At 74.9% G+C, this 45834-nt stretch carries 49 protein-coding genes and 1 riboswitch; of the genes, 22 read left to right on the top strand and 27 right to left on the bottom strand.

The window, feature by feature from the left end:
- Nucleotides 1–118 precede the first annotated feature (118 nt).
- Nucleotides 119–736 carry a dihydrofolate reductase family protein gene (locus tag ACI797_RS14300; RefSeq protein ID WP_456859339.1) on the bottom strand — a complete coding sequence of 206 codons (618 nt, stop codon included), beginning with the start codon at nt 734–736 and terminating at the stop codon, nt 119–121.
- Between the two features lie 121 nt (nt 737–857).
- Here ACI797_RS14300 and ACI797_RS14295 point away from each other — a divergent pair, with 121 nt between their 5' ends.
- Together ACI797_RS14295 and ACI797_RS14290 are read left to right on the top strand one after the other, a co-directional pair.
- Nucleotides 858–2048 (top strand): EAL domain-containing protein, encoded by a 1191-nt coding sequence (locus ACI797_RS14295; RefSeq protein ID WP_456859338.1) that lies wholly within the window; start codon nt 858–860, stop codon nt 2046–2048.
- Nucleotides 2049–2153: 105 nt separating this feature from the next.
- Nucleotides 2154–2984 (top strand): SDR family oxidoreductase, encoded by an 831-nt coding sequence (locus tag ACI797_RS14290; protein WP_456859337.1) that lies wholly within the window; start codon nt 2154–2156, stop codon nt 2982–2984.
- 52 nt (nt 2985–3036) lie between these two features.
- Here the strand turns inward: ACI797_RS14290 and ACI797_RS14285 are convergent, their stop codons facing one another.
- The 5 genes from ACI797_RS14285 to ACI797_RS14265 all read right to left on the bottom strand — a co-directional run bounded on the left by ACI797_RS14285 (nt 3037) and on the right by ACI797_RS14265 (nt 5165).
- Nucleotides 3037–3561 (bottom strand): SRPBCC family protein, encoded by a 525-nt coding sequence (locus ACI797_RS14285; RefSeq protein ID WP_456859336.1) that lies wholly within the window; start codon nt 3559–3561, stop codon nt 3037–3039.
- On the bottom strand, nt 3558–3875 hold the full coding sequence (locus ACI797_RS14280) for an ArsR/SmtB family transcription factor (RefSeq protein WP_456859335.1): 318 nt from the start codon (nt 3873–3875) through the stop codon (nt 3558–3560). The genes ACI797_RS14285 and ACI797_RS14280 overlap by 4 nt, the downstream gene beginning before the upstream one ends.
- A 75-nt stretch (nt 3876–3950) precedes the next feature.
- On the bottom strand, nt 3951–4283 hold the full coding sequence (gene trxA, locus ACI797_RS14275) for a thioredoxin (RefSeq protein WP_456859334.1): 333 nt from the start codon (nt 4281–4283) through the stop codon (nt 3951–3953).
- A 23-nt stretch (nt 4284–4306) separates the two neighbouring features.
- The gene (locus ACI797_RS14270) at nt 4307–4732 is read right to left on the bottom strand and encodes a winged helix-turn-helix transcriptional regulator (RefSeq protein WP_456542220.1); all 426 of its coding nucleotides are present in this window, start codon (nt 4730–4732) and stop codon (nt 4307–4309) included.
- Nucleotides 4733–4832: 100 nt separating this feature from the next.
- Entirely contained in the window at nt 4833–5165 is a 333-nt protein-coding gene (locus tag ACI797_RS14265) for a thioredoxin family protein (protein WP_456859332.1), read from the bottom strand.
- Nucleotides 5166–5511: 346 nt separating this feature from the next.
- Here ACI797_RS14265 and ACI797_RS14260 point away from each other — a divergent pair, with 346 nt between their 5' ends.
- Nucleotides 5512–7590 carry a hydantoinase/oxoprolinase family protein gene (locus ACI797_RS14260; RefSeq protein WP_456859331.1) on the top strand — a complete coding sequence of 693 codons (2079 nt, stop codon included), beginning with the start codon at nt 5512–5514 and terminating at the stop codon, nt 7588–7590.
- Nucleotides 7587–9464, top strand: coding sequence for a hydantoinase B/oxoprolinase family protein (locus tag ACI797_RS14255; protein ID WP_456859330.1), 1878 nt, complete (start codon nt 7587–7589; stop codon nt 9462–9464). The genes ACI797_RS14260 and ACI797_RS14255 overlap by 4 nt, the downstream gene beginning before the upstream one ends.
- Here the strand turns inward: ACI797_RS14255 and ACI797_RS14250 are convergent, their stop codons facing one another.
- Both ACI797_RS14250 and ACI797_RS14245 read right to left on the bottom strand, forming a co-directional pair.
- Nucleotides 9465–9959, bottom strand: a complete 495-nt coding sequence (locus tag ACI797_RS14250) for a DnaJ family domain-containing protein (RefSeq protein ID WP_456859328.1) — start codon at nt 9957–9959, stop codon at nt 9465–9467. It abuts the gene before it with no gap.
- Nucleotides 9960–9979: 20 nt separating this feature from the next.
- The gene (locus ACI797_RS14245; protein ID WP_456859327.1) at nt 9980–10231 is read right to left on the bottom strand and encodes a hypothetical protein; all 252 of its coding nucleotides are present in this window, start codon (nt 10229–10231) and stop codon (nt 9980–9982) included.
- Between the two features lie 340 nt (nt 10232–10571).
- Here ACI797_RS14245 and ACI797_RS14240 point away from each other — a divergent pair, with 340 nt between their 5' ends.
- Nucleotides 10572–11585, top strand: coding sequence for an ATP-dependent DNA ligase (locus ACI797_RS14240; RefSeq protein ID WP_456859325.1), 1014 nt, complete (start codon nt 10572–10574; stop codon nt 11583–11585).
- Here the strand turns inward: ACI797_RS14240 and ACI797_RS14235 are convergent.
- The 6 genes from ACI797_RS14235 to aceB form a co-directional block, all read right to left on the bottom strand.
- Nucleotides 11582–12097, bottom strand: coding sequence for a MarR family winged helix-turn-helix transcriptional regulator (locus ACI797_RS14235; protein WP_456859323.1), 516 nt, complete (start codon nt 12095–12097; stop codon nt 11582–11584). The genes ACI797_RS14240 and ACI797_RS14235 overlap by 4 nt on opposite strands.
- On the bottom strand, nt 12094–12927 hold the full coding sequence (locus ACI797_RS14230) for an SDR family oxidoreductase (RefSeq protein WP_456859322.1): 834 nt from the start codon (nt 12925–12927) through the stop codon (nt 12094–12096). Before ACI797_RS14230 ends, ACI797_RS14235 begins: the two co-directional genes overlap by 4 nt.
- A gap of 101 nt (nt 12928–13028) precedes the next feature.
- Nucleotides 13029–14048: an anti-sigma factor RsbA family regulatory protein gene (locus ACI797_RS14225; RefSeq protein ID WP_456859321.1), complete on the bottom strand. Its 1020-nt coding sequence runs from the start codon at nt 14046–14048 to the stop codon at nt 13029–13031.
- A gap of 109 nt (nt 14049–14157) precedes the next feature.
- Nucleotides 14158–14823: a DUF5701 family protein gene (locus tag ACI797_RS14220; protein ID WP_456859320.1), complete on the bottom strand. Its 666-nt coding sequence runs from the start codon at nt 14821–14823 to the stop codon at nt 14158–14160.
- A 67-nt stretch (nt 14824–14890) separates the two neighbouring features.
- Nucleotides 14891–16078: a DUF6986 family protein gene (locus tag ACI797_RS14215; protein ID WP_456859341.1), complete on the bottom strand. Its 1188-nt coding sequence runs from the start codon at nt 16076–16078 to the stop codon at nt 14891–14893.
- A gap of 119 nt (nt 16079–16197) precedes the next feature.
- Nucleotides 16198–17769, bottom strand: a complete 1572-nt coding sequence (gene aceB / locus ACI797_RS14210; RefSeq protein ID WP_456859319.1) for a malate synthase A — start codon at nt 17767–17769, stop codon at nt 16198–16200.
- Between the two features lie 53 nt (nt 17770–17822).
- Between aceB and uraD the strand changes: the two genes are divergently transcribed.
- From uraD to pucL, 3 genes are read left to right on the top strand one after another with little or no spacing between them, the layout of a single operon-like run.
- Nucleotides 17823–18317 carry a 2-oxo-4-hydroxy-4-carboxy-5-ureidoimidazoline decarboxylase gene (gene uraD / locus ACI797_RS14205; protein ID WP_456859318.1) on the top strand — a complete coding sequence of 165 codons (495 nt, stop codon included), beginning with the start codon at nt 17823–17825 and terminating at the stop codon, nt 18315–18317.
- Entirely contained in the window at nt 18314–18631 is a 318-nt protein-coding gene (uraH, locus tag ACI797_RS14200; RefSeq protein ID WP_456542237.1) for a hydroxyisourate hydrolase, read from the top strand. Before uraD ends, uraH begins: the two co-directional genes overlap by 4 nt.
- A 58-nt stretch (nt 18632–18689) precedes the next feature.
- Complete coding sequence (pucL, locus tag ACI797_RS14195; protein WP_456859317.1) at nt 18690–19580, top strand: factor-independent urate hydroxylase; 891 nt, start codon at nt 18690–18692, stop codon at nt 19578–19580.
- 7 nt (nt 19581–19587) lie between these two features.
- Here the strand turns inward: pucL and ACI797_RS14190 are convergent, their stop codons facing one another.
- Nucleotides 19588–20040 carry a hypothetical protein gene (locus ACI797_RS14190; RefSeq protein ID WP_456542239.1) on the bottom strand — a complete coding sequence of 151 codons (453 nt, stop codon included), beginning with the start codon at nt 20038–20040 and terminating at the stop codon, nt 19588–19590.
- Between the two features lie 241 nt (nt 20041–20281).
- On the opposite strand from ACI797_RS14190, the gene ACI797_RS14185 reads away from it, so the two are divergent.
- On the top strand, nt 20282–20605 hold the full coding sequence (locus ACI797_RS14185; protein ID WP_456859316.1) for a phosphoribosyltransferase: 324 nt from the start codon (nt 20282–20284) through the stop codon (nt 20603–20605).
- A gap of 54 nt (nt 20606–20659) precedes the next feature.
- On the opposite strand, the gene ACI797_RS14180 is transcribed toward ACI797_RS14185, so the two are convergent.
- The 5 genes from ACI797_RS14180 to msrA all read right to left on the bottom strand — a co-directional run bounded on the left by ACI797_RS14180 (nt 20660) and on the right by msrA (nt 26207).
- Nucleotides 20660–22243, bottom strand: coding sequence for a methyl-accepting chemotaxis protein (locus tag ACI797_RS14180; protein WP_456859314.1), 1584 nt, complete (start codon nt 22241–22243; stop codon nt 20660–20662).
- A gap of 125 nt (nt 22244–22368) precedes the next feature.
- Nucleotides 22369–23457 (bottom strand): class I SAM-dependent methyltransferase, encoded by a 1089-nt coding sequence (locus tag ACI797_RS14175; protein WP_456859313.1) that lies wholly within the window; start codon nt 23455–23457, stop codon nt 22369–22371.
- 43 nt (nt 23458–23500) lie between these two features.
- Nucleotides 23501–24610 (bottom strand): class I SAM-dependent methyltransferase, encoded by a 1110-nt coding sequence (locus ACI797_RS14170; RefSeq protein WP_456859312.1) that lies wholly within the window; start codon nt 24608–24610, stop codon nt 23501–23503.
- Nucleotides 24607–25524, bottom strand: coding sequence for a haloalkane dehalogenase (locus ACI797_RS14165; protein ID WP_456859311.1), 918 nt, complete (start codon nt 25522–25524; stop codon nt 24607–24609). The genes ACI797_RS14170 and ACI797_RS14165 overlap by 4 nt, the downstream gene beginning before the upstream one ends.
- A gap of 29 nt (nt 25525–25553) precedes the next feature.
- Nucleotides 25554–26207, bottom strand: a complete 654-nt coding sequence (msrA, locus tag ACI797_RS14160) for a peptide-methionine (S)-S-oxide reductase MsrA (RefSeq protein ID WP_456859310.1) — start codon at nt 26205–26207, stop codon at nt 25554–25556.
- A 59-nt stretch (nt 26208–26266) separates the two neighbouring features.
- On the opposite strand from msrA, the gene ACI797_RS14155 reads away from it, so the two are divergent.
- Nucleotides 26267–27283: an NADP-dependent oxidoreductase gene (locus ACI797_RS14155; RefSeq protein WP_456859309.1), complete on the top strand. Its 1017-nt coding sequence runs from the start codon at nt 26267–26269 to the stop codon at nt 27281–27283.
- A gap of 199 nt (nt 27284–27482) precedes the next feature.
- Complete coding sequence (locus ACI797_RS14150) at nt 27483–28760, top strand: class I SAM-dependent methyltransferase (RefSeq protein WP_456859308.1); 1278 nt, start codon at nt 27483–27485, stop codon at nt 28758–28760.
- A 46-nt stretch (nt 28761–28806) separates the two neighbouring features.
- Here the strand turns inward: ACI797_RS14150 and ACI797_RS14145 are convergent, their stop codons facing one another.
- Nucleotides 28807–29826: a 1-aminocyclopropane-1-carboxylate deaminase gene (locus tag ACI797_RS14145; RefSeq protein ID WP_456859307.1), complete on the bottom strand. Its 1020-nt coding sequence runs from the start codon at nt 29824–29826 to the stop codon at nt 28807–28809.
- Nucleotides 29816–30475 carry a GntR family transcriptional regulator gene (locus ACI797_RS14140; protein WP_456859305.1) on the bottom strand — a complete coding sequence of 220 codons (660 nt, stop codon included), beginning with the start codon at nt 30473–30475 and terminating at the stop codon, nt 29816–29818. The genes ACI797_RS14145 and ACI797_RS14140 overlap by 11 nt, the downstream gene beginning before the upstream one ends.
- A gap of 153 nt (nt 30476–30628) precedes the next feature.
- Here ACI797_RS14140 and ACI797_RS14135 point away from each other — a divergent pair, with 153 nt between their 5' ends.
- Nucleotides 30629–31069, top strand: coding sequence for a rhodanese-like domain-containing protein (locus tag ACI797_RS14135; protein WP_456859304.1), 441 nt, complete (start codon nt 30629–30631; stop codon nt 31067–31069).
- Nucleotides 31070–31075: 6 nt separating this feature from the next.
- Here the strand turns inward: ACI797_RS14135 and ACI797_RS14130 are convergent, their stop codons facing one another.
- Nucleotides 31076–31417, bottom strand: coding sequence for a winged helix-turn-helix transcriptional regulator (locus tag ACI797_RS14130; protein WP_456859303.1), 342 nt, complete (start codon nt 31415–31417; stop codon nt 31076–31078).
- 114 nt (nt 31418–31531) lie between these two features.
- Between ACI797_RS14130 and ACI797_RS14125 the strand changes: the two genes are divergently transcribed.
- Nucleotides 31532–32188: an FMN-dependent NADH-azoreductase gene (locus ACI797_RS14125; protein WP_456859301.1), complete on the top strand. Its 657-nt coding sequence runs from the start codon at nt 31532–31534 to the stop codon at nt 32186–32188.
- 20 nt (nt 32189–32208) lie between these two features.
- Here ACI797_RS14125 and ACI797_RS14120 read toward each other — a convergent pair whose 3' ends face one another.
- Together ACI797_RS14120 and ACI797_RS14115 are read right to left on the bottom strand one after the other, a co-directional pair.
- A complete protein-coding gene (locus tag ACI797_RS14120; RefSeq protein ID WP_456859300.1) occupies nt 32209–32757 on the bottom strand; it encodes a GNAT family N-acetyltransferase in 549 nt (182 codons plus the stop codon).
- Nucleotides 32758–32780: 23 nt separating this feature from the next.
- Complete coding sequence (locus tag ACI797_RS14115; protein WP_456859299.1) at nt 32781–33293, bottom strand: VOC family protein; 513 nt, start codon at nt 33291–33293, stop codon at nt 32781–32783.
- A gap of 69 nt (nt 33294–33362) precedes the next feature.
- On the opposite strand from ACI797_RS14115, the gene ACI797_RS14110 reads away from it, so the two are divergent.
- The 9 genes from ACI797_RS14110 to ACI797_RS14070 all read left to right on the top strand — a co-directional run bounded on the left by ACI797_RS14110 (nt 33363) and on the right by ACI797_RS14070 (nt 41122).
- On the top strand, nt 33363–33938 hold the full coding sequence (locus ACI797_RS14110; RefSeq protein WP_456859298.1) for a hypothetical protein: 576 nt from the start codon (nt 33363–33365) through the stop codon (nt 33936–33938).
- Nucleotides 33875–34822, top strand: a complete 948-nt coding sequence (locus tag ACI797_RS14105; RefSeq protein ID WP_456859340.1) for an aminotransferase class I/II-fold pyridoxal phosphate-dependent enzyme — start codon at nt 33875–33877, stop codon at nt 34820–34822. Before ACI797_RS14110 ends, ACI797_RS14105 begins: the two co-directional genes overlap by 64 nt.
- A 2-nt stretch (nt 34823–34824) precedes the next feature.
- Nucleotides 34825–35523 (top strand): Mut7-C RNAse domain-containing protein, encoded by a 699-nt coding sequence (locus tag ACI797_RS14100; RefSeq protein WP_456859297.1) that lies wholly within the window; start codon nt 34825–34827, stop codon nt 35521–35523.
- Nucleotides 35524–35617: 94 nt separating this feature from the next.
- Nucleotides 35618–36916 (top strand): Nramp family divalent metal transporter, encoded by a 1299-nt coding sequence (locus ACI797_RS14095; protein WP_456859296.1) that lies wholly within the window; start codon nt 35618–35620, stop codon nt 36914–36916.
- 89 nt (nt 36917–37005) lie between these two features.
- Nucleotides 37006–37108, top strand: a riboswitch (TPP riboswitch).
- Entirely contained in the window at nt 37105–37737 is a 633-nt protein-coding gene (locus ACI797_RS14090; RefSeq protein WP_456542453.1) for an ECF transporter S component, read from the top strand. (Overlaps the previous riboswitch by 4 nt.)
- 13 nt (nt 37738–37750) lie before the next feature.
- Entirely contained in the window at nt 37751–39193 is a 1443-nt protein-coding gene (locus ACI797_RS14085) for an ABC transporter ATP-binding protein (protein WP_456859295.1), read from the top strand.
- Nucleotides 39190–39951, top strand: coding sequence for an energy-coupling factor transporter transmembrane component T family protein (locus ACI797_RS14080; RefSeq protein WP_456859294.1), 762 nt, complete (start codon nt 39190–39192; stop codon nt 39949–39951). The genes ACI797_RS14085 and ACI797_RS14080 overlap by 4 nt, the downstream gene beginning before the upstream one ends.
- 10 nt (nt 39952–39961) lie before the next feature.
- Nucleotides 39962–40489: a DUF1697 domain-containing protein gene (locus tag ACI797_RS14075; RefSeq protein WP_456859293.1), complete on the top strand. Its 528-nt coding sequence runs from the start codon at nt 39962–39964 to the stop codon at nt 40487–40489.
- Between the two features lie 189 nt (nt 40490–40678).
- Nucleotides 40679–41122 (top strand): ATP-binding protein, encoded by a 444-nt coding sequence (locus tag ACI797_RS14070; RefSeq protein ID WP_456859292.1) that lies wholly within the window; start codon nt 40679–40681, stop codon nt 41120–41122.
- A 57-nt stretch (nt 41123–41179) separates the two neighbouring features.
- Here the strand turns inward: ACI797_RS14070 and ACI797_RS14065 are convergent, their stop codons facing one another.
- Both ACI797_RS14065 and ACI797_RS14060 read right to left on the bottom strand, forming a co-directional pair.
- Complete coding sequence (locus ACI797_RS14065; protein ID WP_456859291.1) at nt 41180–43714, bottom strand: SpoIIE family protein phosphatase; 2535 nt, start codon at nt 43712–43714, stop codon at nt 41180–41182.
- Nucleotides 43715–43864: 150 nt separating this feature from the next.
- Nucleotides 43865–45670, bottom strand: a complete 1806-nt coding sequence (locus ACI797_RS14060; RefSeq protein WP_456859290.1) for a gamma-glutamyltransferase family protein — start codon at nt 45668–45670, stop codon at nt 43865–43867.
- Between the last annotated feature and the right edge of the window lie 164 nt (nt 45671–45834).

Genomic DNA, 45834 nt, shown 5'->3' with positions numbered 1-45834 from the left:
CCGGTGGGCGCACGGTCTGAGCCTAGGAATTCAGCGATTCCCGTCCTTGCAAGTGCTGACCCACCGGCCGCTACCGGCACCGAACCTGCCAGAGATGGCGAGGCCCGGTAAGCCCCCATTAGTCCTCCAAGGCGAAGGAGCCCGTCTCGACGTCCCCGGCGCGCTGGTAGCTCGCGATCAGCGCACCGGTCGTGGTGACCTTCGAGCCGGTGAGCCGCCAGCTGCGCGGGATCGTGCCGTCGCCGAACAGCCGCTTGCCCTGGCCGAGCGTCACCGGGTCGATGATCAGCCGCAGCTCGTCGACCAGGTCCTCGCGCAGCAGGGTCTGGATCAGCCCGGCGCTGCCGTGCACCTGCAGCTCACCGCCGTCCTGGGCCTTGAGCGCCCGCACCGCCTCGGCGACGTCGCCCTCGAGCAGCCGCGCGGTGTCCCAGTCCAGCGAGGTCAGCGTGCGCGACGCGACGTGCTTGGTCTTGGTCTGCAGGCCCACCGTGACGTTGTCGTCGCCCTCCACCCGCGGCCAGTGCGCGGCGAAGATCTCGTAGGTCGTCCGGCCGAGCAGGAAGTCCTGCGCCCCGGCGAACCACTCGTCCATCTGCTGACCGAAGACCTCGTCGGCGTACGGGAACGACCAGCCGCCGAAGGCGAACCCGCCCGAGGGGTCCTCCTCCGGCCCGCCGGGGGCCTGCATGACCCCGTCGAGGGTCAGGAACGTGGTGACGACGAGCGGACGCATGGCTTCCTCCTGCGGGGTTCGTGGGGCTCCGTCGTCAAGACGTCGAACGGGACCGCCGCTCATCGACACCGCCGCGGAAGTTTTTCCTCCAGCCGCCGGGCGCGCGTGCCGATGGAGCACCATGGGCAGGCAGCGCACCGATTCCGAGCGGCAGATCGCCGAGCTGCTGCAGACGGCGAAGAAGTCGCTGCGCCTGTCGGTGGCGTTCCTGAGCCGGCTCGACGGGACGACGCAGCACCTCGAGGTCGTCGAGTCGAGCATCCCGGTGCTGTTCCAGGAGAAGGTGACGCAGGTCCAGGAGACCTCGCTGTGCCAGGCGATCCTCGACGGGAAGCTGCCCCCGGTCATCCCCGACCTCACGGCCTTCCCGGCCGCGATGGCGCTGCCCGCCGCCCGGATGCCGCGGATCCGCAGCTACGTCTCGGTCCCCGTCCGGCTGTCCGACGGCTCGCTCTACGGGACGTTCTGCGCCGCCGGGCTGACCTCCGACAAGGAGCTGACGAAGCGCGACAAGGCGCTCATGGACGTGCTCGCCTCGGCCGCGGCGGTCATCGTCGAGCCGGAGGTCCGCGCGCAGGAGCGCCGCACGGAGGTCCTCGGGCGGATCGGCCCGGTGATCGCCGCCGGCGGACCGACCGTCGTCCTGCAGCCGATCGTCCGGCTGCTCACCGGTGAGCGGATCGGCACCGAGGCGCTCAGCCGCTTCCCCGCCGAGTGGGGGACGACGCCCGACGTCGTCTTCGCCGAGGCGCACAGCGTCGGCGAGGGCCACCGGCTGGAGTTGCTCGCCCTCGAGCGCGCCGCCGCCCACCTGGACCGGGTCGGCGGCTACGTCGGCATGAACCTCTCCCCCGCCACGCTGCTCACCGACGAGGCGGCGGCGCTGTTCGACCGCCTCCCGCTCGGCCGGGTCCTGCTTGAGCTCAGCGAGCACGACCCCGTCGACGACTACGCCGCGCTCGCCCGCGTGCTCGACCCGCTGCGCGCCCGCGGGCTGCGGCTGGCCATCGACGACGTCGGCGCCGGCTTCAGCTCGCTGCGGCACATCGTCGTCACCTCCCCCGACGTGCTGAAGCTCGACCGCAGCCTGGTGTCGGGGGTGGACGCCGACCCGGTGCTGTCGACGTTGGTGCGCTCGCTGGTCGAGTTCGCGCACGGCTGCTCGGCGCAGGTGGTCGCGGAGGGCGTGGAGACCGCCGCCGAGGCCGCGGCGCTGCTGGCGCTGGGGGTCGACCTCGGCCAGGGCTGGCACTTCGGCCGGCCCGGCCCGGTCGAGGCGCTGCTCGCCCCCGAGGCCGCGCTGACCGCCTGAGCCCGCACGGCCGGGAACAGAACCCGCCCGCCCGCACTTGGGGCCGGAAGAGGAGGCGCGTCCGCTTGCGCCGTCCCTCCGACAGCCAGCGAGCGAGGAGCACACATGCCCAAGACGTGGTTCATCACCGGCGCCTCCCGCGGCTTCGGCCGCGAGTGGGCCGTCGCCGCCCTGGAGCGGGGCGACTCGGTGGCCGCGACCGCCCGGGACACCTCGACCCTCGACGACCTGGTCGAGCGCTTCGGCGACCGGCTGCTGCCCGTCCAGCTCGACGTCGACGACCGCGAGGCCGACATCGCCGCGGTGAAGCAGGCCCACGAGCACTTCGGCCGGCTCGACGTCGTGGTGAACAACGCCGGCTACGGGCAGTTCGGGATGATCGAGGAGATCACCGAGGCCGAGGCGCGCGCCCAGTTCGAGACCAACGTCTTCGGTGCCCTGTGGGTGACCCAGGCGGCGCTGCCGTACCTGCGGGAGCAGCGCTCGGGCCACATCCTCCAGGTCTCGTCGATCGGCGGGATCAGCGCGTTCCCGAACATCGGCATCTACAACGCGTCGAAGTGGGCGCTGGAGGGCTTCAGCCAGGCGCTGGCCCAGGAGGTCGCCGACTTCGGCATCCGCGTCACGCTCATCGAGCCGGGCGCCTTCTCCACCGACTGGGGCGGCGCCTCGGCCCGGCACGCCGCCCCCAACCCGGCCTACGACGAGTTCCGCGTCAAGGCCGCCGAGCAGCGCCGCGCGCGGGTGGCCGGCACCGGTGACCCCACCGCCAGCGCCGCGGCCGTGCTCGCCGTGGTCGACGCGGAGGACCCGCCGCTGCGGATCTTCCTCGGCGGCACCCCGCTGCGCATCGCCGCGGCCGACTACGAGTCCCGCCTCGCCGAGTGGCGGGCGTGGGAGGACGTCGCCGTCGCTGCCGCCGGCCCGCAGAGCTGACCCCCTCCGCTCTCGGTGCGGAAAGCGGTCCCGCTTTCCGCACCGAGAGCGGTCAGCGGTCGACGGGGTCGGGGATCGACGCGCCCGAGGGCAGGCCGGCGTCGACGTGCGCCTGCAGGATCGGCTCCCACTCCGCCACGTCGCCGTGCGGCCCGCTGGTGGGGACGCCGTCGAGCCGCTTGCCCAGCACGTCCAGGCAGACGTACCAGCCGCCGGCGTTGCGGGCCGCCGCAGAGCGGTCGTCGAGCACGTTCACCAGCGTGAGCCGGCACCAGCCGTCGCCGGTCGGCTCGAGGGTGAGGTGCAGCTCGTCCTCGTACCAGGTGAACGCCAGCCGGTGGGGCGGGTCCCAGACCAGGATCGTGCCGTCCGCGGCCGCTGCGTAGGGGTCGTCGGCGAAGGCGATCCGGCCGCCCTCGCGCGGCTCGATCTCCACCTTCGACGGGAACCAGTGCTGCAGCTCCGCGGGGTCGCTGACCGCCGTCCACACCCGCTCGACCGGGTGCCGGTAGGTCCGCACGAAACGCACCGCCGGGCGGCCCTCGTGCTCCACGTACGTACCCAGGTCGTCCTTCACGAGCGCTCCTCCATCCGGTCCAGGTGGCTGCCGAGTGCGTCGAGGCGGTCGTTCCAGAGCGAGCGGTAGGGGGCCAGCCACTCGTCCAGCTCGGCCAGCGGCGCCGGGTCGAGCGCGTAGATGCGCCGCTGCGCATCCGGCAGGACCGTGACCAGCCCCGCCTCCCGCAGCACCCGCAGGTGCTTGGACGTCGCCGGCTGGGTCAGCCCCAGCGCCCCCACGAGCTCGCCGACGGCCCGTGGCCGCTCCCGCAGCAGGCCGAGCACGGCCCGCCGGTGGGGGTCGGTCAGCGCCGCCCACGTGGCCTCACGCACGCTGCCGAGCATGCCTCGCAAGGCATATGCTCGTCAAGGCATATACCGCCCCCGGGGTCGCACCCGCGCCCCGCCTCAGGCGGACACGGCGAGGTGCGGCTCCAGCGCGGCCATGAGGGCCGCCTGCGGCCGCGCCCCGACGACGGTGGTGACGAGCTCGCCGCCGACGAACAGGGCGAGCGTCGGCATCCCCATGACGCCGTAGCGCCGGGTCACCTCGGGGTTCTCGTCGACGTCGAGGGTCACGACCGACATCCGGCCGGCCTGCTCGGCGGCGATCCGCTCCAGCACCGGCTTGATCATCTTGCAGGGCGGGCACCAGTCGGCGGTGAAGTCGACGAGCACCGGGCGCTCGCCGCCGAGGACGTCGGCGGCGAACGTCGCGTCGGTGGTGCGGGGCAGGGACACGGGAACCTCCGGGGGACGACGGGTCAGCGGTTGACCTGGGCGATCAGCCGGTCGTGCGGGCCGGTCTCCGCGCCGCACTCGCAGACGAGGCGGGCGGTCACCCGGCCGCCGCAGCCGCCGTGGCGGTACACGACCTCCTGCGGGGCACCGGCGCCGAGGTGGCGCTCCCCCCAGTCGGACATCGCGGCGAGCAGCGGGAGCAGGTCGGCCCCGGCGTCGGTGAGCACGTACTCCGTGCGCTCCCGGCTGCCGGGGAGCCGGTAGGGGCGGGTGGCGAGGACGCCCGCCGCGGTCAGCCGGCGCAGCCGGTCGGACAGCACGGTCCGCGGCGCCCCGGTGGCCGCCGCCAGCTCGTCGAACCGGCGCAGGCCGAGCGAGACCTCGCGGACGACGAGCAGCGCCCACCGTTCCCCCACGAGGGCCAGCACCTGCGCCACGCCGTCCGCCACGGTCCTGAGTCTAGACCCTGGATCCAGCATTCCCGCAAGCACGCGGACGTGCTTCATCGCGATCAAGCGCGGTGCTTCATCGCGATGAAGCGCCCGGGTCTCAGACGAGGGCGGCGAGGTGCGGCTCGATCTCCTGCATGATCGACCAACCCGGCCGGCCGCCGACCATCGTCGTCACCATCTGGCCGCGCACGAACAGCGCCAGCGTCGGCATCCCCATGACCTTGTACGCCGACGCGGTCGCCGGGCTCTCGTCGACGTCGAGAGCGACCACCTTGAGCCGCGCCGCCTGGTCGACGGAGAGGTTCTCCAGCACCGGCGCCATCATCTTGCAGGGGGCGCACCAGGCGGCGCCGAACTCGACCAGCACCGGCTTCGGGCTGGCCAGGACGTCGTCGGCGAAGGTGGCGTCGGTGGTGTGCTGCACGGGCATCGGGGGATCCCTCCTCGGCGGGCGGCCCTTCCCGGGCCGGTCGCGCTCCAGCCTCCGGACGTCGCTTGCAGCCGCCTTGCAGGCGACCTGGGGAGCGGTCACGACCGCGGCCGCACCAGCCAGAGCCCCGTCGCGTCCCGCCCCCCGCAGGTTCCCACCACGACCGCGCCGGCGGAAGTGAGGACGGGTGCTCCAGGGTGCCGCGCCTCGGGCAGACCGGTTGCGAGACGGCCGCGGTCGAGCACGGCGGACATGGGACGATGGCACACCCGCCGCCGCGCCGCTGTCGTCAGTGCTTCCGCTGAGGCTTCCGGCACCGGGTATCTCAGCGCTAAGGTATCGCCCCATGAGTGCGCCGTCCCGCCGGGTTCGCATCGGGATCGACACCGGGGGGACGTTCACCGACGTCGTCGCGGTGGACGAGGAGACCGGCCGGACGACGACCACCAAGACGCCGTCCACCCCCGCGGACCCGGCGGAGGGCTTCCTGGCCGGCGTCCGCAAGGTGCTCGGCCTGCTCGAGCTCGACGGCGGGTCGATCACCGCGGTCAGCCACGGGACGACGGTGGCCACCAACCAGCTGCTCGAGGGCAAGCTGGACCGGATCGGCTTCATCACCACCGAGGGCTACGAGTCGGTGCTCGAGATCGCCCGGCAGTCGGTGCCCGACGGCTACGGCAACAGCTACTTCTGGGTCAAGCCGCCGCGGATCGTGCCGGCCGACCTGGTCCGCACCGTGCGCGGCCGGCTGGACTTCCGCGGCGAGGAGGTCCGCCCCTTCGACCGGGACGACGCCGTCGCCGCCGTCCGCTTCTTCAAGGACGCCGGCATCCGCACCCTCGGCGTCTGCTTCCTGCACTCCTACGCGAACGACGCGCACGAGCGGGCGGTGCTCGAGGTGATCGAGGCCGAGTACCCCGAGGCGGTGGTCTCGCTCTCCAGCGAGGTGCTGCGCGAGTACCGCGAGTACGAGCGGTCGGTGACGACGCTGGTCGACGCCGCGGTCAAGCCGAAGGTCGGCGCCTACGTCACCAACATCCGCACCCGGCTGGACGAGATCGCCCCCGGCGTGCCCTTCTACGTGATGAAGAGCAACGGCGGCGTGCTGTCGGCGCAGGAGGTCGTGCACCAGCCGATCACCACGATGCTCTCCGGCCCGGCCGCGGGCGCCCTCGGCGCGGCGCTCATCGCCGGGACCGCCGGCTTCGACCGGGTGCTCACCTGCGACGGCGGCGGCACCTCGACCGACGTCACCGTGGTCATCGACGGCGAGCCGACGCTCACCACCGAGGGCTCGGTCGGCGACTACCCGTCGAAGATCCCGATGATCGACGTCGTCACCGTGGGCGCCGGCGGCGGCTCGATCGCCTGGCTCTCGCCGGAGGGCACGCTCAAGGTGGGCCCGAAGTCGGCCGGCGCCGACCCCGGCCCGATGTGCTACCCGTCCGGGGGCGACCAGCCCACGGTCACCGACGCGCACGTCGTGCTCGGCCGGATCCCCCCGCACCTGCTGGGCGGGGAGATCCCGCTGTCGGTGGAGGCGGCCACGGCCGGGCTCGAGCGGCTCGGGGCGGAGCTGGACCTCTCCCTCGAGCGCACGGCCACCGGCATCCTGGAGATCTCCGCCTGGAACCAGGCCAACGCGCTGCGCCAGGTCACCGTGGCCAAGGGCCTCGACGTCCGCGACTTCACCCTGACGACGTTCGGCGGGTCGGGCTCGCTGCTGGCCTGCCGGCTGATGGACATCCTCGGCGTGCCGCGCACGCTGGTGCCGCCGAACCCCGGCAACGTCAGCGCGTTCGGCCTGCTCACCGTCGACGTCCGCAACGACTACGTGCAGACGGTGGTCTCCAAGCACGCCGACCTCGACCTCGACCGGGTCAAGGCCGTCTACGCGGAGCTGGAGGACCAGGCGCAGGCGGCCCTGGACGGCGAGGGTTTCGGCCGCGAGGTGCAGCGGATGCAGCGCACCGCCGACCTGCGCTACGTCGGCCAGGCCTTCGAGGTGCGCGTCCCGGTGGCCGACGGCGTCCTCGACCGCGGGGCGGCCGAGGCGGTGGCCCAGGCGTTCCACGCCGCGCACCGGCAGCTCTACGGCTACGACTTCGCCGACGACCCGCGCCAGGCCGTGGAGTGGGTGAACCTGCGGGTGAGCGGGATCGGGCCGATCCGCCGTCCGGACATGGTCGAGCTCGACGCCCGGGACGGCGGGACGGACCGGGCCGTCACGGGCTCGCGCCGGGTGTTCTTCGACGACTGGGTGGACACCCCCACCTACAACCGGCCCGAGCTCGGGCCGGGCGACGTGGTGAGCGGTCCGGCGATCATCGAGGAGTTCGGCTCGACGGTGCCGGTGCACCCGGGCTTCCGCGCCACCGTGGACACCTACGGGAACCTGCTGCTCACGAAGGAGTCGGACCAGTGACCTCCCCGAACGGCAAGGTCGAGGCCGACCCGGTCCTCGTCGAGATCGTCGCCGGCACGCTGGCCGCGATCGAGAAGGAGGTCGAGACGTCGATCGGGCGCACCTCGCGCTCGCCGATGATCCGCGACGCCCACGACTTCCGGGCCGGCATCCACGACCGCAAGCTGCGCAAGCTCACCGGCCGCTCGTACTCGGCGCTGGTGCACCCCGTCGTCCGGGACTACCCGATCGAGACAATGAGCGTCGGCGACGTCTTCTTCCACAACGACGTCTACCTCTCCGAGGGCGGGATCGGCCACCTGCCCGACCTGTGCGTGACGGTGCCGGTGTTCGCGGCGTCCCCGGAGACCGGCGAGCCGGAGGTGGTCGCCTTCATCCAGGCGTTCGGCCACCACGACGACATCGGCGGCGCGGTGCCCGGCTCGATGCCGTCGGCGGCGACCAGCGTGTACGAGGAGGGCCTGATGGTCCCCCCGATCAAGCTGTGGGACCGCGGCGTGCCCAACGAGAGCGCGCTGAAGATCATGACCCGCAACTCGCGGATGCCCGACTCGCTGGCCGCCGACCTCGACGCCGAGTGCTCGGCCTGCCTGGCCGGCGCCCGCCGCCTGGGCGAGCTGTTCGACCGCTACGGCGTGGCCGCGGTCGAGGCGTGCTTCGAGGCGATCCTCGCGAACTCCACCGAGGTCTACCGGCGGGAGATCCTGTCGCAGATCCCCGACGGCACCTACGTCTGGGAGGACTACGCCGAGCACGACGGCGTGGAGGAGCCGAAGCTGCACCGCCAGCGGATCACGCTGACCATGGACTCCTCCGCGGAGGTGCCCCTGGTCATCGACTTCACCGGCACCGGCCCGCAGGCCAAGGGCCCCATCAACCACTGCGGCGACTACGCCGACGGCAACTTCCTCAAGAAGTGGCTGGCGCCGATCCTGCGCAACCTGGCCGGGACGCCGGAGCGGATGGCGCAGCTCGACGTCAACGAGGGCGTCGTGCCGCTGATCGAGATGCGCTTCCCCGAGAAGGGCACGCTGCTCACGCCGATCTTCCCGGCGCCGACCAACGCCCGGACGTTCGTCATCCTGCGGCTGCTCGGCGTGCTCGCCGGCGTGCTGGCCAAGGCCACCGGCGGCCGCATGCCGGCCGACCAGGAGACCATCCGCTACACCGGCGTCTACGGCACCGACCTCGACGGCAACCCCTACCTCATGCGCGAGGTGCTCGGCGGCGGCTCGGGCGGCCGGTACTACGCCGACGGCGAGGACACCATCCACGTCGTCCCCGACTCGCGGAACCTGCCGACCGAGTTCACCGAGGGCCGCTTCCCGCTGCGGGTGGAGCGGCTCGGCCTGGCGGTGGACTCGGGCGGGCCCGGGCGCTACCGCGGCGGCTGCGGCTACGAGAAGCACATCCGGGTGCTCCACGACGCGCACTTCATGTCGATCGCCGACCGCTCGATCCTGGCCTGCTGGGGTGTCAAGGGCGGCAAGGCCGGGCGGCCGTTCCAGATCACCGTCGACCCGGGCGGCCCCGACGAGCACGACGTCGACGCGCTGGCCGACGCCGAGCCGCTGAAGGCCGGCACCGTCGTCCGGATCCGGACGACCGGTGGCGGCGGCTGGGGCGACCCGCTGGACCGGCCGGTCGAGGAGGTGCTGCGCGACATCGCGTGGCGCAAGGTGTCGGTCGCCGGCGCACGGGACGACTACGGCGTGGTGGTGCTGGAGTCCGGCGAGGCCGACCTCGCGGCGACCGAGGCCCTGCGCGCCGACATGCGGGCCGCCCGCACCGGCGACGAGCCGTTCTTCGACCGCGGCCCGGGCTACGCCCAGCTCTCCGGCGGCGCCGCCTTCAACGAGTTCGACGTCCTCTGATCACCCACGGTCATGGCGCCGGAACCACCTCCGGCGGCCCCGGCGTGCTTCCGGCGCCGTGATCACGGGGGCGGGGTCCGGCGAGGGCGGCGGGCGGGTGGCCCGCCAGTGCTCGAGGAGCGCGTCGAGGTCGGCCATGCCCGGGACGGCGTCCGCCCGGTCGGCGGGACGGCGCCAGTGGGCCGCGACGCGGTCGTTGAAGTCCTCGACCAGCGCCCGCACGGCCACCTCCGACGGCAGGTGCGCGACGACCCCGGGCAGGCCGTCGCGCTCCTTCCGCAGGGCCAGGCCCGGCGGCAGCATGCCGTCGGTGCCGCCGTTCTCCCGTCGCGCCCACTGCAGCGCCCAGTCGTAGCTGGTCTGCTCGCGGTCGCGGCGGGGCAGCGGCCGCCCGGCCCCCTCGAGGCGCTCGAACGCGCCCCGGGCCTGCGCCTGCGTGATCTGGTGGTCGATCCAGGTCTCGAAGGACATGCCGCGGGGCTTGCACTCGGTCATCGCCCTCGTTGATACCCGGTTCAGGCCGCGGTGCGCAGCGACCGCAGGGCCGGGGTCACGCGGACCAGCTCGTCGAGCATCGCCTTGGCGCCGGCCTCGAGCTCGGCGTCGGGCGCGAACTCGCCGTCCTCGGTGAGGAACTGCGCCAAGAACGGGATGGACACCGCCTCGACCACCGGCAGCATGCGCAGCGAGGCGAGCACCGGCTTGGTCGCCGTGGCCGCGCACAGGCCGGCCGAGACGCCGCCGTAGCCGATCAGCCCGGCCGCCATGTCGGCCCACTCGACCGAGAGGTGGTCCAGGGCGTTCTTCAGCGAGGCTCGTCGAAGACCGGCAGGCCGACCTCGGCCAGGTCGAGGAGCTCGACGTCGAAGCCCGCGTGCTGCTCGGCGAACCGCTGGAATCAGCGGGCGACGGCGATGCCCTTGCCGGTCACGCAGCGTGACCGCGCTCGAGTCACGATCCGGCGACGACCGGCCGGTTCCGGTTGCCCGAGCGGCCCGCTGCTGCCCCTCTCGGGTGCGTTCGCGCAGCGTAGGGACCTGCCACGATCGGGTGACACGCCTCGTCGGGGAGGCGCGACGCCGATGACGGTCCGTGCACCCTGTCCGGGTGCCGTCGTCGTTCGTCCCGGGGTTGCCGGACCTCCCGCCCGACCTCGCCGGACCGGTGGCGGTGGAGCTGGCCAAGCCGGTGCGCGACATCCCGCCCCCGAGCGGGCTGCCGGGCGGCTGCCGCTACGAGCCCAAGTGGGACGGCTACCGGCTCGTCGTCGTCCGCGCGGCGCGCTCCACCCGGCTGTGGTCCAAGCAGGGCCGCGACCTCACCGACCGCTTCCCCGACATCGCCGCCGCGGCCGTGGCCCAGGTGCCGGCCGGCAGCGTGGTCGACGGCGAGGTGGTCGTCTGGAACGGCTCCCGGCTGGACTTCGGCCTGCTCCAGCAGCGCATCTCGACGGCGCCGGGCCGGATCCCCGCCCTGGTCGCCGCCGCCCCGGCCTCGTACGTCGCCTTTGACCTGCTGGCCGCCGGCGGCACCGACCTGCGCCGGCGCACCCTGCGCGTCCGCCGCGAGCAGCTGGAGGCGCTGGCCGCACGGTGGGCGCCCCCGCTGCAGCTCTCGCCCCTGACCGCGGACGTCGAGGAGGCCCGGCAGTGGTTCACCGACTTCCGCCCCGCCGGCGTCGAGGGCCTGGTGGTCAAGGGCGCCTCCAGCCGCTACGCGCCGGGCCGCCGCGAGTGGCTCAAGGTCAAGTCCTGGGAGACGACGGAGATCATCGCCGGCGGTGTGATCGGCTCGATCGAGAAGCCGAGCCAGCTCGTCGCCGGCCTGGTGCGCGACGGCGAGCTGGTGGTCGTCGGGCGCACCAGCCCCCTCTCGCCGCGGCAGGCCGCCGAGCTGGCCGCCGTCCTGCGCCCGGCCGGCCCCGACCACCCGTGGCCCGACCGGATCGGCACCGGCCGGTTCGGCGGCGGCCGGCTCTCGGTGCCGCTGACGAAGGTGGAGCCGGACGTCGTCGTCGAGGTCAGCGCCGACGCGGCGCTGCAGGCCGGCGTCTTCCGGCACCCGATGCGCTTCGTCCGGGTGCGGGCCGACCTGCGCCCCGAGGACCTCGCGGAGCTCTAAGGCTCCTGCGGGGTGCGGCCGAGGGCGACGAGGAAGCGGCGCAGCAGGTCGCCCAGCTGCGCCCGCTCGGCGGCGGAGAGGCCCGCGAGCAGCCGCCGTTCGGTGTCCAGGTGGTCGGGGAGGGCGGCGTCCAGCGCCGCGCGGCCCGCGTCGGTCAGCGTGACGACGACGGCGCGCCCGTCGGCCTCGCTGCGCTCGCGGGTGATGAGGCCCTTCTCCTCCAGCCGGTCCAGCCGTTGGGTGATGGCCCCCGACGTCACCAGCGCCGTGCGCATCAGCGCCGTGGGCGTGAGCTGGTAGGGCTCGCCGGCCCGGCGCAGCGCCGCGAGCACGTCGAAGGCCGGCGCGTCGAGGCCGTGCCGGGCGAAGGTGGCCCGCTGGGCGAGGTGGACCTCCCGCTGGGCCTGGGTGATCCGCCCGATGATGCCCATCGGCGAGCAGTCGAGGTCGGGCCGCTCCCGCGCCCACTGCTCGAGGATCAGGTCGACGGCGTCCCGCCCGTCGCCGCTCACGCGGCGTCCGCCAGGTCGGCCAGGTGCTCGGCGAAGGTGCGCGGCGGCCGGCCCAGCAGCGCGGTGAGCACGCGGGGGCTGCCGGTGAACCCGTGCGCCCGGTAGTGGTCGAACATGGTGCGCAGGCACCGCCCGGCGTAGGAGGTCGGCACGTCCCCCCGGGGGACGGCGTCCTCGGCCACCACCCCGCGACCGAGCCGCTCGCCCATCAGCTCGGCCAGCCGCGGCGCGGTGAGCGGCTCCGGCCCGACCGCCTCGAAGGTGCCGCCGTCCAGGCCGTCCTCGGTGAGCAGCACCGCCGCGGCCTCGGCGACGTCGCGCACGTCCACCAGCGACTGGGCCTGCTGCAGCCCCCACTGGCTGCGCAGCACCCCGCGGGCGGCCACCTCGGGCAGCTGCCCGTCGAAGTTGTCGGCGTAGGCGCACGGCTGCAGCACCCGCCACGGCACCCCGCTGACGTCCAGGGCCTCCTCGGCGCGGTCCTTGCCCGCGTGGTGCGGCATCACCCGCGCCTGGGGCCGCAGCACCGAGTGGTAGACCAGCCGCGGCAGCCCGGCGCGGCGGGCCTCGGCGAACAGCGCCCGGGCGCCCTCGGCCTCGCCGGGGTCGAAGTTGGGCCAGATCAGGTACATCGCGTCGGCGCCGGCGAGCAGGTCGCGCCACGGCTGCGGCCGGGTGAGCTCGCCCTGCACCACCTCGGCGCCCAGCGCCTGCAGCTCGGGGCGCGACCGGCGCCGGGAGACGACCGCGCGCACCGCCTCGCCCCGCTCGCGCAGGGCCCGGACGACGGCGGTGCCGGTGGTCCCGCCGGCCGCCGTCACCACGATCACAGTCGGTACCTCAACAGTGAAGTATCTCGGCAGTCAAGCGACGCGGCGGGCCGGCACCCGGTCGATCCGTCCGGGTGAGCCGTCCCGGTCAGCTGTCCCGGTCAGCGCAGCGCGGTGCTGAGCCGCACGGTGAGCCCGGCCGGGCCGGGGACCAGGTCGACGTGGTCGAAGAGCTTGCGGGCCAGCCACAGGCCCATGCCGCCGCGGCCGAGGTCGAAGCCGTGCGCAGGGATGAACCCGGCCAGGGGGTCGGCGAACGCCCTGCCGCTGTCGGTGATGTGGCAGACCAGCCGGGTGCCGTCGCTCCACAGCCGCGCGGAGACCGGCCGGCGGCCGTGCCGGAACGCGTTCGCGGCCACCTCGCTGATGCCGAGGCGGAGGTCCTCCAGCTGCTCCTCGTCGCCGGTCAGCCCGGGGAGCGCGTCGACGAGCCGGTGCCGGAGCTCCGGCAGCGTGGGAGCGTCGTCGACCACGACCAGCGGGGGGCCGTCCAGCAGCGGCTCGGGGACGGGCTGGAGGGAGCGGACGTAGTCGGCGGGGCTCAGGTAGGCGTCGTTGCTCTTCCACGCCGTCCCGGACGCCAGGTGCGGATGCGTGCTGGCGGCGCTGGCGACCAGGTCCGCGGGCAGCCGGCGGGCGTCGTAGATGCACAGGTTGGTCAGCGGCAGGTCGGCCAGGACGTGGTTGACCACGGCCTCGATCCGCATCTCCTCGCGCACCTGCCGCGGGTCGTCGGTCGCCGGCACCTCGGCCAGCACCCGCACCCGGCCGGCACCGCCCCGGGTGGCCCGGTGGGTGTACTGCCGCAGGTGGGTGAAGACGTCGGGGCCCGCCGTCTCGGCCGGGATGAGGCCGGTGTCGTACTCGACCCGCCCGCCGGCCGTGCCCAGCTCGCGGCGGACGACGTCCGCCGTCTCGGCGCGGCAGGCGAGCACGGTGAGTTCCCCTGCGGCCAGCCCCTCCTCCAGGTACGGGACGGCGAGCTCGAGCAGGGTGGTGTCGGAGTCGAACACCCCGGCGCCGTGCCGGAAGGAGCCCGCGCCCTCGGGCACGGCGTCGTCCGGGGCCGACCTGGCGCCGGGCACGGCTGAGGGCGCGATCTCCTCAGACGTTCCGTTCACAGGCCCCTCGACCGTGCTCCTGGCGGTGCCCCGCACCGCTGCTGTCAGCGCTCACATCGATTGTCGGCCGCTGCCCACCCGAGCTTGACACGGGGTGGTGCGTTCCGCGTCACGAACCGGGAGGGGGAGCGGCCAGCCGGCCGGCGCACGAGGCCGTGCCCAGCCAGGTGTGCGGGGCACCCTGGTAGCACCAGCCCAGCCGCGGACGGCGGGCGCTCACCCACAGCGCGGGCACCCGCTTGTCCCCCGTCCGGGAGCCGGCCAGCGAGAAGCAGTTGCGCGACCGCAGCACGCCGTGGTCGGAGACGAGGACCGCCACGCCCTCCGCGACGGTCAGCGGGGTGCGCCCGGCCGCGGCGATCTCCTCGGTCGCGCGGGTCGGCGGCAGGCCCAGCGTGTCCGGCCCCGGGTCCACGTCGAGCAGCAGGTACGGCGTCGCCGGGACGTCGAGCTCGGGCAGCGGGCGGAAGCCGGCGAGGTCGCCGGGCTCCATCGTGGTGAACCCGGCGCCGCCGACCATCCGGACCGTGCCGAGCACGTCGACGACCGGCGCGTCCGGGACGACGACGACGAACGGGATGCCGCTGCTCCCCGGCAGGGTCGGCAGCAGGTCCCGCAGCGGCTCCAGCCACGCGCGGAAGCACTCGTCGGCGAGCTCGCGCCAGGCCGGCAGCCCCGCCGTCACCAGCGCGTCCACCTGCCGGTCGAACTCCAGGTCGGCCTCGGTGCGGACGACGGGCGGCTGCACCGCGGTCGTCGGCTCCACAGCGGTCATCGGGTCCCTCTCGTCCTCGGGCGGCGCCGCGTCGTCCGCGCGCCGTTTCGGCACGATCGGCGGCGCCTCAGGGCTCCCCAGGCCGCCGGCCGGCCAGCTTAACGACCTCAACCAACGGCACTCCCACCGCGGTGGTGACCTCCGTCTCCTCCAGCGCCCCGCAGTCGAGCCCGCGCAGCACCACCCCGGCCAGCGCACGGGCGGTCGCCGGCTCGTCGAGGACGCCGGCCCCGGTGCGGTCGAGGTAGGCCGCCAGCCGGGCCGCGGCGGCCGGCAGAGCCGCGCGGAAGAAGGCGTAGGTGGCCGCGTAGCGGGTGACCAGCTGCGCCGGGTGCAGGTCCCAGCCCTGGTAGAAGCCGCGCTCGAGCGCCCGCCGGACCAGCCCCGCGTGCAGCCGCCAGGCCGCGTGCACCTGCTCGCGCGGGCCCACCGGCAGCACGTTGGTCGAGCCGTCGACCGCCCGGGCGCGGGTGCCGGCGACCGCCACCTGCACGACCTGCTTGGCGAAGTCGGCCGCCGGGTGGTCGGAGGACTGGTGGGCCGCGGCGATGCCGAGCGAGGCGCTGTAGTCGTAGGTGCCGTAGTGCAGGCCGGTCAGCCGCGGGCCGGCCGCGTGCACCATGCGCGCCACCGTCGCCGCGCCGTCCGGACCGAGCACCGCCTGCGGGGTCTCCACCTGCAGCTCGAGGTCCAGCGCCACGCCGTGCGCGTCCTCGAGCGCGTCGAGCACCGGCAGGAAGGCGCGCACCTGCTCGACGTCGGTCACCTTGGGCAGCGTCACGGTCGAGCGGAGACCCAGGGCCGCGTCTCCCGCGCCGTGGGACTCCGCGTACGCCCCGAGGAAGAGGTCGAGGGTGCGGACGCCGCGGCGGCGGGTCGGCCCCTCCAGCGACTTCGCCCGGACGCCGACCGACGGCAGCGGCTCGCCGGCGACCGCGGCCGCCGCGCGGAGGACGTCGTCGTCCTCCCGGTCGGCCCCGCCCCGGTAGCCGTCCTCGGCGTCGACGCGGAGGTCCTCCACCGGCTCGGCGGCGAGCTTGGCGCGCACCCGGGGCAGCACCTCCTCCACCAGGGCGGGCGCGAGGCCGAGGTCGGGCAGGCCGTGCTCGTCGAGGGCGGCGAGGGCGGCCGAGCCCCACGCGTCCGCCAGGCCGGGCGCGACGGCGTCGGCCGGCACGTAGCAGGTGTGCACCGGCTGCCGGCCGGCCCGCTCGCCGGGATAGGCGGCGATCCGCGCGGCGTCGACCGGCTCCAGCCGCCGGTCCAGCTCGGCGTAGACGTCCTCGTGGAGAGTCAGCGTTCACTCCGGTGGGTTCTGGCCCTCGTGCAGGGGCCCGCCGCGAGCAAGCGAGCGGTGGGGGGCACGGGGGTCCTTCAATCGATCAGCTCGTAGGCCGGCAGGGTGAGGAAGTCGGGGAAGTCGTCGGCCAGCGCCACCTGCTCGAACAGCCGGCGGGCGTCGTCGAGCCGCGGCAGCTCGCCGATCGCCGCGACCTCCTCGGCGACGACCGAGCGCACCAGCTCCTCGGTGACGGTCTCCCCCGTGTCGAGCACGACCCGGTTGTGCACCCACTGCCACACCTGCGAGCGGCTGATCTCCGCCGTCGCGGCGTCCTCCATGAGGTTGTGGATCCCGACCGCGCCGTTGCCGCCGAGCCACGCCGCCAGATAGCGGATCGCCACCTCGACGTTCGCCCGCAGACCGGCCATGGTCCGCTCGCCGGGCACGCCGGCGACGTCCAGCAGTTGCTCCGGCGTCACCGCCACGTCGGGCCGCTGCCGGTCCAGCTGGTTGGGCCGCTCCCCCAGGACGGCATCGAAGACCTCCCGGCAGACCGGCACCAGGTCGGGGTGGGCCACCCACGAGCCGTCGAAGCCGTCGCCGGCCTCGCGGGTCTTGTCCTCGCGGACCTTGGCCAGCGCGCGCTCGTTCACCTCGGGGTCGCGCCGGCTCGGGATGAACGCCGCCATGCCCCCGATGGCCAGCGCCCCCCGGCGGTGGCAGACGGCGACCAGCTGGTCGGTGTAGGCCCGCATCATCGGCGCGGTCATCGTCACCGCGCCCCGGTCGGGGAGCACGAACCCGGCCCCGGCCTCGCGGAAGACCTTGATCACGCTGAACAGGTAGTCCCAGCGGCCGGCGTTGAGCCCGGCGGCGTGGCTGCCCAGCGCGTGCAGCATCTCCTCCATCTCGAACGCGGCCGGGATCGTCTCGATGAGCATCGTCGCCCGGATCGAGCCCTCGGGGATGCCGAGCAGCTGCTCGGCGTGGTCGAACACCCGCGCCCACAGCGCCGCCTCGAGGTGCCCCTCCATCTTGGGCAGGTAGAAGTACGGCCCGCTGCCCCGCTCCAGCTGCTCGGCGGCGTTGTGGAACAGGTACAGCCCCGCGTCGACCAGGGCGCCGACGCTCGGCCTGCCGTCGACGAGGAGGTGCCGCTCGTCGAGGTGCCAGCCGCGCGGCCGCGGCACGATCGTGGGCAGGACGGCGTCGTCGCGGATCCGGTACTCGCGGCCGTCGGGGGCGGTGAGCTCCAGCGTCCGGCGGACGGCGTCGCGCAGCACCACCTGCCCGCCGACGACGTTGCGCCAGTGCGGGGTGTTGGCGTCCTCCAGGTCGGCCAGCCACACGTTGGCGCCGCAGTTGAGCGCGTTGACCGCCATCTTCGGCTCGGTCGGGCCGGTGATCTCCACGCGGCGGTCCTCGAGGCCGGGCGGGGGCGGCGGCACCCGCCAGTCGCCGTCCCGGATCTCCGCAGTCTCCGGGCGGAAGTCGATCCGCCGCTCGGCGGCGATCTCGGCCCGCCGGGTGGCGCGGGCGGCGAGCAGCGCGTCGCGGTGCCCGCCGAACCGGGCCTGCAGGTCGGCGACGAACTCCAGCGCCTCGGGGGTGAGCACCTCGGCGGAGCGCTCGACCTCGGGACCCTCCACGCGCACGTCGGGCATCGCGGCTCTCCTCGCCTCGGGCCGGTGACCAGCAGGGCTGGCATCCTCCCACCGTGGCCCTCGACGACTTCAACGCCGATCCACCCGACCAGGTGGTCCAGTCGCTGCGCACGTGCAACGCCGCCCCCCGGTTCGCCGCGGAGGTGGCCGCCGGACGGCCCTACCGCGACGTCGACACGCTGGTCACCCGCGCCGAGGACGTCGTCCGCGGGCTGCCCTGGGCCGAGGTGGAGCTCGCGCTGGCCGCCCACCCGCGCATCGGCGACCGGGTCGAGGGCTCGTCGGCCGAGGCGCAGGCGTCACGCCGGGAGCAGAGCTCGATGACCGGCGCCGGCGACGACGTGCGGACGGCGCTGCTCGAGGGCAACCGCGCCTACGAGGAGCGGTTCGACCACGTGTTCCTCATCCGCGCGGCCGGCCGCTCACCCGAGGAGATGCTCGCTGAACTCCGCCGCCGGCTGGGTAACGACGAGGAGAGCGAGCGCGGCGAGGTCGTCGAGCAACTGGCCCAGATCACGGGCCTCCGGGTGAGGGGACTGGTCTCATGAGCGTCAGCACGCACGTGCTGGACTCGGTGAACGGGCGGCCGGCCGAGGGGATCGCCGTCCGGCTGTTCGCCGGTGAGGAGCTGCTGGCGCGGGGCGTCACCGACGCCGACGGCCGCTGCCGGCTGCTCGAGGGCGCCACCGAGCCGGGGCGGCACCGGCTCGTGTTCGCCACCGGCGCCTGGTTCGCCCACCAGGACCGCGACACCTTCTACCCCGAGGTGGTGCTCAGCTTCGCCGTCCGCGACCCCGACGAGCACCACCACGTGCCGCTGCTGCTGGCCCCCTTCGCCTACTCCACCTACCGCGGCTCGTGACCGGAGGGGATCCGTCGGCGTCACACGCACGGATCCACTCCGCTCCTACAGTGCGCGCATGGCGATCAGGCTCGGGCGCAACCAGTACGGCAAGGCCGAGGTGCGGGTGGTCGCGGTCGACCGCAGCTCCCCGCGGCACACCCTCGTCGACCTGAACGTCAGCAGCAGCCTGCGCGGCGACTTCGCCGCGGCCCACACCGCGGGCGACAACGCGCACGTGCTGACCACGGACGCGCAGAAGAACACCGTGTTCGCCTTCGCCCGCGACGGGGTCGGCCAGCCGGAGGAGTTCGGCCTGCGCCTGGCCCGGCACTTCGGCGGCTCCTACCCGTGGATCACCGGCGCGCGGGTGGCCGTCGAGTCCTACGGCTGGTCGCGGATCCCGGTCGGCGGCACCCCGCACGACCACGCGTTCCGGCGGGACGGCGGCGAGGTGCGGACGGCGGTGGTGACCGTCGACGGGGACGACGTCCACGTGCTGGCGGGCCTCGCCGACCTCGTCGTCCTGAAGACCACCGGCTCGGAGTTCTGGGGCTTCCCCCGCGACCGGTACACCACCCTGGCCGAGACCCGTGACCGCATCCTGGCCACCGCGGTGACCGCCCGCTGGCGCTACACGACCGCCGACCTCGACTTCGCCGACTCCTTCGCCGGCGTCCGGGGCGCGCTGCTCGAGGCCTTCGCCGCGACGCACTCGCTGGCCCTGCAGCAGACGCTGTACGCGATGGGCGAGGCGGTGCTGGCCCGCTTCGGCGAGGTGGCCGAGATCCGGCTGTCGATGCCGAACAAGCACCACTTCCTGCAGGACCTCTCGGCGTACGGGCTGGACAACCCCGACGTCGTCTACCACGCCGACGACCGCCCGTACGGGCTGATCGAGGGGGTCGTGGAGCGCGACGACGTCCCGGCCGCCGAGATCGCGTGGGAGGGCACGCCCGGCTTCTGCTGAGACCGGCTCAGCCGGCCTCGACGCCGATCCCGCCCAGCACGGCGACGGCGTGGATGCGCAGGTCGGCCTCGTGCTCGTCATGGGTGCGGGTCAGCCCGCCGTCGGTGCCGACGCCGCCGATGCCGCGGAAGTGCGACCAGACCCGCCAGTCGGCCGGCACCCGCACGGCCAGCCCGCCCATCACCGCGCGCACGGTGAGGTCGACGCCGGCGGTCTCGCGGATGCCGGTGAGGTCGATCTCCCCGCCGGCCATGGCCAGGTCGACGCGGAGGCGGGACAGCTCCGGGTTGACCGGGCGCAGCTCGAGCGGCCCCAGGGTGCGCACCCGGCGGATGCTCTTGGTGCTCTCGTCGCCCTCGTCGAGCCGGCGCGCGGCCAGCCGGCCGGCCAGTCCGACGACGACCTGCAGGCCGACCCAGGCGGCCAGCCAGGGCAGCACCCGCCGACCGATCCGTGCCATCCGGTCTCCCATGGCGCCAGCCTGCCCCTCCCCGGCCCGCCTGCCCAGGGGCCCGACCGCCCCTGCCACCATCGGCGGGTGAGCGAACCGCGGGAGACGCTGACCTACGAGGCCTTCGGCACCGCCGCCCGGGACCTGGCGCAGCAGTAGAAGGACCTCCCTGCCCCCCACCACTCGCAAGCTCGCGGCAGGACCCTGCAGGGAGGCCGCACCGGGCGGGGCGCTGGGCTACGCGCTGGACGTGAAGAACCTCTTCGTGATGAACGTGGAGTTCTACACCGGCGTCGACGAGCGGCTCGAGCTGCCCGTCGTCCTGCCGCCGACGCTCGACGTCGTCGACCTCACCGGCGCGAACGTCCTGGTGGCCGACGACGTCGCCGACACCGGCAAGACGCTGGAGCTGGTCCGCGACTTCTGCGCCGGGTACGTCGCCGAGGTGCGGACGGCGGTCATCTACGAGAACCCGCGCTCGATCGTCCGCTGCGACCACGTGTGGAAGCGCACCGACCGGTGGATCGACTTCCCCTGGTCGACGCTGCCGCCGGTGGTGCGGCGGGCGAGGTAGGTGGGCGCCGGCGGCGGGAGACCCTCCGCCGCCGGCGCCGCTCCTCCCGGTCGCTCAGTACCGGAAGCGGGAGACCGAGGAGTGCAGCGCGGACGCCATCCGCGCCACCTCCTCGATGGCCGACCGCGCGTCGGCCATGGCCTGCTGGGTGGAGCCGGTGGCGCCGGCCACGGCCTGGATGTTCTCCGCGATCCGGTCGGCCGACTGCGCGGCCTCGGCGACGTTGCGGTTCATCTCCGTCGTCGTGGCGGTCTGCTCCTCGACGGCCGCGGCGATGGTGCCCTGCGAGTCGTTGATGACGGCGATGATCGAGGAGATCTCGCCGATGGCCCGCACCGCGCCGTCGGTGTCGGCCTGGATGGCCTCGACCCGCTGCGCGATGTCCTCAGTGGCTTTCGCCGTCTCCTGCGCGAGCTCCTTGACCTCGTTGGCCACGACGGCGAAGCCCTTGCCCGCCTCGCCGGCCCGAGCCGCCTCGATGGTGGCGTTGAGCGCCAGCAGGTTGGTCTGCTCGGCGATCGAGGTGATCGTCTTGACCACGCCGGCGATCTCCAGCGACGACTCCCCGAGCTTGGCCACGGTCACGGTGGTCGTGTCCGCCACCTCGACCGCCTGACCGGCCACCCGGGCGACCTCGGCGGCGTTCTGCGCGATCTCGCGGATGCTGGCCCCCATCTGCTCGGAGCCGGCCGCGACGGTCTGCACGCTCGTCGACACCTGCCCGGCGGCGGTGGCCACGGCGCTGCTCTGCGTGGAGGACTCGCCGGCCAGGCGGGCCATGTCCTGGGCGCTGGCCGAGAGCTGCTCGGTCGCCGAGGCGAGGGTGGTCGAGCTGTCGCCGATCGCGGCCACCACGGTGCGCATGTCGGCCATCGCGGCCTCCAGCGCCACCGCCATCCGACCGACCTCGTCGCGGCTGGTCACCCCGGTCTCACCGCGCAAGTCGCCCTCGGCGAGGGCGGCCACGACCGCACCCACCCGGCGCAGCGGGCCGACGACGGAGCGGGTGATGACCCAGCCCAGGCCGGCCAGCAGGGCCACGCCGACGGCGGCGACCAGGACCGCCAGCGTGATCGCGGTGCCGCGCTCCGCGGTGGTCCGGTCGACCGCGGCGCCGGCGTGCGCCTCGATCGCCTCGCCCACCGAGGGCAGCGAGTCCTCGAGGGCGCCGAACTGCTCGCCGAACGCGGGGTACAGCGCGCCGGCCGCGGCCGGGTCCCGCCCGGCGAGGGCGACGACCTGCCCGGCGGCGTCGAGGTAGGCCTCGACGTCCGGCACCACCTGCGCCACGGCCGCGTCCACCTCGCCGGAGAGGTGCGCGGCGGCCAGCCGGTCGAGGATGTCGTGGAAGTTGGCGGTGTGGGCGTCGAGGTCGGCGACGGCGCCCGCGTACCGGTCCCCCACCCCGCCGCTGAGCAGCGCCTGCAGCACGTCGGCCCGGACTGCGTCGTGCATCATGTCCGCCTCGAGCGCCAGCCCTGTCGCCGCGTTGGCGTCCAGCAGCGTCTCGGCACGTTCCCCGGTGTCCTGCAGCGCCCGCACGGTGATCAGGGCGAAGACCGCGAGCGCCACCGCGCCGGCGGCCACGAGGACGGCGAGCTTGGTGCCCAGCGGACGGTCGGACCAGGAACGGGCCACGGTGCTCCCCAGCGGGCCGGCTGTACCGGTGGGCGGTCCACCGTGCCGCTTCCTTCGGCACACGGTTGGAGTGACTACAGCCGAACGGTCGAGGACGGGAAGTCTTGATCCGGTCGTGACCCGGGTCACCCGGCGTGGAGCCGGTAGAAGCGGAAGAAGTCGTGCTCCACCGGGAGGACCTCGACGCCGGCGAACCCGGCCTCCCGCGCGTACCGCTCGAGGGTCGCCGGGCGCATCACCGTGCCGGTGCCGACGGAGGGCCGGGTGGACATCCCGTCGGGCAGGCAGCAGAAGAGGCTGTATCCGTACATCAGCCGCTCGACCTCGTCGCCGGGCGCGGTGAACCGCTCGGCGACCCGCTCGTCGGCCACCAGCACCGTGCCGCCGGGGCGGGCCATCCGCCGCATCGCCCGCAGCACCGACACCGGGTCGGGCAGGTCGTGCACGCACTCGAAGGCCAGCACCAGGTCGTACGCGCCGTCCTCGGCGAGGTCGCCGACGTCGACCACCCGGAACCGCACCCGGTCGCCGACGCCGGACTCGTGCGCGTTGCGCTGCGCCTGCTCGACCGAGGGGACGTCGACGTCGTAGCCGTCGACGCGCGCGGCCGGGTAGCCGAGCGCCATCCCGATCGACGACCAGCCCATGCCGCAGCCGACGTCGGCGACCCGGCCGCCGGCGCGCAGCGCGGCGTCGACGTCCGGCAGCGTCGCGAGCACCTCGGGCACGAGGGAGTGCAGGAAGAACGGGCGGTTGGCGGCGGCCTGCCCCTCCCAGGCGTCCGGCCCCATCTCGTGCCAGCTCAGCCCGCCGCCGGTCCGGTAGGCGTCGACCAGCCGCCCGGTGTTGCGGGTGAAGGCGACGGCCACCTGGGCCAGCGGCGCGGTGTAGGCGGGGCTCAGCTCGTCGACGAGCACGTCCCGGTGCGCGGCCGGCAGCGTGTAGCGGCGGTCGTCCGGCGCGGCGTCGACGTCGTCCACGGTCAGGTAGCCGGCCACGGCCTGCTGCTCCAGCCACTCGCGGGCGTAGCGCGGGTCGGTGCCGGTGCGCTCGGCCAGCTCGGGTGCCGTGGCGGGGGCGGCGGCCAGCGCCCGGTACCAGCCCAGGCGCCCGCCGAGCTCGACCGCGGCGGCCTCGAAGGCCCCGGTCACCGCGGCGACCAGCCGGTCGGCCAGGGCGGTCCGCTGCAGTTCGTCGGGTTCGGTCGTCGTCACGGACCCCGACCGTGGCCTCGCTCCGCTCCCGCCCGACAGGGCCTTACGTCCCGTCCCGGCGGGTCGAGACGGCGACGCTGAAGCGCCGGTCGCGGGCGACCACCCGGGTGGACCCGACCAGCCGGCGCAGCGCCACGGGGTGCGGCAGCGGCGAGTTGAACACCGTCCACAGCTCGCCGCCCGGCCGCAGCACCCGGCCCGCGGCGGCGAACAACCGGTCGGCGGCGCTGGTCACCACGGCCGCCCCGAGGTGGAACGGCGGGTTGCAGACGACGAGGTCGACGCTGCCGGCCGGCACGCTCTCCGCGGCGTCGTCGCGGAGCACCTCGACCGCGACGCCGTTCGCCGCGGCGGTCGCCGCGGCCGACCGGACCGCGGCCGCCGACTGGTCGGTGGCGACCACCCGCACCCCCTCGCGGGGCAGCGCGGCGGCCAGCACGCCGGTGCCGCAGCCGAGGTCGAGCGCCGTGCCGTCCCCGCAGTGCGGCAGCGCCCGCAGCAGCGCCCGGGTGCCGAGGTCCACCCGGGTGCCGGCGAAGGCGGCGCCGTGCGCGCACACGGTCAGCCCGAGGTCGGGGTGGTGCTGCCGCCGGGGGAAGGACGACGCCACCGCGCGCGGGCCGCGGGCGACCAGCACCCGCGACTTCTGCCGGGCGAGGGTCGCCGACACGTCGGTGAACGAGTCGCGCAGGACGTCGTTCATCGCGTGCGTCATGTGCTTGACCCGCCCGCCGACGAGCACCGTGACGTCCGGCGCGGCCGACGCGGCGACGACCTCGGCGATCTCGCGCAGCGCGTCGAGCGCCTTGGGCGCCTTGACCAGGACGACGCGGGCGCCGTCGGCCAGCGCGGCGTCGAGGCCGGTGCGGGCGAAGGAGCCCGTGAGCCCGGTGCGCTCGGCGTTGCGGGCCAGCGCCCGCTCGGCGACCAGCAGGTCCTGGGTGACGCGGACGCCGTCGGCCCGGTGCAGGGCGACCGCGCCGAGGGTGAGCGCCCCGTAGGAGTCGTCGACGACGGCGACCTCCCCCGGGCCGGCGCCGGCGATCAGCCCGGCGGCCTCGTCCAGCAGCAGCCGGTCGGTGGCGTCGACCGCGACGAGGTCCGGGGCCTCGACGTCGGGCTCGCGGGAGAGCTGGGCGAAGAGGTCGCTCACCGGGCGGGGGTGGCGGCGACGAACCCCGCGACCACGTGGGCGAGCTGCGGGCCGACGTCCTCCTGCAGGAAGTGCCCGCCGCCGGCCAGGGTCGTGTGCGGCTGCCCCTGCGCCCCGGGGACGAGCCGCTGGAACACCCGGTCGCCGCCGGCGGTGATCGGGTCGCCGTCGGAGAACGCGGTCAGGAACGGCTTGTCGAAGCGGGTCAGCGTCTCCCAGGCCGCCCGGTTGGCCGCGGCCGCCGGGTCGTCGGGCCGGGTCGGCACCAGAGACGGGAAGACCCGCGCACCGGCCTTGTACCGGTCGTCGGGGAAGGGCGCGTCGTAGGCCGCCACCACCGGGGGCGGCAGCGGCATGAGGGACCCGTTCTGCACCACCCGGCCGATGTCGAACGCCTCCGCCGTCGCGGCGAACCGCTGCCACGCGAGGAACGCCTCGGTCACCGGGTGGTCGCCGGTGGGCAGGCCGGTGTTGGCGACGACCACCCGGGAGAAGCGGTCGGGGTGCTCGCCCACCAGCCGGAGCCCGATCAGCCCGCCCCAGTCCTGCCCCACGAGGGTGACCCCGGTCAGCCCGAGCCCCTCGAACAGGGTCTGCCGCATCCACTCGACGTGCCGGGCGTAGGTGTAGGCGGCCGGGTCCACCGGCTTGTCGGACCGGCCGAACCCGACGAGGTCGGGGGCGACCACCCGCAGCCCGGCGGCCGTGAGCGGCGGGATCACGTGCCGGTACAGGAACGACCAGGACGGCTCGCCGTGCATGAGCAGGACCGGCTCGCCGTCGGGCGGGCCCACGTCGACGACGGCGACCCGCAGCGGGTCGCCGTCGTCGGTGGTGAACGTGACGTAGCTCGGCTCGTAGGGGAAGTCCGGCAGACCGGCGAACCGGTCGTCCGGCGTCCTCAGCACCTCCACGTGCGTCTCGTTCCCCGCTCGCCGCGGCCTCAGACGCCGGGCAGGCCGACCGGGCAGGAGACGCCGGTGGAGTGCACCGGGCAGTAGCCGTTGGGCACCTTGTAGAGGTACTGCTGGTGGTAGTCCTCGGCGTAGAAGAACTCCTGCAGCGGGGCGATCTCGGTGGTGATCTCGCCGTACCCGGCCTCCTTCAGCCGCTGCTGGAAGGCGTCGCGGCTGGCGCGGGCGGCGGCCTCCTGCTCGGGGCCGTCGTAGTAGATGGCCGAGCGGTACTGGGTGCCGATGTCGTTGCCCTGGCGCATGCCCTGGGTGGGGTCGTGGTCCTCCCAGAACACCTTGAGCAGCTGCTCGTAGGAGATCTGCGCGGGGTCGAACACGACGAGGACGACCTCGGTGTGGCCGGTCCGCGCCGAGCAGACCTCCTCGTAGGTCGGGTTGGGCGTGTAGCCGCCGGCGTAGCCCGCGGCGGTGGAGTAGACGCCCGGCGTCTGCCAGAAGACCTTCTCCACGCCCCAGAAGCAGCCCGCGCCGAAGACGGCGGTCTGCAGGCCGGCGGGGAAGGGGGGCTGGATGCGGTTGCCGTTGACGGCGTGCACCTCGGGCACGTGCGGGAGCGGGGTGGGGCGGCCGGGGAGGGCGTCGGCGGCCGAGACCGGCTGCGTCTTGAACCGGGAGAAGACCATGTCCCGAGCCTAGGCCGCCCGGGCAACCCGCCGGGCGCTCCGGAGTGCAGGATCAGCGGGTGATCACGACCCGTGAGTGGCAGCTCGCCGCCCGACCGCACGGCGAGCCGACGCCGGAGGACTTCCGGCTGGTCGAGCACGAGCACCCCGACCCGGCCGACGGGCAGGTCGTCGTCCGCATGCTGGCGATGTCGGTCGACCCGTACATGCGCGGCCGGATGCGCCCCGGCCCCTCGTACGCCCCGCCGTGGGAGGTCGGCGAGACGATGCAGGGCGGCGCGGTCGGCCGCGTGGTGGGGTCCCGCTCGGCCGACGTGCCCGAGGGCGCGCTGGTGCTGACGAACGCGGGCTGGCGCGACGTCGCCGTCCTCGACGCGGGCGCCGTGCGCGTCCTGCCCGACCTCGACGTGCCCCCGAGCTACCACCTCGGCGTGCTGGGCATGCCGGGCCTGACCGCGTACGCGGGGCTGTTCCGCGTGGCCGCGTTCCGGGAGGGCGACGCGGTGCTCGTCTCCGGCGCGGCCGGGGCGGTGGGCAGCCTGGTGGGGCAGTTCGCCCGCCTGCGCGGGGCGTCGCGCGTCGTCGGCAGCGCCGGCAGCCCGGCCAAGGTGGCCTGGCTCACCGGGGAGCTCGGGTTCGACGCCGCCTTCGACTACCACGCCGGCCGGGTGGCCGAGCTGCTCGCCGGCGCCGCCCCCGACGGGATCGACGTCTTCTTCGACAACGTGGGCGGCGAGCACCTGGAGACGGCGATCGGCGCGTTCCGGCTGCACGGGCGGGCCGCGATCTGCGGGTCGATCTCCCAGTACAACGCCGTCGAGCCGCCGCCGGGACCACGCAACCTCTCGCTGCTGGTGGGGCGGCGGATCACCCTGCGCGGGTTCCTGGTCGGCGACCACGGCGACCTGCGGCCCGAGTTCGCCGAGACGGTCGGCGGCTGGCTGCGCGACGGGTCGCTCGTCGTCCGGGAGACGGTCCGCGACGGCCTCGAGGAGGCGGTGCCGGCGTTCCTCGACCTCCTGCGCGGCGGCAACACCGGGAAGATGGTCGTCCGGCTCGCCCCCGACCCGGCCTGACCGTTTCCGGCTCCCCGCGGTCCGGTTTTCCGTCCTGGCGGGACGGGGAATCGGACCGGCACGGGGGGTGGCGCACCCGATCGGGTGCCCGGACCGATCTCGCACGGGCGAGCCTGTTGCCCACCGGGGGCGCCACCGCGCACCATCCGCGCAGCAGCTCGATCGACAGCGCCGTCGGTCCGTGCGAGAGGAGCGGTCGATGACCACCGTCCAGACCGATCGGACCGACCGGCCGCGCTTCCCCGTGCCGCGCCCCGACGAGGCGCACTGGCCCGGGCTGGCCCGCCCCCCGCGGGCGCCGTTCCGCGCGCGCATCGCCGAGGCGGTGTTCCGCTCGGCCGTCGGCCCGCTGCCGATCCGCGTCGTCCTGCCCGACGGGCGGGTGCTCGGCAGCGGCGGCAAGGACGCCCCGGTGATGCGGCTGGTCCGGCCGCAGGCCTTCTTCGCCCGGCTCGGCGCCGACGTGAAGATCGGCTTCGGCGAGGCGTACATGACCGGCGACTGGACCACCGGTGCCGGCACCGACCTGGCCGAGCTGCTCTCGACCTTCGCCGCCCGGGTCGGCCGCCTGGTGCACCCGGCGCTGCAGAAGCTGCGGCACGTCGTCGAGCGCACGCAGCCCGCGCACGAGGAGAACAGCAGGCAGCACAGCCGGAGCAACATCTCACGGCACTACGACCTGTCCAACGAGCTGTTCGCCGAGTTCCTCGACGAGACGATGACCTACTCGTCGGCCTGGTTCGAGCCCGGCGACGACCTGCGGTCGGCGCAGCTGCGCAAGATCGACGGCATCCTCGACCTGGCCCGCGTGCGGTCCGGGATGCGGGTGCTGGAGATCGGCTCCGGCTGGGGTGCGCTGGCGATCCGCGCGGCGCAGGAGCGCGGCGCCGCCGTCACCACGCTGACCCTGTCCGCCGAGCAGCGGAAGCTGGCGCTGGAGCGGGCCGCCGCCGCGGGCGTGGCCGACCGGGTCGACGTCCGGCTGCAGGACTACCGGGACGTGCGCGGGCAGTTCGACGCCGTCGTCTCGGTGGAGATGATCGAGGCGGTCGGCGAGCGGTACTGGCCCACCTACTTCGCCGCGCTCGACCAGCTGCTCGTCCCGGGCGGCCGGGTCGGGCTGCAGTCGATCACCATGCCGCACGACCGGATGCTGGCCACCCGCCGCGGCTACTCCTGGATCCACAAGTACGTGTTCCCCGGCGGGATCATCCCGTCGCTGCGGGCCATCGAGGACACCCTCGCCGCGCACACCGCGCTGTCGGTCGTCGAGCGCCGCGAGCTCGGCCCGCACTACGCCCGCACCCTCGCGCTGTGGCGGGAGAGGTTCCTGGCGAACTGGGGCCGGCTGGAGGGCGCGTTCGACGACACCTTCCGCCGGATGTGGGAGTTCTACCTCGCCTACTGCGAGGCCGGGTTCCGCGTCGGCTACCTCGGCGTCAGCCAGCTCGGCCTGGCCCGCACCCCCACGTGGTGAGCGGAGTGGATCCGTCGGCGGAACGCCGACGGATCCACTCCGCACCTCACGAGAACAGGGCGCTGTAGCCGTTGAGCGCCGGCTGCCCGCCCAGGTGCGCGTACAGCACCGTGGACGACGGCGCGATCTCGCTGCGGCCGACCAGGTCGATCACCGCGGCCATCGACTTCCCCTCGTAGACGGGGTCGGTGACCATGCCCTCGGTGCGCGCGGCCGTCTCCATCGCCCGGATCGTCGTCTCGTCGGGGATGCCGTAGACGCCCGCGTGGTAGCGCTCGTCGAGCTCGACGTCGGCCGCGGTGAGCTCTCGCTGCACGCCGATCGCCTCGGCCGTGCGCCGGGCGATCCGCAGCACCTGGTCGCGGGTCTCGGCCGGCTTGGCGCTGGCGTCGATGCCGAGCACCCGCCGGGGCCGGCCGCCGGCCTCCTCGAGCTGCGCGAACCCGGCGACCATGCCGGCCTGCGTCGAGCCGGTCACCGAGCAGACGACGACGGTGTCGAAGAAGACGCCGAGCTCGGCCTCCTGCGCGGCCACCTCGTGCGCCCAGCCCGCGAACCCGTGCCCGCCCAGCGGGTGGTCGCTGGCCCCGGCCGGGATGGCGTAGGGCTTGCCGCCGCGGGCCTCGATCTCGGCGAGCGCGGCCTCCCAGCTCTCCTTGAACCCGATGCCGAACCCGGCCTTGACCAGCCGGACGTCGGCGCCGGCCAGCCGGCTGATCAGGATGTTGCCGACCTTGTCGTACACGGCGTCGGGCCAGTCGACCCAGCTCTCCTGCACGAGCACGCAGGACAGGCCGACCCGCGCGGCGACGGCGGCGACCTGGCGGGTGTGGTTGCTCTGCACGCCGCCGATCGAGACCAGCGTGTCGCAGCCCTGGGCGAGGGCGTCGGCGACGAGGTACTCCAGCTTGCGGGTCTTGTTGCCGCCGAACGCGATGCCGGAGTTCACGTCCTCCCGCTTGGCCCACACCGCGGCGCCGCCCAGGTGCTCGGTGAGCCGGTCGAGCCGGTGCACCGGGGAGGGGCCGAACAGCAGGGGGTAGCGGGGGAAGTCGTCAAGGCTCATCGGGGTCGTCCTCCAGTTCGGACAGCAGCGCCGTCCAGATCACGGTGGTGGTGGCGACGGCGGCGGCGACGTCACCGGCGGCGCAGGCGGCGATCAGCCGCTCGTGCAGGGCGATCGAGGGGTGCGCGTCGGCGGGGGCGAACCGCAGGCGCTCCAGCCGGCGGATCGCCGGGGTGAAGCGGTCGACGGTGGCGCTGAGCGCACCGTTGCCGGCGCGGGCGAGCAGGACGCCGTGCAGCTCGTCGTCGGCGGCGAGCGCGGCGTCGACGTCCCCGGCGGCCACCGCGGCGGCGAACCGCTCGTTGGCCGCCCGCATGGCCGCGAGGTCGTCGGCGGTCACCCGCGCGGCCGCGGTCCGCACGGCCAGCTCGTGCATCGCCCGGACGACGACGGCGGCGTCGCGGACCTGGCGGACGACGAGCGGGGTCACCCGGGTGTGGCTCTGCGGCTTGGCCTCGACCAGCCCCTCGTCGGCCAGCCGCGCCAGCGCCGCCCGCACCGGCGCGACGGAGAGCCCCAGGCGGGCGGCCAGCGCCGCGTCCTTGACCACCGTGCCGGGCGCGAGGTCGCCGGACACGATCGCGGCCCGGATCCGGTCGGTCGCCTGGTCGCGCAGCAGCACCCGGGCGACGGGAGCGAGGGCGGTCACGGTTGACATTTCAGATGTCAGATGCCGCCGCGTCAAGCCCGGTGCTTGATCGCGACCAAGCGCGGGTGCTTTCTCCCGACAAAGCCCCGATCGTTGCGGTGGTTGGCAGGCACGGGCCTCGTGCGGACGGCGGCCGGGCCGCACCGTGGGCGCATGTACGCCGACTGGGCCTCCCCCGCCGACGCCGCCGCCCACTTCGCGCACCGCCTCGCCGTGGAGACCGACGTCAGCGACGTCGCCGCGGCCCTGGGCAGCGGTGGGTTCGTGCTGCTCGACAGCCGCAGTGCCGAGTCGTGGGCGCAGGGGCACGTGCCGGGCGCGGTGCACCTGCCCGGGCGGGAGATCCCCGCCCGCGCGGCCGCCGAGCTCGACCCCGCCGTCCCCGTGGTCACCTACTGCTGGGGACCGGGCTGCAACGGCGCCACCCGCGCCGCCCTCGCGCTGGCGCTGCTCGGCTACCGCGTGCGGGAGATGCTCGGCGGCTTCGAGTACTGGGCGCGCGAGGGCTTCCCGGTGGAGACCGCCGACGGCGTCCGCCGCGAGGACGTCGACCCGCTGACCGCGCCGCTGCCCGGCATCAGCTGCGGCTGCTGAGCGGCGTCAGCAGTCCTGCTCGGGCAGGTTCTCGCTCGCCCAGCCGGCCAGCTGGTCGAGGATCGGGCGGAGCCGTGCGCCGGCCTCCGTGAGCTCGTAGCTCACCGCGACCGGTGGGCCGGGGTCGACGGCGCGGTGGACCAGCCCGGCGGCCGCGAGTTCGGCCAGCCGGTCGGACAGGACCGAGTCGCTGATGCCGCCGACCGCCCGTCGCAACCCGCTGAAGCCGGCGGGTCCGCCGGCCAGGACACCGATGATGACCCCGTTCCAGCGCTTGCCGAGGAACCCGAACGCGCGGCTGAGCGCTGCGTCGCACGACTGCGTCGTGGAGGTCGCCTCGGCTGTCACGCGGTGATGGTAGACGCCGCGCCTCGGCTCCAGCACTAGCCTTTCCGTAGTGCTAGCTTTTCCGTAGTGCTAGCTTTTCGCTAGTTGCTACGCCGAGGAGAGCACGAGGTCGTCATGTCACTGTTCCGTCTGGACGCCAGCATCCGGGTCGAGGGATCGGCCAGCCGCGAGATCGCGGACATCGTGGAGGCCGGGTGGCGGGCCGGGAACCCGGCCGCGCCGATCACCCGGCGGCACCTCGGGACCGAGCCGGTCCCGGCGACCGCCTGGGGGGACGCCGTCTCGGGCGGCTCCCTCCCCGCGGCGCAGCGCACCCGGCAGCAGGCCGAGGCGGTAGCCCTGGCCGCGACCCTGGCCGACGAGCTGGCCGACGCCGAAGCGCTGCTGTTCGCCGTCCCGCTGTACAACTTCGGCGTCTCGCAGCACTTCAAGGCCTACGTCGACCTGGTGCTCACCGACCCGCGGTTCGCGCCCGGCGGGCAGCCGCCGACCCTGGGCAAGCCCGCCGTCCTGGCCACCGTGCGCGGGGGCAACTACTCCGCTGGGACCCCGCGCGAGGGCTGGGACCACGCCACCTCGTGGATGCGCCGCATCCTGGCCGACGTCTGGCAGCTGGATCTGCGGGTCGTCGAGCGCGAGTTCACGCTGGTCGGTGTCAACCCGGCGCTGGACCAGTTCACCGAGCTCGCCGCGGAGCTGAAGGCGACCGCGGAGCGCGAGGCCGCCGAGCACGGCCGCCTGCTCAGCGCCGCCCCTGCCGCCGCCGCGTGAGCCCGCCGACGGCCCCGCCGTCAGCCCAGGGTGGGGGCGGGGTCGTCGGCGAGGCGCGACCACAGCAGCTCGTCGTGCTTGACGCCGTCCCCGTACCGGTAGGAGCGGCGCAGCCGGCCCTCCTGCGTGAACCCGGCCTTCTCGGCGACGCGGCCGGAGGCGGTGTTCTCCACGGCGTGGCACAGCTCGATCCGGTCCACCGGCAGCGCGGCGAACGCCCACCGGCAGACGGCGTCGACGACGAGCGGGGCGATCCCGCGGCCGCGCGCGGCGGCGGTCGTCCAGTAGCCGATCTCCGCGTCGGCCTGTCCCCGGTCGATCGAGTGCAGCGACACCGAGCCGAGGAGCTCGCCGCTGCCGGCGTCGACGACGGCCCACGAGGCGTGGTCGCCGCCGCTCCAGTCCATCCGGCCCCGGATCATCCGCAGGACGTCGTCGCGCGAGGCCGAGCCCGAGCCGTTCCAGAGCCGGATCGACGGGTCCTGCAGCGCGGTCCACGTGGCCTCGGCGTCGTCCTCCCGCCACGGGCGCAGCAGCACCGGGCCGACCACCAGCTCGAAGGGCTCCACGGCAGCCGATCCTGCCGGGGAGCTCAGACCGGGATCGAGACCCCGACCCCGCCGCGGGTCCGCGCGCCGTAGCGCTCGATCTCGCGCTCCAGGTCCAGCGGCCGGATGGCCATGGCCTGCGCGCGGACCTCCTCGGTGATCAGGTCGGCCGGCAGCAGCCAGGAGACCTCGAACTCCAGGCCGTCGGGGTCCTGGGCGTAGAGGGCCTTGGTGGTGGCGTGGTCGGAGGCGCCGACCAGCGCGCCCGCCTGCACCAGCGCCTCGCGGACGCGGGCGAGCTCGGCGAGCGTGTCCACCTCCCAGGCGAGGTGGTACAGCCCCACGGTGCGGCGGCCGGCCTCCGACGGCCCGGCGCCCGCGCCGATCGCGAACAGCCCGAGGTCGTGGTCGTTGGTCGAGCCCTCGGCCTGCAGGAACACCGCGCGCCCGGGGATCTCCGCAGCTACCCGGAAGCCCAGCACGTCCCGGTAGAAGGCGAGGCTGCGCGCCACGTCGCGCACGTAGAGGACGGCGTGGTTGAGGCGCTGGACCGGCATGGGACGAGCATCCCGCACCATGCTTGAGTCCTCAAGCATCCCTGCGCCCGGCGCGGGTACGAGCGGGTCATGGACCACTCGCGCGTGCCCGTCCTCGAGGCCCTGCAGGAGTTCCGCCGGCGCGGCGACGTCGTCTACGGACCGCCGGGGCACAAGCAGGGCCGCGGCACCGACCCGCGCGTCCTGGAGATCCTCGGTGAGGCGCTGTTCGCCGACGACGTCCTCTCGCTCAACGGCCTCGACGACCGGCGCCAGTCGCAGGGCATCGTCAGCCAGGCGCAGGACCTCATGGCCGACGCCGTCCACGCCGACCACGCGTTCTTCTCCACCTGCGGCAGCTCGCTGTCGGTGAAGACGGCGATCATGTCGGTGGCCGGCCCCGGCGAGCGGCTGATGATCAGCCGCAACGCGCACAAGTCGGTGATCTCCGGGCTGATCATCAGCGGTGTCCAGCCGGTGTGGGTGCACCCGAAGTTCGACCCCGAGCGCAATCTCGCCCACCCGCCGGAGCCCGACGACGTCCGCCGCACCCTCGAGGCGAACCCCGACGTCAAGGGGATGCTGCTGATCACCCCGACCGACTGGGGCACCTGCGCCGACATCGCCGGGACGGCGGACATCATGCACGACGGGACCTGCCGCTGATCGTCGACGAGGCCTGGGGCGCCCACCTGCCGTTCCACCCCGACCTGCCGGCCTGGGGCATGGACGCCGGCGCCGACCTCGTGGTCACCAGCGTGCACAAGATGGGCGGCGCGGTGGAGCAGAGCTCGGTGTTCCACCTGCGCGGCGACCGGATCGATCCCGACGTGCTCAAGGCGCGCGAGGACCTGCTCGGGACGACGAGCTCCTCGGCGCTGGTCTACCTGACCCTCGACGGGTGGCGGCGGCAGATGGTCGAGCACGGCGAGGAGCTGCTCGGGGTGGCGCTCGAGCGGGCCCGGCGCGTGCGCGCGGCGATCTCCGAGCTGCCCGGCATCGACCTGATGGACCGCGAGGTGGTGCGGCCCGGCGGGGCGTTCGACCTCGACCCGCTGGTCATGACCATGGACGTGCGCGGGCTCGGGATCACCGGCTACCAGGCCAGCGAATGGCTGCGGGCCGAGCGGCACGTCGACATCGGCTCGGCCGACGCCTGCCGGATGAGCGCCCGCCTCACGCACGCGGACGACGACGAGACCGAGCAGCTCCTGGTCGACTCGCTGCGGGCGCTGGTCGAGAACGCCGGTTCGATCGAGCGGCCGCCGGCGGTGGCCCTGCCCGAGCCCCGGGCGCTGGAGCTGGAGTCGGTCATGTCCCCGCGCGCGGCCTTCTTCGCCCCGGTCGAGCAGGTGCCGGTGGCGGAGGCGGTCGGCCGCGTCGTCGCGGAGATGGTCACCCCGTACCCGCCCGGTGTGCCGGTGCTCGCGCCGGGTGAGCGGATCACCCAGGAGGTCCTCGACTACCTGACCACCGGCGTCGAGGCCGGCATGCTGCTGCCCGACCCGGCCGACCCGTCGCTGAAGAGCCTGCGGGTGGTCGCGGAGTAGACGTGGTGGACGTCGTCGTCCGGGTCGAGGCCTCGCTGGCCTTCCTGCTGCCGCTGCGCGACCGCGCGGCGCGGGAGCGCCGGCTGGCGTTCGACCCGGACGCGACGGTCGGCCACCTGGTGCAGGCCGCCGGCGTCCCGCTGACCGAGGTCGGGGAGCTGACCGTGGACGGCGGACCGGTCGGGCCTCCTGCCCGCACGACCCCCGGCGCCGTCGTGGGCGTCGGCGCGGCGTCGCGGCCGCAGCCGGTGCCGGCGGGCGGCTTCCTGCTCGACGTCGGGCTCGGCGCGCTCGCCCGGCGGATGCGGCTGCTCGGCCTGGACGCCGCCTGGTCGAACGACGCCGACGACCCGTCGCTGGTGGAGCGGGCCCGGGCCGAGGAGCGGGTGCTGCTCACCCAGGACCGGGGGCTGCTCATGCGCCGCGCCCTGCCGGCCGGCGCACTGGTGCGCGGCAGCGGCGCCGACCCGCAGCTGGCCGACGTCCTCGACCGCTTCGCGCCCGCGCTGGCGCCGCTGACCCGCTGCACGGCCTGCGGCGGGCCGCTCGTCGCCGTCCCCAAGGCCGAGGTGGCCGACCGGCTGCCGCCGGGCACCCGGCGGACCTACGAGGAGTTCTCCCGCTGCACCGCGTGCGGGCGCGTCTACTGGCGCGGCGCGCACGCCCGGCGGATCGACGCGCTGATCGCCCGGGCGCGGTAGGTCGGCCCGCACGGGCCACGGCCTGGCCCCGGTGTGTCACGCGGGCCGGGCAGACAGGAGCGACCGTCCACCCGAGACCGCTCGCGAGGCCGCCGTGTACCTGTCGAAGACCGAGGCCGCCGTCCTGCCGACCATCCGGCTGGGCGCGCCCGACCGGCCGGCACCACCGCCCGCGACGACCGGCCGGCGCCGGCTGTGGCCGCTGCTCGGGCCGGCCTTCGTCGCCGCCGTGGCTTACGTCGACCCGGGCAACTTCGCGACCAACTTCTCCGGCGGCGCGGCCTTCGGCTACACGCTGCTGTGGGTCATCGTCGCGGCCAACCTCATGGCGATGCTCATCCAGTCGCTCACCGCGAAGCTGGGCATGGCCACCGGCCGCGACCTGGCCACCCTCTGCCGCGAGCGGCTGCCCCGGCCGCTGACCCGCGTGCTGTGGCTGCAGGCCGAGGCGGTGGCGATCGCCACCGACCTGGCCGAGATCGTCGGCGGCGCCGTCGCCCTCTACCTGCTCTTCGGCGTGCCGCTGCCGGTCGGCGGCTGCATCACCGCCGTGGTGGCGTTCCTGCTGCTGGCCGCCCAGTCGCGCGGGCACCGGCCGTTCGAGCGGGTGATCGCCGGGCTGCTGCTGGTCATCGGCGCCGGGTTCGTCTACACGCTGATCGGCTCCGGGGTCAGCCTCGGCGGGCTGGCCGGCGGCATGGTGCCCTCCTTCGACGGGCCGGAGAGCCTGGTGCTGGCCACCGGCATCCTCGGCGCCACGGTCATGCCGCACGTCATCTACGTGCACTCGGCGCTCACCCCGGGCCGGTACGGCGACGTCGTCACCGCCGGGCGGACGACGGCGGGACGGCGGCGGCTGCTGCGGGCGCAGCGGCTCGACGTGCTGCTGGCCATGGGCCTGGCCGGCCTGGTGAACGCCACCATGCTGGTGATCGCCGCGCAGCTGTTCAGCGGCGGCGCGCAGGCCGGCTCGCTGGAGACCGTGCACGCCGGTCTCGGCGACCGGCTCGGCGCCGGCGCGGCGGCCGCGTTCGGCATCGCGCTGCTGGCCTCGGGCTTCGCGTCGTCGTCGGTGGGCACGCACGCCGGGCAGGTCGTCATGGCCGGCTTCCTGCGGCGCAGCATCCCGGTGCTGGCCCGCCGGGCGATCACGCTCGCCCCGGCGTTGGCCGTGCTGCTGCTCGGCGCCGACCCGACCGAGGCGCTGGTCTGGTCGCAGGTGGTGCTCTGCTTCGGCATCCCCTTCGCGCTGGTGCCGCTGCTGTGGCTGACCAGCCGCCGCGACCTGATGGGCGGCTGGGTGAACCGGCGGGTCACGACCCTCGCCGGCTCGGTCGTGGCCGCCCTGATCATCGGCCTCAACGTCTACCTGCTCGCCGGCCTGGTGCGCTAGCCCGGAAAGGCCCCTCGCCGGGGTGGTCCGCTGCCACCTCGACCGCCTGTTCACGGGGAGGGAGAGATAGGCTCCACGCCACAACAGAACACGTCCGACAGGGGAGCGCCTAGGCGCTGAGAGTGCGGTCCGCCGCAGACCCTCGAACCTGATCCGGGTAATGCCGGCGCAGGGAGTCTGGAGGAACCATGGCCGACCAGGCCGTCCGTCCGTCGTCCGCCACCACCGACGCGCCCGCGCGCAGCCTGCGCTGGCGCACCGTCGACATCGTCGTCGCCGCCGTCCTCGGCGTCGCCTTCGGCGTCGTCTTCTGGGCGTGGAACCTCGTCTCCGAGACGCTGTCCACGCCGCTGGACTTCTTCCCGCCGATCAAGGGCCTGCTCAACGGGGTCTTCCTGATGCCCGGCGTGGTCGCCGGGCTGCTCGTGCGCAAGCCCGGCGCGGCGGTCTTCGCCTCGACCCTCGCCGCCGCGGTCAGCCTCCTGCTGGGCTCGCCCTACGGCATGATCATCGTCGTCTACGGCCTGGTGCAGGGCGCCGGCGGCGAGCTCGGCTTCCTGCTCACCGGCTACCGCAGCTTCGGCTGGGGCACCGCGGTGCTCGCGGCGGTCACCGCCGGCCTGTCGACGTCGGTGCTCGACCTGTCGCTGTACTACCCGGTGTCGGCCGACTACCCGTTCTGGTCGTTCACCGCCCCGTACACCCTCACCACCGTGCTCTCCAGCGTGCTGCTGGCCGGCGTCGTGGGGCTCCTGCTGGTGCGGGCCCTGGCGCGCACGGGAGCGCTGAGCTCGTTCGCCGCGGGCCGCCGCCGCGTCTGACCCGGGCCCTGCGGTGAGGTCCACGGACGCTCGTGCCCTGCCCACTCCCGGTGGGCACGGCACGAGCGGCCCGGCACGGCTGGTCGCCCGCGGCCTCGGCGTGCGGCACGCCTCCCGCCGCGCCTGGGCGCTCACCGGGATCGACCTCGCCGTCGAGCCCGGTGAGCGGGTGCTGCTCACCGGCGCCTCGGGGTCGGGCAAGTCGACGTTGCTCGCGGCGGTCGCCGGGATCCTCGAGGCCGAGGGCACCGAGGTGGCCGGCTCGCTGACCGTGGACGGCGAGCCGCCGCGGGCGGCCCGCGGCCGGCTCGGCCTGCTGATGCAGGACCCCGACAGCCAGCTCGTGATGACCCGCGCCGGGGACGACGTCGCCTTCGGGCTGGAGAACGCCGGGCTGCCGCCGGCGGAGATCTGGCCCCGCGTCGACGAGGCGCTGGCGGCGGTCGGCTTCCGCTACGGGCGCGGGCGGCCGACCGCGGCGCTGTCGGGCGGGGAGAAGCAGCGGCTGGTGCTCGCCGGGGCGCTGGCCCGCCGGCCGGGCCTGCTGCTGCTCGACGAGCCCACCGCCCAGCTGGACCCCGACGGCGCCGCGCTCGTCCGCGGCGCCGTTGCCCGCGCCACCGCCGACCGCGGCGTGACCGTGCTCGTGGTCGACCACGACGCCGAGCCCTGGCTGCCGCTGGTCGACCGGGTGGTCGAGCTGACGCCCGGCGGCCTGGCCGAGCAGGGCCCCGGCTGGCGGCCGGTCCCGCGCACGGCCGGCCTGGTCCTCCCCCCGGCGGTGGACGGACCGGTCCTGCTCGCGGCCGACGGCGCCGGCTACACCTACCGGGGCGCCCCCGATCCGGCCCTGGGTCCCACCGACGCCGTCCTGACCGCGGGGCGGGCGCTGGCCGTCACCGGGCCGAACGGCACCGGCAAGTCCACCCTCGCCCTGCTCCTGGCGGGCCTGCGGGCGCCGACCGCCGGGCGGGTCGAGGCCTCGGTCGAGCTGGCCGCGGGGGTGCGCAGGGGGTACCGGGAGCCGCACCGGTGGCGGGCCGGCGAGCTGGTGAGCCGGATCGGCACCGTGTTCCAGCACCCCGAGCAGCAGTTCCTCACCGGCCGGCTGCGCGACGAGCTGGCGCTGGGCCCGCTGCGCTCCGGCGGGCACGCCACCGCGGCGCGGGCGACCGCCGACGCGCTGCTGGAGCGGCTCGGGCTGACCGCCTTCGCCGAGGCGAACCCCTACACGCTCTCCGGCGGCCAGCAGCGCCGGCTGTCGGTGGCCACGGCGCTGGCCACCTCGCCCCGGGCCGTGGTGCTCGACGAGCCGACGTTCGGGCAGGACGCCGGGACCTGGCGCGAGCTGGTCGTCCTGCTGGCCGAGCAGCGGGCGGCCGGCTGCGCGGTCGCCGTCGTCACGCACGACGCCGACCTGGTGGACGTCCTGGCCGATGACCGGGTGCAGCTGTGAGCTCGCTGGCGCTCGGGCCGGTGGCCGACGTCCGGCTCTCCCGGCTCAACCCGGTGGCCGGGCTGACCGCGATCGGCGTCGTCACCCTCGTGCTCCTCACCAGCCTCGACGTGGTCACGCCCGCGGTGCTGGTGGCCGCCGAGCTCGCGCTCTTCCCCGCCGCCGGCCTGACCTCGCTGCGCACGATCTGGGTGCGCACCTGGCCGGTGCTCCTGGGCGCGGGCACGGTCGGGCTGGTCAACGTCGTCCTGGCCGACGACGCCCCGCCGATCGCCGGTGTCGGGCTGGGCCTGCGCGTGGTGGGGCTCGCGCTGCCCGGGGTGCTCTTCGCGGCCTCGGTCGACCCGGTGCGGCTGGCCGACGCGCTGACGATCCACTGGCGGCTCTCGACCCGGTTCGCCTACGGCGCGCTGGCGGCCCTCCGGCTCGCCCCGCTGCTGGTCGCCGAGTTCGAGGCCCTGCGGCTGGCCCGGCGGACCCGCGGCGTCGAGGCCGGCCGCAACCCGGTGGCGGCGGTGCGCCTGGTCGCGGGCGTGGGGTTCGCCCTGCTGGTGGCGGCGGTGCGGCGCGGGTCGCGCCTGGCGACGGCGATGGACGCCCGCGGCTTCGACTCCGGCATCCGGCGGACCAACGCGCGCGGCTCCGTCGTCACCGGCCGGGACCGCGCGTTCGTCGCCGCGACCGTCGCCGTGTGCGCCGTCGCGGTGGCCCTCAGCGTGGCCGTCGGGGTCTGGGACCCCGTGTTCGTCGGCGGCTAGCCTGCCGGCCGTGGCCGCCACGCGCTACGTCGCCCTGCTGCGCGCGATCAACCTCGCCCGCACCCGGCGGGTGCCCATGCCGCGGCTGCGCGAGCTCCTCGCCGCGCACGGCTTCGGCGACGTCCGCACCCACCTGTCCAGCGGGAACGTCGTCCTCGACAGCGGCCTGGGCGAGGCCCAGCTGGCCGCGGAGCTCGCGCAGCTGCTGGAGCAGGAGTTCGGCTTCGCCGTCCCGGTCGTCGTCCGCACCGGGGCGCAGCTCGCCGACGTCGTCGCGGCCGACCCGCTCGGCGCGGTCGCGACCGACCCCGCCCGCTACTCCGTCACGTTCTTCCCCGAGGCCCCCGACCCCGCCCGGGTGGCGGCGGCGCCGCGGGTGCCGGGGGCGGAGGTCGAGTTACGCGGCCGGGAGCTCTACCTGTGGCTGCCCGAGGGCCTCCAGGCCGCACGCGGGGTGAAGTGGGACGAGCTGCTCGGCGTCGCCGGGACCAACCGGAACTGGAACACCGTCACGCGGCTCGCCGAGCTCGCCCGGTGAGATCCGGGCTGCCGGACCGGCCGGTGCGTGGTGAACTCGCACCCGAGGCGGACCCGCGGCGGGAGCACGGCGGTCACCCGTCCGGGGTGACACGCGTCCCATCACGTTTGGCGACCCTGCGTGTAACCCATACGCAGGTGTTCGGTCGGTCGTCGATCCCAGGCGGCCTCGGTGGCGAGGGGACAGCACGTGGCGGGCAGGACGGAGCCGGTCTGGCCGTCGGCGGCACCCCCGTCGGCGTTCGACGGCCTGTCCTGGCAGCTCACCGACGTCGCCGAGCTCCCCCGCGTCCGGCACGAGCTGCGCCGCCACGCCGCGACGACGGCGCTGCGGCACGACGCCCGCGGCGAGGACCTGCGCGACCAGCTGGTGCTGGCGCTGGACGAGATGGCCAGCAACGCGCTGCGGCACGGCGGCGGCCGGCAGGTCACCGCGGCGGTGCGGCTCACCGAGCAGGCCTACCTCATCGAGGTCACCGACGGCGCCCCCTCCTCGCCACCGGTGCCGGCGGTCGACCGCGACCCGAGCGAGGGCGGGCTCGGCCTGTACCTGATCGCCGAGCTCGCCACGCGCCACGGCTGGTACGCCGACGGCGCGACGAAGGTGGTCTGGGCGCTGCTCCCCCGCGGCTGAACCGGCCCCCTCGGGGAACCGCCCCGAGCCTGCGAGGGGTGGGGGGAAAGGGGTCCTTCAGGTCACCAAGGGGGGCACGTGCGCCGGGCCGGCCTCGACCGGCCGCGGCCGGTCCTGCGGGTGCAGCCGGATCGCCACGAGCGCGACGTCGTCCTGCAGGCCATCGGGCCGCAGCCGGGCGATGAGCTGGTCGCACAGCTCGGCGAGCGGCCGGTCGGCGAGCTCGGCCAGCGCCTCGCGCAGGCGGTCGATGCCCTCGTCGAGCAGCAGGTCGCGGCCCTCCACCAGCCCGTCGGTGTAGAGCAGGACGGTCGACCCACGGGCGAAGGTGACGACGGACTCCGTGCGGGGCGCGGTGTGGTCGACGCCGAGCATGAGCTCGGCCCGGTCGGCCGCGAGCAGCTCGATCCGCCCGTCGGCGTGCCGCAGCAGCGGGGGCGGGTGGCCGGCGTTCGACCAGCGCAGCCGCGTCACACCGGCCGCCTTCTCCTCCGGTGTCTGCTCGACGCGGCCGATCGCGGCGGTGGCCAGCGCGTGCATCTCCAGCCCGTGCACGGCGCGGTCGAGCTCGGTGAGGATCCGGGCCGGCGCGATCCCGTCGCGGTAGGCGATGCCGCGCAGCAGGCCGCGCAGCTGGCCCATGATCGCGGCGGCCTCGGTGTCGTGGCCGACCACGTCGCCGATGACGAGCACCGCCGCACCGTCGGGCTGCAGGAAGGCGTCGTACCAGTCGCCGCCGACCTGGGCCGCCTCCATCGCCGGGTGGTAGCGCACCACGATCTCGGCGTGGTCCGGCTCGGGCGGCGCGGTGAGCATGCTGCGCTGCAGCCCCTCGGCCAGCCGCCGCTGCTGGTCGTAGAGGCGGGCGTTGTCGAGCGCCAGGGCGGCGCGGTCAGCGACCTCCCGGGCCGCGGCGATGTCCTCGCCGTCGGCCGGTGGACGGTCGGCGCCGCGGTAGACGCTGAGCGCGCCGAGGGTCCGGCCGCGCGCGGTCAGCGGGAGCGCCACCGCGGTGGCCGGGGCCAGCTCGTCGAACAGCGGCCGCACCTCGGGTGCCATGCCGGGCAGGATCGCCGCCGGCACGTCGGGCACCACCATGACCCGCCCCTCGGCGAGGGCGGCGAAGATCGGGGCCGCCGGGTCGACCGCGGCCAGCCGCAGCTGCGCGTAGCGCGCCGTCGTCCCCCGGGCGGCGGGGTCGCGGTGCCAGCTGCCGACGTCGCGCATCCGGCCGTCCTCGTCGAGGAGGCTGACGATCGCCCAGTCCCCGAGCACGGGGACCACGGCCTCGGCCAGGTGCTGCAGGGCACCGCTCTCGTCCTGCCCGATCGTCTGCGAGAGCATCGCGCTGACCTCGGCGACCAGCGCCAGCCGGGTGGCGCTGCGCAGCGCCCGCTCCTCGGCCGCGCGGCGCTCGGTGATGTCGTGGAAGTAGACCGACAGACCGTCGGGACCCGGCCAGGCCCGCACCTCGTACCAGGCGGCGAGCGGCGGCGGGTAGTACGCCTGGAAGACCCGCTCCCCGCCGGAGCTCATCGCCCCGCGGTAGTGGGTCTCGAACTCGCTGCCGACGGCGGCCGGGAACAGCTCCCAGATGTCCCCGCCGATCAGCTCCTCGCGCGAGGCCTGCAGCAGCCGCTCGCCCTCGGCGTTGACGTAGGCGAACCGGAAGTCGCGGTCGAGGGAGAAGAACGCCGCGGGCATGGTCTCGAGGACGCGGGCCACGCGCGCGTCGGCGTCCCGCTGCTCGGTGGTGTCGTACGCCGCGCCGAGCAGCCGGACGGCGACCCCGCGGTCGTCGCCGACGGCCCGGCCGCGGGCGTCGATCCAGCGGATCTCCCCGCTGGGCAGGACGACCCGGTACTCGGCCTCGTAGGTGCCGCAGGTGTCGATCGCGTGCCGCAGCGCCTCGGACACCCGGGGCAGGTCGTCGGGGTGCAGCCGGTCGTTGAACGCCTCGATGCTCTCGGTGAAGGTGGCCCGGTCGTAGCCGAACAGCTGCACCAGCCGGTCGTCCCAGATGAGCCGGCCGGTGACGAGGTCCCAGTCGAAGCTGCCGATCTCGGCGGCGTCGATCGCCAGCTCGAAGCGCAGCCGGTGCGCTTCGAACTCGCGGGCCAGCGCCGACAGCTCCAGCTCGGTGGCGATCGAGTCGGCCATCTGCCGCAGCAGCCCGACGTCGCCCTCCTGCCACTGCCGCACGCGGCGGTCGGCGACCACGAGCGCCCCGACCACGTGCCCGTCGAAGCCGGACAGGGGCATGCCGAGGAAGGAGCCGACGCCGCGCTCGGTCACCGCCGACAGGCCGGCGGTGCGCGGGTCCGCGGCGGCGTCGTCGATCACCAGGGCCTCGCCGGTGGCCGCCACCAGGGCGGCGACCGAGTCGTCCAGGGGGGTGGCGCTGCCGACGGTGCCGATGGGCAGGCCGGCGCCGCTCACCACGGACTCGGTGTCGCCGAGCAGCGAGATCCGCACCATGGGCACGCCGAGGAGCCGCGCGACCAGCTCGGCGAGCCGCTGCAGGGGTCGCGAACCGGCTGCCGTCTCTTCCAGCCGGCGCACGGCGGCCAGGCGGCCGTCAGGCGAGCTCACGCCGGTTCCTTCCACGACTCCGTCGACGGCCTGCTTCTGGACCGCCGGGGCGAGGAACGGGCACTCGCCGCTGTCCGACGTTCCTTTGTCTCACGGAGGACCCGTCGCGCACAACGCATGTGTCGGAACCGACAGGAATCGATCGAGCACTCACCGTCCGGCCGCGTAGCCCTGCATCCCCCTCGGGTTGGCCGCCGCCCGGAGGATCCCGGTCGCCGGGTCGCGGCTGACGGCGGACATCCGGCCCAGCGACCAGGCGTCCGAGACGACGACGTCGTGGCCCCGGCGGCGCAGCTCCGCGACGACGCCGTCGCCGATGCGCGACTCGACGACGACCTCCCCGGGCGTGGTGTCCCGCGGGTAGAAGGACGACGGGAAGCTGGTCGTGTGCCAGGCCGGCGCGTCGATGGCGGCCTGCAGGTCGAGTCCGCGCAGGGTGTGCGCCAGCCAGAAGCACAGCTGCCACTGCTCCTGCTGGTCCCCGCCGGGGGTGCCGAACGCCAGGGTGGGGACGCCGTCGCGCAGGGCCAGGGACGGCGTGAGGGTGGTGCGCGGGCGCTTGCCCGGCGCCAGCGAGTTCGGCAGGCCGGGCTCGAGCCAGAACATCTGCGCCCGGGTGCCGAGCGCGAAGCCGAGCTCCGGGATCACCGGCGAGCTCTGCAGCCAGCCCCCGGACGGGGTGGCGGAGACCAGGTTGCCCCAGCGGTCGACCACGTCGACGTGGCAGGTGTCGCCGCGGGTCGTGCCCAGCGGGTCGACGGTCGGCTCGCCGACGCCGGCGGCGTGCGGGCGGGGCCCGGTCGAGCCGGCGGTCACGAAGGCCGGCAGCCGGGGCGGGCGCCCACCCGGGGAACCGGGCCGCAGGTCGCGGCTGGCGGTCCCCCCGATGAGCGCCCGCCTCTCGGCGTTGTAGGCGGGCGAGAGCAGCTCGCCCACCGGCACGTCCTCCACGTCCCCGTACCAGGCTTCGCGGTCGGCCATCGCCAGCTTCATCGCCTCGACGCTCGCATGCACCACCTCGGCGGTGTCCGCGTCTTCGGAGACGGAGGCGTTGCGTCCCGCGGAGCCGGCCGGCAGGGCACCGTCCAGCATCGCCAGCACCTGGAGCAGCGCCGGTCCCTGGGACCACGGCCCGGCCTTCGCGAGCGTCCACCCCCGCCAGTCCAGCGTGACCGGCGGCTCGTACGTCGGCGTCCACGTGGCCAGGTCCTGCGCGGTCAGAAACCCGCTGTGCCGACGACCGGAGTCGTCCGGCACCGGGTACCGGCAGAACCTGTCGATCGCCTCGGCGACGAAGCCCGTGCACCAGGCGGCCAGTGCCGCGTCGATCTGCGCCTCTCGGGTGGGACCGCGCGCTGCGTCGAGCAGTCGGCGGTAGGTCGAGGCCAGGACCGGGTTGCGGAAGAGGCTGCCGGCGGCGGGAACTGCACCGTCGGAGGTGAGCCAGGTGGCGGCCGAAGTAGGCCAGGAGGTGCGGAAGTGCTCGGAGACCGAGGCGACGGTCGCGACCACCCGCGGGTGCAGGGGGTGGCCGGTCTCGGCGTACTCGACGGCGTAGCGGAGGACGGCGTCCAGCGGCAGGGTGCCGTGGTCGCGCAGCAGGGTCAGCCAGGCGCCGACGGCGCCCGGGACCGTCGCGGCGAGGAGGCCGGTTCCGGGGACCAGCTGGAGGTCCAGTTCCCGGAAGGCGTCGATCGTCGCAGCGGCGGGGGCGACCCCCTGACCGGACAGGAGCTCGGGCTGCCCCGTATCCCCCCTGGCGAAGAGGACGGGGACCTCGCCCCCGGGCCCGTTGAGGTGGGGCTCCACGACCTGGAGGGCCAGCCCGGTGGCGACGGCCGCGTCGAACGCGTTGCCGCCCTGCTCGAGGGTGGCCATGCCGGCGGCGGTGGCCAGCCAGTGGGTGGAGGCGACCATGCCGAAGGTGCCGGCGAGCTCCGGTCGGGTGGTGAACACCCGGCCACACTAGGTGCGGCAGCGGGACGGTGCGCCGCGGCGGGGGAAGACGCCGCGGGCGGGATCGTGGGGGTGCTGGGCAGCGCGCGCAGGACGACGGGGCCGTCCGGGCGGGGCCGCTCGGGGGCGAGCGAGATGACCCGCGCCGAGGCGCCCCAGCTGCA

The sequence above is a fragment of the Geodermatophilus sp. SYSU D00691 genome, from assembly GCF_054050275.1.
The sequence above is the reverse complement of the archived record's forward strand: the minus strand, read 5'-3'. Positions and strand labels throughout refer to the sequence as shown.

Bases quoted from the DNA above. Each gene is read 5' to 3' on its own strand.
- ACI797_RS14300 (WP_456859339.1), bottom strand. From the start codon at position 736: ATGCGTCCGCTCGTCGTCACCACGTTCCTGACCCTCGACGGGGTCATG.
- ACI797_RS14295 (WP_456859338.1), top strand. From the start codon at position 858: ATGGGCAGGCAGCGCACCGATTCCGAGCGGCAGATCGCCGAGCTGCTG.
- ACI797_RS14290 (WP_456859337.1), top strand. From the start codon at position 2,154: ATGCCCAAGACGTGGTTCATCACCGGCGCCTCCCGCGGCTTCGGCCGC.
- ACI797_RS14265 (WP_456859332.1), bottom strand. From the start codon at position 5,165: ATGCCCGTGCAGCACACCACCGACGCCACCTTCGCCGACGACGTCCTG.
- ACI797_RS14260 (WP_456859331.1), top strand. From the start codon at position 5,512: ATGAGTGCGCCGTCCCGCCGGGTTCGCATCGGGATCGACACCGGGGGG.
- ACI797_RS14250 (WP_456859328.1), bottom strand. From the start codon at position 9,959: ATGACCGAGTGCAAGCCCCGCGGCATGTCCTTCGAGACCTGGATCGAC.
- ACI797_RS14245 (WP_456859327.1), bottom strand. From the start codon at position 10,231: ATGGCGGCCGGGCTGATCGGCTACGGCGGCGTCTCGGCCGGCCTGTGC.
- ACI797_RS14220 (WP_456859320.1), bottom strand. From the start codon at position 14,823: ATGACCGCTGTGGAGCCGACGACCGCGGTGCAGCCGCCCGTCGTCCGC.
- aceB (WP_456859319.1), bottom strand. From the start codon at position 17,769: ATGCCCGACGTGCGCGTGGAGGGTCCCGAGGTCGAGCGCTCCGCCGAG.
- uraH (WP_456542237.1), top strand. From the start codon at position 18,314: ATGAGCGTCAGCACGCACGTGCTGGACTCGGTGAACGGGCGGCCGGCC.
- pucL (WP_456859317.1), top strand. From the start codon at position 18,690: ATGGCGATCAGGCTCGGGCGCAACCAGTACGGCAAGGCCGAGGTGCGG.
- ACI797_RS14190 (WP_456542239.1), bottom strand. From the start codon at position 20,040: ATGGCACGGATCGGTCGGCGGGTGCTGCCCTGGCTGGCCGCCTGGGTC.
- msrA (WP_456859310.1), bottom strand. From the start codon at position 26,207: ATGGTCTTCTCCCGGTTCAAGACGCAGCCGGTCTCGGCCGCCGACGCC.
- ACI797_RS14150 (WP_456859308.1), top strand. From the start codon at position 27,483: ATGACCACCGTCCAGACCGATCGGACCGACCGGCCGCGCTTCCCCGTG.
- ACI797_RS14145 (WP_456859307.1), bottom strand. From the start codon at position 29,826: ATGAGCCTTGACGACTTCCCCCGCTACCCCCTGCTGTTCGGCCCCTCC.
- ACI797_RS14135 (WP_456859304.1), top strand. From the start codon at position 30,629: ATGTACGCCGACTGGGCCTCCCCCGCCGACGCCGCCGCCCACTTCGCG.
- ACI797_RS14125 (WP_456859301.1), top strand. From the start codon at position 31,532: ATGTCACTGTTCCGTCTGGACGCCAGCATCCGGGTCGAGGGATCGGCC.
- ACI797_RS14115 (WP_456859299.1), bottom strand. From the start codon at position 33,293: ATGCCGGTCCAGCGCCTCAACCACGCCGTCCTCTACGTGCGCGACGTG.
- ACI797_RS14110 (WP_456859298.1), top strand. From the start codon at position 33,363: ATGGACCACTCGCGCGTGCCCGTCCTCGAGGCCCTGCAGGAGTTCCGC.
- ACI797_RS14090 (WP_456542453.1), top strand. From the start codon at position 37,105: ATGGCCGACCAGGCCGTCCGTCCGTCGTCCGCCACCACCGACGCGCCC.